The sequence below is a fragment of the uncultured Exiguobacterium sp. genome (assembly GCF_964277885.1).
GTDB lineage: Bacteria > Bacillota > Bacilli > Exiguobacteriales > Exiguobacteriaceae > Exiguobacterium_A.
In genome coordinates this window covers 1-41,671 of the sequence record NZ_CAXYJR010000001.1, presented here as the reverse complement: position 1 = coordinate 41,671, position 41,671 = coordinate 1, and the positions used below count along the sequence as shown (strand labels likewise).

Sequence of the window (41,671 nt, the reverse complement as noted above, 5' to 3'; positions counted from 1 at the left end):
GGTGACGATAGCCAAGTGGTCACACCCGTTCCCATGCCGAACACGGAAGTTAAGCACTTGAACGCCGAAAGTAGTTGGGGGCTTCCCCCTGTGAGGATAGGACGTTGCCAGGCACTTGACCGATCTGCAGATTGCAGGTCGGTCTTTTTGTGTAATCATTTTAGAGGAAAAGGAGTTTTTTCATGAAACACGAACTTCCTATTGTACATGCACTTCAACGTCACTTAGATCGAACGCCCATCTCATGGCATGTTCCCGGTCATAAGAATGGAACATTGACGCCTCTTCCTGACTTCTTTAAATGGGACGTCACAGAATTACCTGGTCTAGATGATTTTCATCATCCGGAAGAGGCTATTGCTGACGCGATAGCTTTGCTGCAAAAAGTCTATGGTGCAAAAGCGAGTCATTTCCTTGTGAATGGTTCGACCGTTGGGAACTGGGCGATGCTTGCAGCTACAGCAGCAAGAGGAGAGCGTGTTTATGTACAGCGTAATTCGCATAAATCGGTGTTCAATGCATTAGAATGGCTGGGGATCGAACCGATCTTTCTTGAACCAGACATCCATAAGGAAACGGGAATCAGTGGACATGTTTCACGTGAAACATTAAAGGAAGCGTTTACGAAATATCCAGGAGGAGTCGGCGTGTTTATCACTTCACCGACCTATTACGGGGAAGCAGCTGATATCGCGTCACTCGTTCAGATCACAACGTCGCACGGGCTCCCTTTGTTAGTGGATGAAGCACATGGTGCACATTTCGGTGAAGCATTTGGTGTACGTTCTGCATTTGAGTTGGGAGCAACTGCTGTTGTCCAGTCTGCTCATAAAACACTTCCAGCACTGACGATGGGAGCATGGATGCATGAGCGATTTTCAGAAAAGATGAGAAGGAAGTTACAGCGAGCGCTTCAAGCGTTTCAGACTTCGAGTCCTTCATATTTACTCCTGGCTTCATTAGATTATGCCCGTTCCTATCGTGAACAATGGACAGTTAAAGGGATGTCAGATGTTCAAGCTAGTCATGATGCATTCATCAAAGCACTTCAACGGTTCGATCATATGGCGGTTCTGCGATTCGACGATTGGTCACGGATGACATTAACATATGAGGGATATTCAGGAGATGCGCTGCTACATGCGTTACGAGCTGTTCAACTCGATGCGGAATTTGCTCTAGGAGATCACGTCGTCTGTATTTTGCCACTTCGTCCGCTAGCTAAGTCTGAGCAGGCTGACTGGGTCCACCGTGTCGAACGAGCCATTCAAATGATGAAATCAGAAGGAATTCCTTTGAAAAGGTATATCGAGCAACCAATTATGGGTAAAATACAAGTATCTGCTTTAGCTTGTTCTTATGAACAGTTAGAACAAGCAACAGGTACGTTCCGTCAGCTGGATGAGTGTATCGGTCATGTTTCACTCGAAACGATTATTCCGTACCCGCCAGGCATTCCGTTGATCGTCAGAGGCGAACGCATTACGGCGGAACACGTACTACGTTTACGACATTATCAAACCGTAGCCGTTCATTTGCAAGGGGGCGAACAATTGCAACGAGGAGCGTTACGCGTCATAGAGGAAGGGTTTGAAGGATGAAAGGTACGTTCATTACTGTCGAAGGACCAGATGGTGCCGGTAAAACGACACAATTACAATTGCTTAGTGATGTGTTAAAAGAAAAAGGCTATAACGTCATGACGACCCGTGAGCCAGGTGGGACACGCGTTGGGAACGAAATTCGTTCGTTGATTTTGAATCCTGATTTTGAAGAGATGAAAGAGATGACAGAAATTCTGTTGTATGCAGCGTCTCGTGCCCAGCATGTCGAGGAATTGATTCGACCGGCGTTAGAGGCAGGCACAATCGTCTTATGTGACCGATTCGTTGATGCGTCACTTGCGTATCAAGGGTATGGTCTTGGACATCCGATTGATCTCGTGCGTCAAATCAATGATTCTGCAACAGGTGGGTTAGCGCCAAACCGAACGTATTTATTTGATTTAACGGTAACGGATTCTAAAAAACGAATGATGGACCGGGGAGCACTTGATCGAATCGAGCAGCGAGATGATGCGTTTCGTGCCCGCGTCTATGAAGGTTTCCAACAGATTGCAGCATCGGATCCGGAACGGGTGCAGATCGTACAAGCTAATCGATCGATTGAAGCGATTCATCAGGACTTAGTGGAAGATGTCATTACGTATTTAGAAGAAAAGGAGAGATTCTCATGAAAATGGTCATTACGATCGTTCAAGATAAAGATAGCTTACGTTTGGCGGAAGCACTTGTCGAGCATGATTTCCGAGCAACGAAACTGGCAACGACAGGTGGTTTTCTTAAAGAAGGGAACACGACGTTCATGATTGGTGTACAGAGTGAGCGTCTCGATGATTTGTTGCGATTGATCAAAAAGAACTGCTCAAGCCGCGAACAGATGGTTTCTCCAATCTCACCAATGGGTGGTCATGCCGATTCTTATATCCCATACCCTGTTGAAGTCCAGGTAGGCGGGGCAACGGTCTTCGTCTTACCAATCGAAGGGTTTCATCAATTCTGATGCAGACGTTTCATGAACTGGAACAGACACAATCGGTCATTTCGACGATTCTTCAAAATTCGTTACGAAACGATCGAATCAATCACGCTTATATCTTCACCGGAGACTATGAGCCGCTTCTACTTGAAGCGGCTCACTTGTTCGCGAAAAGCCTTTTTTGTGAGGACCCGGTTGATGTAGAGCCGTGTGGTGTCTGTCGTAGCTGTCGGCGGATGGAAAGTGGCAACTTGGTCGATTATTATGAAATCGAACCAGATGGCGCGACCATCAAAAAAGAACAGATTCAACAATTGATGCATGATCTCTCACTCCGAGGACTTGAAGGCGATCGTCAGATTTATGTCATTACCCAGTCCCATAAGATGACTCCCCAGGCAGCAAACAGTTTGCTGAAGTTCTTTGAGGAACCAGGAGAAGGAAAAGTGGCTTTATTGTTGACGAATCAACCCCAGCTCCTTTTACCGACGATTCGATCGCGGGGACAGTTATTAAGTTTTCGTCCGGCGGATCGTCAAATGATTGGCGAGGTTTTATCTGAAAAAACGGGACGGGACCACGAGTTGACGCAATTGGCAGCGCGTGTCTATCCAAAAGTTGAGGATGCAGAAGAAGCATTACTCGAAGACTGGTTTGTAAATGCGCGAGCGTCAGTGTTACAATTGATGGAGGAATTAGCGAATCGTCCGGCTGATTTACCACTGTTCGTACAAGAGAAATGGATGGGACAATTCAAGAACCGTCAGGATGTCCGAATCGGTCTTGAACTCGTCACCTGTTTCTTCGAGGATGTCTTACGTCTGAAACTGAATCCGGCGTGGGAAGGTATGACCTATACGAATAGTAAACCCCAACTTGAACAGATGGGGTCCAAGAGCCAGACGACGATCACCCGCTGGTTGCAAGCTGTGCTTGCCGCAGTAAGACGGGTCGAAGCGAATGTTAATCCCCAATTAACAGTTGAGCGTCTCATGTTTGACTTACAGAAAGGGTAGAGCGACATGCTAGAAGTAGTAGGCGTTCGCTTTAAAGAAGCGGGCAAAATTTATTATTTTGCACCTGGACAAGAGTCATTATCACGAGGACAAGCAGTCATCGTTGAGACGGTACGGGGCATTGAATATGGCGAAGTGGTCATCGCCGATAAACAAATGGACGAAGAAGATGTGGTGTTGCCACTGAAATCCATTCTTCGTATTGCTGACGATAAGGATGCAATGATCGTCCGCGAAAATAAAGTCGCAGCGCTTGATGCACATGCGGTATGTGTCGAAAAAATCCGTGAACATAAACTCGATATGAAATTGGTCGATGTCGAGTACACGTTTGATCGCAATAAGGTCATCTTCTACTTCACGGCAGAAGGACGTGTTGACTTCCGTGAGCTCGTCAAAGATTTAGCGGCGGTCTTCCGGACGCGTATTGAACTCCGTCAAATCGGTGTTCGGGATGAAGCGAAGTTACTGGGAGGCATCGGTCCGTGTGGTCGTGTCTTATGTTGTTCATCTTTCCTCGGTGAGTTCGAACCGGTTTCGATCAAGATGGCAAAAGATCAAAACCTGTCGTTGAATCCGACGAAGATTTCAGGAGTATGTGGTCGTTTGATGTGCTGTCTGAAATATGAGAACGATACGTATGAAGAAATGCGCCGTGATTTGCCGGACTACGGAAAACGTTTGACAGTACCTGAAGGCGAAGGACGCGTCGTTGGTTTGAACATCCTCGATCAAGTCGTTCAAATCGAACTGAAGGATCGTTCCCGCGTCTTGACGTACTCAATGGAAGAACTATTATCCGTTGGTGCCGTAAAACCAAAACGACCAAAAGAATAACGGGGTGCATACGCGTGGAGAGAGTCGATAAAAAAGAAATCATTACGCGTGTCGATGCGATTGAGCAACAGATTCATTTGCTGACTGAGCATCTGAGCGTGTTAAAGGATCAGCTGGCTTACATGATGGAAGAGAACCAACATCTGTACCTGGAGAATCATCATCTTCGAGAAAAAGTCGAACGCGATGAACAACAGCCGGTCACGGAAGCGGAAGAAGCGGAAGCAGGCGTCGGTGCGGGCTACGATAATCTCGGACGATTGTACCAGGAAGGGTTCCATATCTGTAACTTGCATTATGGACAAGTACGAAAAGACGGCGATTGTCTCTTCTGCTTATCCATGTTAACGAAACATTGAGAGGCTGACTTCTACATGAGTCAGTCTTTTTTTCGGAAAGGAAGGCACGACATGTTTGAACTATTACCAGACGAACGACTTGATTATCTCTTAGGACAGGAAGGGAAGATCATTCAAAGTCCATCCGTCTTCTCGTATTCACTCGATGCGGCACTGCTCGCACGATTTGCGTGGGTCCCGATTCAACAGGGACGGATTGCCGATCTTTGCTCGGGAAACGGTGCGATTCCACTCTTTTTATCCTACCGGACGAAAGGGCAGATCACGGGTCTTGAAATCCAGCCACGACTAGCGGAGATGGCACGACGTAGCATCATCTTGAATGAACTGAACGACCAGATCGAGATGATTGAAGGAGACGTCAAAGAGGCAGGAGCACGTCTTGGATACGGCATCTATGATGCTGTCACCTGTAATCCGCCTTATTTTTTAGCAAACGAGACATCGAACCAAAACCAAAGTGAACATTATACGATTGCAAGGCACGAAGTCCTCTGTACCCTTGAAGACTGTATTCGTGGTGCATCAGATTTGTTGAAACAAGGCGGAAAAGCAGCGTTCGTCCATCGACCGGAACGACTGCTCGATATCGTCACCTTGATGCGGACATATCGCTTGGAACCGAAACGGATGCAGCTGATTTATCCGAAAGCAGGAAAGGAAGCAAACATGCTCTTGGTCGAGGGGATCAAGGATGCAAAACCTGGACTAAAGGTGCTTCCCCCATTCATTGTCTATGAAGCGGACAACTCGTATGCGGATCAGATGAAGGAACTGTTCGATGTCTGAGCATGCAGTCTATATCGTTCGGTGCCAAGATGATACGTATTATACGGGTTACGCGGTAGATGTCACGCAACGCATCGCGACACATAATGCAGGTAAGGGAGCGAAGTATACACGTGCTCGTCTGCCAGTCGTTCTCGTTCATCAGGAAGTTTTTACGACGAAGTCAGAAGCAATGAAGCGGGAATATGCGATTAAACAATTAACCCGTTCACAAAAAGAACGGTTGATTCAAGGAGGAACCTCATGAAAGCGACGAGTAGCTATCAACAGCAAGGGGCTGGGCTCTATATCGTCCCGACACCAATCGGCAATTTAGAAGACATGACGTATCGGGCCGTTCGAATCTTACAGGAATCCGATATCGTCGCAGCAGAAGATACCCGACAGACGATGAAACTGTTTCGACATTTTTCAATTGAGACGAAGCTTGTCAGTTACCATGAACACAATAAACAAACAAGCGGCGAACGACTCCTCACTGATTTAGAGGCAGGAAAGCAAATCGCCCTCGTCTCCGACGCCGGTATGCCTGGTATCTCGGACCCGGGAAGCGATCTGATTCGCCAAGCAATCGTTGCAGACATTCCTGTCATCGTTCTTCCGGGTGCGAACGCTGCGTTGACCGCTCTTGTCGCGTCCGGTCTGTCGACGGAACGCTTTTTGTATTATGGCTTTTTGCCACGGAAGAAAAAAGAGCGCCGCGAAGCGTTGGAGCAATTGAAATACGAAACCGGAACGCTCATCTTTTATGAAGCACCGCATCGTTTGAAAGAGATGTTGCAAGGGATTGAAGAAGTGCTTGGTGATCGCCAGGTAACGTTAGCCCGGGAACTAACGAAACGGTATGAAGAATACATTCGGGGGAGCGTGAGTGAATTACGCGCTTGGGCAGCAGAAGAAGTGCGAGGTGAATTCGTCGTTCTTGTCGAAGGATCAAACGAAGAACGACCGGAAGCGGTCATCCAAGACAGTGATCCGCTCGAGCAAATCCGTCGGTATATCGAAGAAGGCGAAAAGCCGAATGCAGCGCTGAAACGTGTCGCAAAGGAACGTGGACTGGATCGTCAAGAGCTGTATCTTGCATTTCACGAAGCAGATTAAAAAAGGAAGCCCTGTTAAGGAGCTTCCTTTCTTAATTATTCGTTGCTTGCGTAGTGACGATCGAGGAAATCTTTTAATTCAACGAGAACGCGCTGCGCGCCGTCTGGTGAAAGAATCAATTTACCATCAGCCAATTTGAAGTTATCTTCTGATACTTCGCCTGTGACTTGGCAAGTCATGTTTGGTTTATATTTTTTAAGGATGATCTGTTCGTTGTCGACATAGATCTCGAGGGCATCCTTTTCTGCGATTTGAAGTGTACGGCGCAATTCGATTGGAATTACGACACGACCGAGCTCGTCTACTTTACGTACAATACCTGTTGATTTCATTTTGTTGTTCCTCCTTTGATGTCATGGATCTCTTTTTCTTTTGAAAAATCGTCAAAATTCGACATCGTTTCTATAGAATGTAGAATACTAGACTTTCCAAAAGTAGTCAACCAATCTGAATAGCTTGAAATCAAAATGTCATTTATTTCTCAAAAACCCCATATTTGAAACGATTTATTAATACATTTTCCCTTTTTTAAGGAAATGAAACTATAGAGTGTGTTTTTTTGTAATTTGATGTCTGATGTCAAAAAATGTTTTGATTCGACAAAAAGCGAGTTTCGACATCAGCCCCGTAACAGCGTATAATAGCCTATAATGAAGATGGAAATCAGAGAACGGAGGAATAACATGGCAAAGACATTTTACATCACGACCCCGATTTACTATCCAAGTGCAAAACTACATATCGGTCACGCGTACACGACGGTGGCTGGAGATGCGATGGCACGGTACAAACGACTTCAAGGATTCGACGTCCGGTATTTGACAGGTAGCGATGAGCACGGTCAAAAAATTCAGGAAAAAGCAGCAGAAGCAGGGATCTCGGAACAGGCATTCGTCGACGGTGTCGTCGAACAGATTAAAGTCTTATGGGATCGTCTCGACATCTCGTACGATGACTATATCCGGACGACAGAACCACGTCACAAGAAAGTCGTCGAAAAAGTGTTCGAGACACTTCTTGAATCGGGCGATATCTATTTAGGTGAATACGAAGGTTGGTATTCAATTCCGGATGAGACGTACTATACGGAATCACAACTCGTCGATGGGAAGAGCCCTGACAGTGGACACCCGGTCGAACTCGTTCGTGAAGAATGTTACTTCTTCCGGATCAGCAAGTACGCGGACCGTCTGCTTGAGTACTTTGAAGCGAATCCGTCATTCATCTTGCCAGAATCACGTAAACACGAAATGATCAATAACTTCATTAAACCAGGTCTTCAAGACTTAGCGGTCTCACGGACGACATTCAACTGGGGTGTACAAGTCCCGTCGAATCCGAAGCACGTCGTCTATGTCTGGATCGATGCGTTGACGAACTATATCTCGTCACTCGGTTATGGTACGGACGATCATGGTAACTTCGATAAGTACTGGCCAGCAGATGTCCATCTCGTCGGAAAAGAAATCGTTCGTTTCCACACGATCATCTGGCCGGCACTCTTGATGGCGCTTGACCTCCCATTACCGAAGAAAGTCTTCGCACATGGTTGGTTGTTGATGAAAGACGGAAAAATGTCGAAATCAAAAGGAAATGTCGTCGATCCGATTCCATTGACGGATCGCTACGGTCTCGACGCTCTTCGTTACTACCTCTTACGGGAAGTGCCATTCGGTTCGGACGGTATGTTCACACCTGAAGCATTCGTTGAGCGGATGAACTATGATTTAGCGAACGATCTCGGGAACTTACTCAACCGGACGATCGCGATGGTCACGAAATACTTTGATGGTGAGATCCCAGCCTATACAGGTAACGTGACACCGTTTGATGCGACACTGTCGGATCTTGCAAAAGAAACGGTCACGAAAGTCGAAGTATCGATGGAACACATGGAATTCTCTGTCGTACTGTCGCATATTTGGCAATTGATCAGCCGTGCCAATAAATATATTGATGAGACACAACCGTGGGTGCTTGCAAAAGACGAATCCCAAACGGCGGAACTCGGTTCTGTCATGGTGCACCTCGTCGGTGTCTTGCGTCACGTGGCAATCATGTTGCAACCGTTCATGACACGTTCACCAAAAGAGATCTTCGCGCAACTGGGTCTCTCTGGGCAAGCGATGGACTGGGCAGCGCTCGAGAAATTCGCAGATATCACGCCAGGAACGAAAGTCGGTACAGCGACACCGATCTTCCCACGTCTCGACGTCAAAGAAGAAGTCGAAGCAATCGTCGACATGATGCGTCAAGCTTCTGCAGCACGTGTTGAGGAAGAGGAAGTCGAAGAAGAAGACGAAGATATTCGTCCAGAAACGACAATTGATGTCTTTGACCAAATCGAACTCCGTGTCGGTGAAGTCGTGACGGCTGAAAAAATCAAAAAGGCGAAAAAACTGTTGAAGTTACAAGTTGATATGGGCAAAGAAACACGCCAAATCGTCTCAGGTATCGCTCAGTGGTATGAGCCGGAAGATTTAGTCGGACGAAAAGTCATCGTCGTGGCGAACTTAAAACCAGTCACGTTACGTGGCGAACTCTCACAAGGAATGGTCCTTGCTGCTGAAAAAGCAGGAAAACTTGAACTGGCGACGGTCCCATCAACGATGGCGAACGGCGCAAGCGTAAAATAAAACCGATGCCTGTGGACTTCATGTCACAGGCATTTTTTTAAAGAAGGAGTCGAACAGCTATGTTAATCGATACACACACTCACTTGAATGCAGACCAATTTGCAGATGATGTCCACGAGACGATCGAGCGGGCACGTGCGAATGGCGTTTCGCCGATGATCGTCGTCGGATTTGATCATAAGACGATTGATCGCGCGATGGAGCTCGTTGAAGCGTATGACGATCTTTATGCGGTCATCGGCTGGCATCCCGTCGACTCGATCGACTTTGATGAGGAAGCCTACCAAAAGGTCGAACGGTTGATGGATCATGAAAAAGTCGTTGCGCTTGGAGAAATCGGACTCGACTATCACTGGGATACATCACCGAAGGGCGTGCAGCAAGAAGCCTTCCGCAAACAGATCCGGCTTGCGAAGCAGAAAAAGAAACCGATCGTCATTCATAACCGAGAAGCGACAGAAGATACGTTACGGATCCTTGAAGAAGAGGATGCAAAAGAAGTTGGAGGGATTCTGCACAGTTACAGCATGAGTGCTGAATTATTACCACGATGCCTCGCGATGAACTTCTATATTTCACTCGGAGGTCCCGTCACGTTCAAGAATGCGAAGATGCCGAAACGTGTCGCGCAGGAAGTGCCGCTCGATCGTTTACTCGTTGAAACGGATTGTCCTTATCTGACGCCGACGCCACACCGTGGGAAACGCAACGAACCCGCTTACGTCCGATTCGTGGCTGAAGAGATTGCGCAGCTTCGTGGCATGATGTATGCCGATGTGGAAGCAGCAACGACAGAAAATGCAAAACGGATCTTCCGTCTGCCATGATGCGTTCGTTGACGTTTACTACGATTGGATTCAGCCTCTTACTTGTCGCTGCACTCATCTATGGGATGATGGATCATCCACAAACCGTGACCGTCTTGATTGATGGACGAGAACAGCAAATTGAAACGACAGCCGATTCCGTTTATGGCGTACTCAAAGAAGCAGGCATTACGACGCGAACGAATGACATCATCGAACCGGCGCTCAGTGCTGATTTACCAGAAAAACGGTTGATCGTCATTCAGCGTGCGAAAGAGATCACACTGATCATGGGCTATGGTGAATCCCGTCGCGTTCGGACGCAAGCGCGCCAAGTAAAGGATTTGCTTGCAGAACGTGGGATCAAGAAAGCGGAGACGGATGATATCTATCCGTCCTCTGACGCTATTCTGACGAGTGGTATGACGGTGCGATACCGGGAAGCTTTTCCTGTTGATCTCGTCGTCGGTGGAAAAGCCCGACAACTCTACACGTATGAGACAACGGTCCGGGAATTGCTAGCACGAGAAGGAGTCCGTCTTCAAAAGGAAGATCGGGTCGCTCCAGATCCCGACACCCGTGTGACGGAAGGGACGTTGATTACGGTCAACACGACACGTCGTGCAACGTTGACACAGGAACAGCTCGTTCCGTTTGAAATCGAAGAAGTCAAGGATCCGACTTTACCGGAAGGCGAACAACTCGTGACGGCATCTGGTCGTCCAGGTGTCCGAACGAAAAAGTATCAATTGACGTTAGCTGACGGTCTGAGCAAAGAGAAAAAACTGATTGATGACCAAGTGACACGAACACCAATCAAACAAGTCGTCAAAGTCGGAACCAAACCGGTTGAGACACCCGTCGAAGCACCTGTCTTCAACGAAGAACAGGCGACGAATCCTCTAGCTGAAACACCGAAGGCTGATGCAGACCTTGATTTTGCGAGTGCGAAGAGCTTGATGGTTGAAGCGACAGCGTATACAAACGACCCAGCTTCAAACGGCAGTCGTTTGTATAACGGTCGCGCCTTGACCGCGACCGGGTATGACGTGACCGATACGATTACCTACCAAGGGTTGCCAATCATCGCAGTTGATCCGAAAGTTATTCCGCTTGGTACGAAGGTCTACGTCGAAGGGATTGGTCTCGCAATCGCCCTCGATACCGGCGGCGCCATCAAAGGCAATAAGATCGATGTCTTGGTCGATGGGGAACAAAAAGCGAAGACGTTCGGTCGAAAACAACTGCAAGTCTGGGTCATTCCTAGTGCAACGGAAGCGGACACGTGACGCTTCCTTGTTTTTTTCGTGGAAACAGGTACAATTACGAGAGTGTTTGAAGAAGGTGGAGAGATCATGCGGAAACGCTTAAAAGAAGTCATCGTCGTCGAAGGACGCGATGATACGACACGATTACAAGAAGTCTTTGATGTCGATACAATTGAAACGAACGGCTCAGCCGTTAATGAACAGACGATGCAACGCATCGAGAAGGCGCTGGAACGACGCGGTGTCATCATTTTCACGGATCCTGATTTTCCAGGAGATCGTATCCGTGCCCGGATCAACGAACGCGTACCAGGCTGTAAACATGCCTATCTTCCGCGTGCTCAAGCAAAAGATAAACGAGGTAAAATCGGTGTGGAACATGCCTCACCTGCCGCAATCGAAGAGGCGCTCGCTGCTGTCTATGAAACGGAAGAAGCACCGGTTGCCGAAGTGACACGTGAAATGATTCTAGCAGCCGATTTGATCGGTGGACCAGCAGCCTCGATCCGCCGTCGTCGTCTCGGTCAGATTCTTGCAATTGGTGAACCAAATGCCAAACAACTCGTCAAACGTGTCGCATCAATCCGGATCACGCGGGCAGAATGGGAAGCGGCTCTGAAACAATTAGAGGAGGAAGAAGTTTGAAAGACATTGCTACATTGCACCGGACGAAAGAAATTTTAGCGAAACATGGCTTTTCGTTTAAAAAATCGTTAGGACAAAACTTTTTAATCGATTTAAACGTATTAGGAAACATCGTCGGAGCAGCTGGGTTAACGCCTGAGAGCGGCGTACTCGAGATCGGACCAGGCATTGGCTCATTAACGGAGCAATCGGCGAAACAGGCGAAAAAAGTCGTAGCTCTTGAGATTGATCAGCGTCTACTACCGATTCTTGACGATACACTTTCACCGTATCCTCATACGAAGGTCATTCACGGGGATGCCCTTGAACTTGATCTTTCGACGATCGTCGCAGAAGAGTTCACGCAAGAAGGAATCACTGACATTGCTGTCGTCGCGAACCTGCCGTATTACGTCACGACACCAATCATCATGCGGATCCTCGAGGCGAAAGCGCCGTTTCGAACGCTCGTCATGATGATTCAAAAGGAAGTCGCTGAACGAATCGGGGCAAAACCGGGCACGAAAGCATACGGTTCTTTGTCGATTGCGATTCAGTATTATGCGGAAGCTGAAGTCTGCTTCACGGTTCCAAAACAAGTCTTCATTCCGGCACCAAACGTCGATTCAGCAGTCATTCGTTTGAACATTCGAAAAGAGCCAGCGGTACAGACACAGGATGAGGCCCTCTTCTTCGAAATCGTCCGAGCAAGTTTTGCACAACGTCGGAAAACGATTTTGAATAACTTGACGACACACTTTGGGAAGACAGAAAAGGCGGCGGTCGAAGCGGCATTGTTAGAAGCTGGAATCGAACCACGTCGTCGTGGAGAAACGCTCAGCCTGCAGGAATTCGCACAGTTAGCGGATGCACTTTTGCCAATTAAAAAACGTTGACGGATACGATTAGAACAGATATAATATTTCCCCTTTCTAATATTTATTTAATATGCTATAATAAATATTAGTGAGGTGAAGCGTATGCCAAAGACGTTGAACGAAATCAGACATGTTTTCGAAACACATGTTGGTGAAAGACTGACGCTAAAAGCAAGCGGCGGTCGTAAAAAGGTCGTAACCCGAATCGGAACGCTCGTTGAGACGTATCCTTCGGTGTTTGTAGTCAAGCTAGACGCAGAGCGCCACAATGTCGAGCGAGTTTCTTATAGCTACGCCGACGTGCTAACAGACTCCGTACAAATCGAATTTGCGAATTCGTAAACTTACCTTCCGAAGCGGACAAAATGTTCGCTTCTTTTTTTGTGGAAAGGTTGATACAATTCCTACAGGAAACGAACTAGAGGAGGAACGGCACGATGACGATTATTGTAAAGGCTCCGGCCAAGATCAACCTAGTCCTGGATGCGACGGCAAAGCGCCAGGACGGCTATCACGATGTACATATGGTGATGACGACAGTCGATTTGGCAGACCGTCTAGAATTGACGGAGCTGCCGTCAGGAGAAATTCGCATGAATGCCCAGCATGCTTACGTTCCGAACGACGAACGTAATCTTGCGTATAAAGCAGCAGCGATCTTAAAAGAAAAATACGAGGTTAAGACGGGGGTCGAAATCTTTTTAGAGAAACACATCCCGGTCGCAGCGGGACTTGCTGGTGGTTCCAGTGACGCGGCAGCGACGTTACGCGGTTTGAATGAGTTATGGCAACTCGGCTTGACACTTGAAGAGTTGGCAGAAGTCGGCGCAGCGGTTGGATCTGATGTTCCGTTTTGTGTCATGGGTGGAACAGCGATTGCAACAGGTCGCGGAGAGAAGCTAGAAAAACTTGTCTCACCACCCCCATGCTGGGTCGTTCTTGCTAAACCGACGATCGGTGTCTCGACGGCTGACGTCTATGGTGCCCTCGACTTGAACACGGCAAAACGTCCGAACGTCGAAGCGATGATCGATGCGGTGAAGGCGCAAGATTTCCAAGGTATCTGCCAATCACTCGGAAATGTTCTCGAATCGGTCACGTTGCCGATGCACCCGGAAGTCGAGCAGATCAAGGAATTCATGGCAAGCTGTGGCGCAGAAGGCGTCTTGATGAGCGGAAGTGGTCCGACAGTCTTTGCATTGACGGAACACGAGAATCGGGCACAACGTCTCTATAATGGATTACGTGGCTTTTGTAACGAAGTCTACGTCGTTCGTCTTTTAGGCGAAAACCATTGATAACATCCGTATGAAAATGATATATTCACTATTGAATATTCGGAATTACGGAGAGGTGGAACAAAACAAATGAAAATTCGGAGAAGTGGTCGATTGGTCGACATGACGCGGTACTTGCTTGACCATCCCCATCATCTCGTCTCATTGACGATTTTTGCAGAACGCTATAAATCGGCGAAATCGTCGATCAGTGAAGATTTAGATATCGTCAGTGAGATGTTAGAACATGAGGGAACAGGTCGTCTCGTCACCGTACCAGGTGCTGCGGGTGGCGTTATGTTCATCCCGACGTGGAGCAGTAAGAAGGCGTTACCGTTCATCGATGATCTATGTGAACGTGTCGCACGTCCAGATCGACTGTTACCGGGGGGATACCTCTATTTAACGGACTTACTCGGGGATCCGAAGATGGTCAAACAAATGGGGCAAGTGTTTGCGTCTGTCTTTAGCCAAAAGAAAGTTGATGTCGTCATGACGATCGCGACGAAAGGAATTCCGCTTGCTTATGCGGTCGCTGAGCAACTGGGTGTGCCGTTCGTCATCGTGCGATCGGATAGTCGCGTCACGGAAGGATCAACGGTCAGCATCAACTATGTCTCAGGGTCTTCAAAAGCGATCCGGACGATGGCACTTGCGCGCCGGAGCTTACCACGCGGAGCGAACGTCTTATTGATCGATGACTTCATGAAAGCCGGCGGAACGATTCGTGGAATGATGAGTCTCTTGAGCGAGTTCGAAGCAAAGGTCGCAGGTGTGGGTGTCTTGATCGAGGCAGAGGGTGCTGAGAAGAAGATGGTCAACGAATACGTCAGCTTAATGAAATTAGCAGACGTCGACGTCGATCTCGGTCAAATCCAAGTCAAGCGTGGAAACGTCGATCACTATTTCTCGGAAGCTGAGACTACCTGAAATTGACAGCCGTATAGATTGTAACTATACTGTAATTATCAAACTTTTGGAAATTATGCGTAAAAAGATTGGGAAAGACTAAACCTTTATTTGTTTTAAGCCGTAAGTAGAAGTAGACAACGAAGAGTTGTGACAACGGTTAAAGGGGTGCGGACAAAATGAACGTTACGGACGTTAAAATTCGTCGCGTCGTGGCAGAGGGTCGAATGAAAGCACTTGCCTCTATTACGCTCGACCACGAATTCGTGGTACATGATTTGCGTGTCATCGAAGGGAATAGTGGTCTCTTCGTCGCCATGCCAAGCAAACGAACGCAAGAAGGTATCTTCCGGGATGTCGCTCATCCAATCAATGCATTAATGCGAAAAAAGGTCGAAGATTCAGTACTCGAAGCCTATGCGGCACGTGAGGATCAAGAAGAAGGCATCGGTTACGAAGTCTCTTCTGTTCAAACGACAGATCAAGTATAAGAAAAAAGACAGCTTTTCTCTTCTTGGGAAAAGCTGTCTTTTTTCTCGTTTTTTCCTCGATTCCGCTTCGTCCCATCATTGAATAACGGTGCCGTTTTCGTTATAGTTGGAACGAGTGTACTATTTCTGAACGAAATCAACACTAATTTACGTGGAGGAGCGACAAGGATGAATCATTTCGCGGTAATTCTAGCAGCGGGTAAAGGGACTCGGATGAAATCGAAGCTTTACAAAGTACTTCACCCAGTCGCTGGGAAACCTATGGTACAGCACGTCGTCGATCAATTAGCGACGCTCGGCGTCAAGCGACAGGTCGTCATCGTCGGTCACGGTGCGGAATCCGTCAAAGAAGTGCTTGGCACATCGGTGGAATACGCACTTCAAAGTGAGCAGCTTGGCACAGGACATGCTGTTCAAATGGCAGAACCCGTACTCGGGAACGAACAGGGAGCAACGCTCGTCGTTTGTGGCGATACACCACTCTTGACAAGTGATACACTAGCTTCATTGTTACAACATCATACGGAGACGAACGCAAAAGTGACCGTCTTGACGGCACTCGCTGATGATCCGACCGGTTACGGACGAATCGTGCGTGGCGAGGACGGAAACGTCTCGAAAATCGTCGAGCATAAGGATGCGAATGCAGAAGAACTCGCGATTCGTGAAATTAATACTGGTACGTATGTATTTGATAACGAGATGTTGTTCGCGACGCTGAAGCAGGTCAAGAACGATAACGCACAAGGTGAGTATTACTTACCAGACGTTATTGAGATTGCAAAGGCAGCAGGCGAAACGATCGCAGCGTACGCGGCACCTACGTTCGAAGAGACGATTGGCGTCAATGACCGCGTCGCACTTGCACAAGCGGAAACGTCGATGCGTAAGCGGACGAACGAGTACTGGATGCGTCAAGGTGTCACGTTCGTTGATCCGTCTTCGACATACATCGGACCGGACGTCACGATTGGTTCAGATACTGTTCTTTATCCGGGAACGCAGTTACTCGGTCAGACGGTCATCGGTTCAGAATGTACGATTGGTCCGAACTCGGATATCCGTAACAGTGAAGTGGCAGATGGTGCTGTTGTTCGTCAATCCGTCGTCACGGACAGCAAGATTGGTCCAGCGGCACAAGTCGGTCCATTCGCGCATTTACGTCAACAAGCGGTTCTCGGAGCGAACACACGCGTCGGAAACTTCGTTGAAATCAAAAAATCAACATTTGGTGAAGGTAGTAAATCAGCCCACCTGAGCTATGTCGGAGATGCGACAATCGGAGAGAACGTCAATCTCGGTTGTGGATCGATCACGGTCAACTACGATGGAAAAAATAAATTCCAGACGATCATTGAGGACGATGCTTTCATCGGCTGTAACGTCAACTTGATCGCACCGGTCACGGTCGGCAAGAACGCCCTTGTTGCTGCCGGATCAACCGTCACGGATGATGTGCCGGAAAACGGTCTCGCGATCGCACGGGAACGTCAAACGACGAAACCCGATTATCGTTAATTCATTACTTGTCGCTCTACTCGTCTAAACCCAAACAAATGGAGGCCACCTACACATGTCTACTGTCTTAGAACATGAAATTCGTATTTTCGCACTCAACTCGAACAAACCACTGGCAGAGGAAATCGCTAAAGTCATCGGAATCCCGGTCAGCGAAAGTTCAGTCAAACACTTCAGTGATGGCGAAATTTCGATGAACATCGAAGAAAGTGTCCGAGGAGATGATATTTACATCATTCAATCGACAAGCCAACCAGTCAACGAAAACCTGATGGAACTTCTCATCATGATCGATGCACTGAAACGGGCGTCTGCACGGACGATCAACGTCGTCATTCCGTATTACGGTTACGCGCGTCAAGACCGCAAAGCACGTTCACGTGAGCCAATCACGGCGAAACTCGTTGCGAACTTGCTTGAAGTAGCAGGGGCGACACGCGTTGTGACGATGGATCTCCATGCAGCGCAAATCCAAGGGTTCTTCGATATTCCAGTAGATCAGTTGATGGGTGTACCGCTTCTCGCTTCATACTTCGAGAAAAAGAACATCGATCCAAACGAACTCGTCATCGTTTCTCCAGACCATGGCGGTGTCACACGGGCACGTAAATTAGCAGAACAATTAAAAGCACCTATCGCGATCATCGACAAACGCCGTCCGAAACCGAACGTCGCAGAAGTCATGAACATCGTCGGTCAAGTCGATGGCAAGATTGCCATCATCATCGATGACATCATCGATACAGCGGGTACGATCACACTTGCAGCGAACGCTTTGATCGAAAACGGAGCGAAGCAAGTCTATGCATGTTGTACACACCCTGTTCTTTCAGGTCCAGCAATGGAGCGAATCGAGAATTCAGCGATCGAAGAACTCGTCGTCTTGAACACGATCGACTTGACACAACGCGAATGTGCAAGCAAAATCAAACAAATCTCTGTGGCACGCTTGCTTGCAGAAGCAATCATCCGTGTACACGAACAGAAATCAATCAGCCCGCTCTTCAGCTGATTGCTTGATGCATACGAACGACGTGGTCCGGTTTATTGAAATCGGACCCTTGTTCGTTTACTTTTTTAAATAGAAATGAGGAATCGATATGAAATGTATCGTCGGATTAGGGAATCCTGGAGCGAAGTATGCGAATACGCGCCACAACATCGGTTTTCTTGCGATTGATGCCTTAGCGGAGAAGCACGGGATCACGCTTTCAGAATCGAAGTTTAAAGCCCTCTTCGGAACGGGAATGATAGACGGAGAACGTGTCGTGCTCGTCAAGCCATTGACGTATATGAACTTATCAGGGGAAGCGGTGCGACCGTTACTTGATTTCTATAAAATCGCGGTCGAAGATGTGCTCGTCATCTATGATGATCTAGACTTGCCGCTTGAGAAACTACGGTTGCGTTCAAAAGGTAGTGCAGGCGGTCATAACGGCGTCAAGTCGTTGATCCAGCACCTCGGTACGCAGGAGATCAAGCGCCTTAAGCTCGGCGTCGGTCGACCACCGGTACCCATCCAAGTCATCGACTGGGTGTTAATGAATTTTTCGAAGGCGGAACAAGGAAGTTTGCAACACGTACTCAATGCGTCTGTCGATGTAGCGACGGACTTCATAGACACACCGTTTCTCGCTTTGATGAATCGGTATAACTGAACGCAACGCTTTGGGGTTCCAAAGCGTTTTTGCTGTCGTGTTTTAGGAGGAAGAAGATGAAACAATTACAAGAACTCTTACTAGCGATTCCTGAAATCAAGACGGTTCGGGAACGTTTCCGGGACGGTGTTAACGCCCAGTTGATCACCGGTCTGATGAACAGCGGGAAAGCATTGTTCGTCGCCGGGATTTATCAAGAAACGAAACGTCGGTTCGTACTCGTGACACATAACATGTTCCAAGCACAAAAACTGTACGATGATTTGATTGAACTCGTACCGGAAGAAGACGTCATGCTCTATCCAGTCGATGAGACATTAGCAGCGGAACTTTCTTATGGCGCTAGTCCAGAGCTGCGGGCGACGCGGATCGAGACCCGGCATCGTTTACTGACGACAGACGACGGGATTCTGATCATTCCGCTCGTTGGCTTGCGTCGATATGTTCCAGATGCACAGACGTTCCTGTCACACGTCAAACAGGTGAAGCCGGGCGACATCATATCGATTCCGGACTTCGTCCAGGATTTAGTCGATGCGGGGTACGAACGGACAGCGACCGTGACGACACCAGGTGAGTTTGCTGTTCGCGGAAGTATCATCGATATTTATCCGCTGACGGTCGAACGCCCATACCGGCTCGATCTATTCGACGAGGAAGTCGACTCGATCTATACATTTGATGCGGAGACTCAACGTTCGCTCGGCGTCGTCGCAGAAGCATGTTTAATGCCAGCGGCGGAACACTTCGCGACGAAGGATCAGTTGAAGGACGCAGGTGAAAAAGTCCGTCGTCTTTATGAGGCGACGAAAGAGCGCGTCCAAAGTACGGAGGTCCTCGCGGCACTTGAAGAGGGAATTGCTTATGACGTCGAGTTGTTAGAAAACGGCGATCGTCCGAAACAGTTCGCGAAGTATGCACCGATCCTCTACACGTCGACGTTACGCCAAGACGTGACGGGAAGCGTCTTGATCGTCGATGAAGTCGCACGGGTCGAAGAAGCGGCGGAAGTCCAGGATGCAGAGGAAGCAGAATGGATGGCGTCTCTCATTGAACGCGGACAAAGCGTCAGTGATTACGTCCTGTCCGTTCCGATGGCACATGTCTTTGAAGGACAACCATTGTTGTATCTCTCGCTCCTACCGACCCGTCGGAGTGGGGTACCGGAAAGTGCGGCAATCCATTTCAGCATCAAACCGATTGCACCGTTCCATGGTCAGATGGAACGCCTGAAGCAAGAAGTCGAGCGATATCGTCGCGCTGACATGTGGATGGTCTTCTTAGCGAGTAACCGAGAACGTGCCGAGCGGATGCGTCAGACGTTATCCGACTATGGGGTCGAAGCCTCGATCGTAACAAAAGAAGGCATCACTCGTGGTCAACCCGCGATTCTGATCGGTGGAATCCATGGTGGATTCGAGATGACGAATGCGCGTCTCGTCGTCATCACGGAAGAAGAAGTCTTCAAGCAACCAGCGCGTCGCCGGAAGCAGACGACGAAGCTGACGAACGCTGAACGGATCAAGAGTTACCAAGAATTGAAGACAGGCGATTACGTCGTCCATATTCATCACGGGATTGGGCGGTACCATGGCATCAAGACGATTGATGTAGCCGGTAATCATCAGGATTATCTCCATCTCGTCTACGCGGGAGAGGACTCGTTGTATGTTCCTGTTGATCAGATCGACTTGATTCAAAAGTATGTCGGGGCTGAAGGAAAAGAGCCGAAGATCTATAAACTCGGTGGAACGGAATGGAAAAAGGTCAAAGCGAAGGTCCAGAAATCGGTCGAGGATATCGCTGACGAGTTAATCAAGCTCTATGCGGCTCGCGAGGCTGCCGTCGGTTTTGCGTTCCCAGAGGACGACGACAACATGCAAGCATTCGAGGCTTCGTTCCCATATGAGGAAACGGTCGATCAATTACGATCGATTGCCGAGATCAAGAAGGATATGGAACGTCCGCGTCCGATGGATCGTCTATTATGTGGCGACGTTGGATATGGAAAAACGGAAGTTGCGATTCGAGCAGCGTTCAAAGCGGTCATGTCTGGAAAACAAGTCGCGTTACTCGTACCAACGACCGTCCTTGCACAACAACACTACGAAACGATGCTTGAGCGATTCAGTGAATGGCCGATTCGTGTGTCGGTCATGAGCCGGTTCCGTTCGCCAGCAGAATTAAAGGCGACGAAACAAGGACTAAAAGAGGGAACAATCGATGTCGTCGTTGGGACACACCGTGTGCTGTCGAAAGATGTCCAGTTCGCTGATATCGGATTGTTGATCATTGATGAAGAGCAACGATTCGGCGTGAAACACAAAGAGCGTTTGAAACAGTTGAAGACGAACGTTGATGTCTTGACGTTGACAGCGACACCGATTCCGCGGACATTGCACATGTCGATGATCGGGATCCGCGATCTCTCAGTCCTTGAGACCCCACCTGAAAACCGTTATCCGGTCCAGACGTATGTCATGGAATACGACGGAATCGTTATGCGAGAAGCACTCGAGCGGGAACTCGGTCGAGGTGGACAAGCGTTCTTCCTTTATAACCGGGTCGAAGGCATCGAGCGAAAGGCAGAAGAGATTCGCGCGCTCGTACCGGAAGCGCGGATTGTCACGGCGCACGGTCGGATGACGGAAACCGAACTCGAAAGTCAGTTGATCGCATTCTTTGAAGGGGATGCAGATGTTCTTGTCAGTACGACGATCATCGAGACAGGAATCGACATTCCGAATGTCAACACGTTGATCGTTCACGACGCGGATCAAATGGGACTATCCCAACTGTACCAATTACGCGGTCGTGTCGGTCGTTCAAGTCGTGTCGCCTATTCGTACTTTACGTACCGTCCGCAAAAACGATTGACGGAAGTCGCAGAAAGTCGACTACAAGCGATAAAGGAATTCACGGAGCTCGGTAGTGGCTTTAAGATCGCGATGCGTGACTTATCGATTCGTGGTGCCGGGAACTTACTCGGTTCCCAACAATCGGGCTTCATTGATTCGGTCGGTTTCGATCTCTACTCACAGATGCTCGCAGAAGCGGTTGAAGAACGGAAAGAACGGATGAAGGGAAAAAAACGCGTCCAGAAATTCGTACCTGAGTTCACGTTCAGTCTCGATGCGTATATTCCATCGCACTACATGACGGACTCCGAGCTGAAAATCGAATTTTATAAACGCTTGAAATATGTCGATACCGTCGATAGTCTCGAACAACTTGAAACAGAGATGCTCGAACGATTCGGTGAGTTCCCAGATGAGGTTGCTCGTTTGATCCAATTGACACGGATGCGCATTTTTGCTGAACGAGCGCGTGTCGAGCGCGTCAAACAAACCGATTCGAAAATCGAGATCGTCTTGTCGCTCCAATCCACACAGCAGCTTGATGTGGCGGATTTCGTTAAATGGACTGTTCCACTGGGTCGTGGTCTAGGGATGGGACAACAAGAACAAAAGCTTGTCTTGACGCTCAACCGGAACAAGCAGTCGACGCAACAGATGACGATGCAAGCAGAACAGTTGCTAGCAGAGCTTGATCGTCGGCTCGTCGCACGATGAATAGACGAACGATTGCGCAAGGCGCAGCACTGCTTGCGATCTCTAGCTATATCTCGAAATTGCTCAGCTTCTTTTACCGGATTCCGTATCAGAATCTTGCAGGCGACTTCGGACTGTACGTCTATCAGACGGTCTATCCCTTATTCGCGATAGCGGCAGCGCTAGGTATTTATGCGCTGCCTGTCATTGTGGCGAAGTTGACGCTCCATCATCCAGATGAAAAACGAGAAGTCTTGTGGTCGATTTTGTACGTCTTACTTGCGATGACGGTCTTCTTTGGTTTGCTCGGATGGTGGATTGCCCCGACACTTGCGGGGTGGTTTGGAGACGACAAACTCGTTGTTCCGTTGCGAGCCGTCACGTGTACGTTTTATTTACTACCGGTGATTGCCGTTCTTAGAGGTATGTTCCAAGCGGATCTTGAAATGCGACCAACAGCTGTATCCCAAGTCTCTGAAAATGCCGTCCGCGTCGGATTATTGTTGCTCGTGACCTATATCGGTGTCTCGATGCAAGCGGACCCTTACTGGATTGGTGCCAGTGCCCATCTGACAGCAATCGGTGGCAGCATCGTCTCGTTATTCGTCCTGTTGCGTTTTGCGAAAGGAAAAATCGGTCGCCCTGTGTTTTCAAGTATTCACGTACGGCGGGTTGGGAAGGTACTTGTGACAAGCGGGGTGGCGGTCAGTATTGCCTCACTTGCTTTATTGCTGATGCAATTGATCGATGGATTGACGTTCGTCAATCTACTTGGCAATACGACAGAGACGAAAATTGAAAAAGGGGTGCTCGACCGTGGCTATCCGTTACTGCAATTCGCGATTCTCTTTGCGACATCGATGAGTCTTGCGAGTGTTCCGTCCTTATCAACCGCATATCGAAAGCATGATCCGCAGATGATGCGTCAACAACTCGAGACATTACTCCGTTCCGGTCTATTGATTGCCGCTGCAGCGACGATTGGACTAATGGGTGTGATGCGTCCGCTCAATATTGCGTTGTATCAAGATGACCAGGGAACAGCAGGGCTGATTTGGCTCGCGGCGACGGCATTTGCTGCTTCGATTGCAATGATGATCATCTCTTGTCTCCAGTCGGTCGATGCTGAAAAATATGCGCTCGTTGGTGTTCTTGTCGGATTAGGGGCGAAGCTCGCTCTGAATCTCTATTTCATTCCCCGATATGGTATGATCGGGGCGGGTATGGCGACATTTGGCGGTTTTGCCGTCATGGCGGCAGCACAATGGATTTTATTGAATCGGAAGTTCGGTCGCGTATCGGCAGGAAACACGTTCTACCGCCGACTGGTCTTACCTGTGCTCGCCATGGGTGTGTTTCTGTACCTGATCGAAACGTTCTTCCAGCTGTTTGAGCTTGAGACACGAATCGGTGCGGCACTCGAAGTCGGCGTCCTTGTCGTCGGTGGTGCCATCATTTATGGCAGTATGGCATTACGCGTCCGTGCATTAACAGCACAAGAGTGGGCGCTATTGCCTTTAGGAGATAAGTTATATCAGATGTACCAACGTAGGAGGAGTATATGACACACCGAATCACGATCGTCGGCCTTGGCGTCGGCGAACTGGAACAATTGCCGTTTGGCATCTATCGATTATTAAAAAACACAACACAACCTGTCTATTTACGGACAATGGATCATCCTGTCGTTTCAGAACTCGCAGCAGAGGGAATGAACTTTACATCATTTGACTCGGTTTACGAACGACATAGTCGCTTTGAAGACGTATACACAGAAATTGTTGAGGAATTGCTTCGCCTTTCCGAAACGACGGACATCATCTACGCCGTTCCAGGTCATCCACTGGTCGCTGAAAGTACCGTCCAGCAGTTGTTAGAACGGACGGACGCGGTCGATGTTGTAGGCGGACAAAGTTTTCTTGATCCGATGTTCGCGGCGCTTGGTGTGGATCCGATTGAAGGATTCCAGTTGCTTGATGCAACGGCGTTTGCCGTCGATGAAGCACAGATCCGTCAACATCTGCTGATTGGACAAGTCTATGATGCGCTCGTCGCCGGTGACTTAAAGGTTCAGCTGATGGAACGTTATCCGGACGAACATCTTGTCACTCTTGTCACGGCAGCAGGTACAAGCAAACAAACCGTCCAAAGTGTGCCGTTGTATGAACTCGATCATGTGACGACGCTCAGTAACTTGACGACAGTCTACGTGCCACCCGTCACGGATGAGCAGACGTTGAATCGTGACTTCGCGACATTAAAAGAGATCATCGCGCGATTACGTGGTGAAGGTGGTTGTCCATGGGATCAAGAGCAGACACATGAGTCCTTAAAACGTCATTTAATCGAAGAATCTTACGAATTACTGGAAGCAATCGATCTTCAGGACGATAACTTAATGATAGAAGAATTAGGAGACGTCCTGTTACAGGTCATGCTCCACGCACAAATTGGTCTGGATGAAGGATATTTCGATATTCGAGATGTCATTGGAAGCGTCAGTGACAAGATGATTCGTCGCCATCCGCATGTCTTCGGGGAAGCGACTGTTGATTCTTCAGCCGACGTCGTTTCGAACTGGCAAGACATCAAAGCACAAGAGAAACCAGAGCGAACATCCTTGCTCGATGGTGTGACGAAAGGAGCACCCGCCTTGATGCGCGCAGAAGACATTCAAAAGAAAGTGGCGAAAATCGGTTTTGAATGGGCAGACGTCGAGGGTGCACTTGAAAAAGTGATCGAAGAGTTACGAGAATTGAAGGAAGCGACACCAGAAGAACAACTTGGTGAATTTGGGGACGTCCTGTTTTCGATGACGCTCGTCGGGAAGTATCTCGGTCTCTCGGCAGAAGAGGGACTGCAACGGACGAATGATAAATTCATCCGGCGATTTACACGAATGGAACAACTAGCGGATCGACCGCTCGTTGAGATGACGCTTGAAGAGCAAGATTCACTTTGGCATCAAGCGAAGCAGGAGGAACAGTCATGAGACTTGATAAATTTTTAAAAGTATCGCGTTTGATTAAACGACGGACGCTTGCGAAAGAAGTCGCCGATCAAGGTCGGATTACGATCAATGGTAATGTGGCGAAAGCAAGTAGCACGGTAGCAGCAGGTGATGAGATGACGATTCGGTTCGGAAACAAGATTGTCACGGTTGCGATTTCGAGTATTAAAGAACATGCGAAAAAAGAAGAAGCATCTGACATGTATGAGATCATTCGTGAAGAAAAAGTGAATTCCGAAGAATCAATGTAATTTACCTGAAAAAGGAAGTATACTAGAGGGAATCAGGGATGACCATTCAGAAAGAGGAGGGATGATATGCCAACACCGCTCGAATCGGGGCGCCCTACGCCAAAGATCAAGCCGCTCAATGACCGTAAGAAGCAGTTGAGTCAGAATGCCATCGAAAACCGTCGACGTCTCAAGAATCGCTTTTTCCTGTGTCTGACCGTCTTTTTGCTCATCTTTTCCCTCATGGGGTGGTCATACATGGAAAAGCGGCAATTGATCGCCGAACAAAAGCAGTCGTTTCAAGTCGCTGAACAAGAACAGACGAAAGCGAAAAAAGAAACCGCCCGTCTGAAAGAAGAAATTAATCGTCTTAATGATAAAGAGTATGTAGCGAACTTAGCCCGGAGCGAGTTGCTCTATTCGAAAAAAGGGGAAACGATCTTCTACTTTTCACCAGAAGACTAACTGAAGGTTGCCGATTGATTGAAAAAAGAATAAATCACTCGTATAATAAGAAACGAATCAACTAAAAAGGAGCAATACAATTTATGTCGATTGAAGTAGGCAGCAAAGTACAAGGGAAAGTAACAGGCATCACGAATTTCGGAGCGTTTGTTGAGTTACCAACAGGGAAAACTGGTCTTGTTCACATCAGTGAAGTGGCAGATTCTTACGTTAAAGACATCAATGATGTGTTGACGGTTGGTCAAGAAATCACTGTCAAAGTCTTAAGTGTTGAAAACGATGGTAAGATTGGTCTTTCCATCAAAAAAGCCGTTGATCGTCCAGAAGGCGAGCGTCCTCGTCCTGCACGTCAGTTCGACCGTGGACCACGTCCAGCAGGACAAGATCGCGGACCACGTTCGTTCGATAACAAGGGACCACGTGGAGGCGGTAACCGTGGAGGCTTCAACAAAGGTGGTCGCAATACACCACCACCGCGCAAAGAACAATCGTTCGATACGTTGATGTCTAGTTTCCTGAAAGATAGTGAAGATCGTCTTGCTACATTGAAACGTCAAACGGATTCAAAACGTGGCGGACGCGGCGCAAAACGTCAATAACTTGCTGACCTGTTCTTTATAAGAATAGAGATGGAATGACGCCGTTCATTCCATCTTTTATTTTTTTGAAATTATTTTTATAAAAAGCGTTGACTTTCATTTGACCTGCCCGTATTATAGAAAATGTGCTTAAGACGCACGAGTTAAAAATATGGCGGTGTAGCTCAGCTGGCTAGAGCGTACGGTTCATACCCGTGAGGTCGTGGGTTCGACTCCCTCCGCCGCTACCATATTTTTTTTGGCCCGTTGGTCAAGCGGTTAAGACACCGCCCTTTCACGGCGGTAACACGGGTTCGAATCCCGTACGGGTCATTCTTAAAAGCTATCTCTATTATATAGAGATAGCTTTTTTAGGTTTTGATGGAAAGGGGTGAATTCGTTATGAAAGGTGTGCCGTTCGAACCACTTTTAGTAGGTGTGTCGGGAGGATGTGACTCGATGGTACTCATTGATCGATTGTACAAAGAAGGGTATGATGTCGCAATTGCACATGTGCATCATGGATTACGAGAAGCATCAGACGAGGAAGCGTGCTTTATTAAGGAGTGGGCGACGTCCCGAAAGATCTCCTTTTTCATGACACGTTTAGAATGGACCGGACGTACGAGCTCTCAAGCAGCTTGTCGTGAGGAACGGTATGCGTTTTTTGAACGAATCATGGAAGAAACCGGGCGTTCGCATCTCGTTCTCGCTCATCATCAAGACGATCAAATTGAGACGCTACTCATTCAGCTCGTTCGTGGAGAAGCGCAAATTGATGGGATTCCGACGGTTCGTCCGTTTGGTAACGGTTGGTTACATCGTCCGTTGCTACACGAATCGAAGCAAACATTACTCGAGTATGCGTTGCAACATGAAGTTCCATGGCGAGAAGATGCATCAAATGCAGAAACCACATATTTGCGCAATCAAATTCGACATACGATTGTTCCGTCACTTCGCGACATTCGTCCCGGGTTTGAACAGGCAACAGCAGCGGCAGCACATGCGCGACAGCAAATCATGCGTGAGCAGACGACATTCGTCGCGACCTATCTCGACCAGTGTAAGGAAGAGAACGGAATTCCGCTCGTACGTATTTTAGAATTACCGACGGATTTACAGCGACTCGTCTTGCCGACATTAACGGGCGAAACGTTTTCTTCCGATGTGATTCGTCACTTTGTTATGTGGCTTCGGGTGGATAAGGGCTCGGACGAAGTGTATTATGGAAACTGGAGGATGCGACGTGCATATGGCTTTTTGATGCAGGATCGTGTGATACGGTCAATGAATGACGATTTACCGTTTCAAGTAGGGGAGAATTTGGGAACGTATCATTATGGTGAACAAATGGTTCGCTTCTCAATCGGACACCAAGGTATCCCGCTGGACGCGATTACGTTCCCGTTGACGGTACGTCCACCACATCCGGGAGATCGGATTCAGCTTGCGATGGGATCGAAAAAAGTCAGTCGAATTCTGATTGACGCTAAGGTTCCGCGTTATCTCCGAGAACAGGTTCCGGTCGTCGTCGATGCAAATGGAGTGATTTTAGCCGTCATTGGACATCGAATTGCAATATTCGGGTCATTTGAACTCCTCGCAAAATCTTATTTAATGATAGAATGGTAATGTAGTGTTTATTATGGAGGAGGAATACCTAGCATGACCTTGATGAACGATATGGAAAAAGTACTGATTTCAGAAGAAGAGATCCAAAATAAAGTGGGCGAACTCGCCGGCGAATTGACAGCGGATTATCACGATCGTTTTCCGTTGCTTGTGTGTGTCTTAAAAGGCGCAATGCCGTTCATGTCTGATCTTGTCAAAAAGATGGATATGCACCTTGAAATGGACTTCATGGACGTTTCAACGTATCACGGTGGGACAACATCAACAGGTGAAGTCAAGATTGAAAAAGATTTGAACACATCGGTAGAAGGACGCGACATCTTGATTGTCGAAGATATCATCGACAGCGGATTGACGCTTGGTTACCTCGTCGACCTCTTCAAGTACCGGAAAGCGAAGTCCGTTAAAATCGTGACATTGCTCGACAAACCGACAGGACGGAAAAACGATTTGCATGCGGATTACAGCGGCTTCGTCATTCCGCACGAATTCGTCGTCGGTTATGGTTTGGATTACGAAGAGAAGTACCGTAACCTTCCGTACGTAGGTGTCTTGAAACCTGCAGTCTACGGTGGCTAATTATTTTTAATCTCGTCTGTCCCATGATAAGATGAAACCAATTACAAAGCGCGCCCCGTCGCGCCAGGATTCGTATTCATCCACTAGAAAAACGAGATGGATGCGGAGAGGAGGCATAAGATGAACCGAGCAGTGAAGAATACCCTCGTGTTTGGGGTCATTTTTCTAGCTTTGATCTTGTTTCTGCAATACTTGCAGAGTCCAGTGAACAAAAGCAAAGAAATCAATTACACACAGTTTGTCGAGTCTGTTGAAAAAGGTGAAATCAAGACGGCTACCTTCCAATATGAAGGCCAGACGTATAATGTGACAGGAGATTTGCGTGAAAAAGATTCGACGTATGAAACAGTCGTACCGGCTGTTGATACGGAACTAACGGATCTCTACACGCAATTGAAAAGCCAAGGAGTCAAGATGGACTTCAAGGCAGCAGAAACGAATGGTGGTTGGATCGCGTTACTAACGACGATTGTTCCATTCATCATCATCTTCATCCTCTTCTTCTTCTTGATTAATCAAGCACAAGGTGGCGGTGGTGGCGGTCGCGTCATGAACTTCGGGAAATCGAAGGCACGCCTCTATGATACAGAGAAGAAAAAGATCACGTTTGATGATGTAGCCGGCGCAGACGAAGAAAAACAAGAACTCGTCGAAGTCGTCGAATTCTTGAAAGATCCGCGTAAATTCGCGAAGCTCGGTGCCCGTATTCCGAAAGGGGTCCTCCTCGTAGGTCCTCCAGGTACAGGTAAGACGTTGCTCGCACGTGCCGCAGCTGGTGAAGCTGGCGTACCATTCTTCTCGATTTCAGGTTCTGACTTCGTTGAGATGTTCGTCGGTGTCGGGGCATCACGTGTCCGTGACTTGTTCGAAAACGCGAAGAAAAACGCTCCATGTATCATCTTCATCGATGAAATCGATGCTGTCGGTCGTCAACGGGGCGCAGGTCTCGGTGGTGGACACGATGAGCGTGAGCAGACATTGAACCAACTTCTCGTTGAGATGGATGGATTCAGTGAAAATGAAGGCATCATCATGATCGCAGCAACGAACCGTGCTGACATTCTTGACCCAGCGTTACTCCGTCCAGGTCGTTTTGACCGTCAAATCACGGTTGACCGTCCAGATGTCATCGGTCGTGAAGCAGTCTTGAAAGTTCACGCGCGGAATAAACCGCTCGATTCAACGGTTGATTTGAAAGCCATCGCACAACGGACACCTGGATTCTCAGGTGCGGATCTTGAGAACCTTCTCAACGAAGCAGCACTTGTTGCGGCTCGGGCAGATCGTGATAAAGTCTCGATCGTTGACCTCGAAGAAGCGATTGACCGCGTCATCGCTGGACCAGCGAAGAAGAGCCGGATCATCTCGCCGAAAGAGAAAAAGATCGTCGCATGGCACGAAGCTGGACATACGATCATTGGTGTCACGCTTGACGATGCGGATGAAGTACACAAGGTAACGATCGTTCCTCGTGGTAACGCGGGCGGATATGTCGTCATGTTGCCAAAAGAAGATCGTTACTTCATGACGAAGCCGGAACTCGAAGATAAGATTACTGGATTGCTCGGTGGTCGCGTCGCAGAGGACATCGTCTTCGGAGAAGTTTCGACTGGGGCAAGCAATGACTTCCAGCGTGCGACAGGTCTTGCACGGAAAATGGTCATGGAATTCGGGATGAGTGAAAAACTCGGACCGCTTCAATTCGGATCGGGTCAAAGCGGTAATGTCTTCCTCGGCCGTGATTTCCAAAACGAACAGAATTACTCGGATGCAATCGCACACGAGATCGATACGGAAATCCAAGCGATCATCAACCGCTGTTACCAAAAGGCGAAAGATATCCTGACTGAGAAGCGCGATCAGCTCGACTTGATTGCAACGACGTTGCTTGAAGTTGAAACACTTGACCAAAAACAAATTCACCATCTCCTAGAGACGGGCGAATACAAAAAACATGAACCAGAAGCAACAACTCCAAAAGCAGAAGAGAAAGCACCGGAATCGACAGATGCAATCGTCGATCAACCGACAGAGTCTCCAACGCAAATGGGTTCAGTCGTTGACGAAGGGAAAAATGTAGATACGGATACACCAGATACGCCGCGACGCGACGATCAAGTGTAAACGGATGGAACGGATTCGATTGATATCGAATCCGTTCTTTTTTGTGGCAGACCGAGCGAATACACATCGGTAGGTGTGACTATACGAGCATGGTATAATCACAACGTATATAGTTCCGATCGTGTAATAACGGAATATAAAAAGAAGTATGAAAATCGAGAAGAAGCGGGGAAATAAGCAAATGATCTTAGTCATCGATGTCGGAAATACGAATATCGTCTTAGGTGTCTATCAAGGACAAGAGTTGATCGAGCATTGGCGGATTGCGACAGACCGGACACGGACGACGGACGAATACGGTATGCTCGTCAAAGCGTTATTCCGTGACGCAGAGCTAAACGTGGAAGAAATCGAGGGAATCGTGTTATCATCTGTCGTACCCCCCGTCGTGTTTCCACTAGAAAATATGTGTGTACGTTACTTTAAGCGCCGTCCGTTCTTGATTGGACCAGGAATCAAGACAGGACTCGATTTAAAAGTCGATAATCCACGTGAAGTGGGAGCCGATCGAATCGTCAACGCAGTAGCGGCGACGGCGAAATACGAGGGACCGATGATCATCGTCGATTTCGGAACAGCGACGACATATTGTTACATTGATGCACAAAAACGGTATTACGGTGGTATCATCTCACCCGGTGTGATGGTTGCGACCGAGGCACTCTATAATAAGGCGGCAAAATTGCCGCGAATCGAAATTGCGAAACCACAGTCAGCGATTGGACGGAATACGATCCATGCGATGCAGTCGGGAACGTATTTTGGATATGTGGCACAGGTGGACGGACTCGTTCACCGGATGAAAGAAGAAATGGGTGAAGCGAAGGTCATCGCGACCGGCGGCTTAGCCCGATTAATCAGCGAGGAATCCACGATGATCGAGGTCGTCGATCCATTCTTGACGTTAGATGGATTACGGATTATCTACGAACGAAATAAGTGAGGGAATCAAGATGAAACGTGAAGAATTATTAGCACAATTAAAAGATGACTATTTAGTACGGGCGTTAGGCTTCAATGGAGAAGTCCGTGCGTTTGCAATCCGTTCGACGAAAACGGTCTATGAAGCACAACTGCGCCACCAGACGACACCGGTCGTCACAGCAGCGCTCGGTCGAACACTGACAATCGGTGCAATGATGGGTACGATGCAAAAAGGCGATACGCGTGTCACATTAAAAGTCGAAGGCGATGGACCGATTGGGAAAATCATCGTCGATGCCGACGCAAAAGGTGTCGTTCGTGGATATGTCAGCCGTCCTCGCGTCGAGATGGATACGTATGTTAATGCAGACGGTCTGACGAAACTAAAAGTCGGTGAAGCCGTCGGTCGCGGAAACATTTCTGTCATCAAAGATCTTGGGTTACGTGACTTCGTCGGTGGTCAGTCACCGATTCAAACAGGTGAGATCAGTGAAGACTTCACGTATTACTTCGCTGTATCGGAACAAAGCCCATCGGTCGTTGGAGCAGGTGTGCTTGTTTATCCAGAAGACGAATCGGTCATCGCAGCAGGAGGCTTGATCGTCCAATTGATGCCAGGTGCATCGGAAGAAACGATTGCAGCACTTGAAAAACGTGTTGCTGCCCTTAAACCGATCTCGATTCTTGTCGGTGAGGAAAAAACACCAGAAGAAATGTTAGAACTCGTTCTTGGTGACTATGAACATCTGGATACGATTCCAGTGTCATTTGAATGTACGTGTGACCGTGACAAATTAGCGACAGCTATCATCGCCCTTGGACCAGATGAGATTCAAGCGATGATTGATGAAGATGGTGGTGCGGAAGCTGTTTGTCACTTCTGTTCAGAACATTATCACTATGACGTTCCGGAATTAGAGGAACTTCGCGAAAAATCACTCGAAAGAGCATAAGAGGGATCCGATATGGGGAATGTACAACCTAAGTACTTGTGGATGTTGATCTTCATCTTATTGTTGACGAATTTCATGACCGGTGCTTATGCCTTCATGGGTGAGCTCCCAAAGGTCGATTCTCCTAAAATCGTTCAGGACAGCATTGGTGGTCCACTCGAGGATGTCATTGCCGAAGTCGGTAATGAAAAAATCACACGAGCGATGGTCTATCAGACGATGCGAACGGAGCAAGAGAAGCAGACAATCGATCGTTTGATTCAAGAAGCGGTCGAACGCCAGACGAAGGATGGAAAAAAGCCGGAAGTCAAACGCTTTGATTGACAGATTTCATCCAATCCGCTGATAATTAATCTATCGGATTACTTGGAATTCAAGCGGTTCACTAATGAGGAGGAATGGTCATGCGTATTGCGAATTCAGTATTAGATTTAGTCGGTCGTACCCCGATCGTCAAGTTACATCATCTAACGGGTCCTGAGGATGCAGATGTATATCTGAAACTGGAGTACATGAACCCTGGATCAAGCGTAAAAGACCGGATCGCGTTATCCATGATTGAAGCGGCGGAAGAAGCGGGTCAACTTAAAGAAGGAGACACGATTATCGAGCCGACGAGTGGAAACACAGGGATCGGGCTGGCGATGGTCGCTTCGGCGAAAGGATATCGCGCCATCCTCGTCATGCCAGAAACGATGAGCATGGAACGTCGGACGTTGCTCCGCGCATATGGTGCGGAATTAATTCTGACACCGGGTCCTGAAGGAATGAAGGGTGCGATTGCTCGCGCGACAGCGGAAGCGGAAGAGAACGGTTACTTCATGCCACAACAATTCAATAACGGTGCCAATCCGGTCGTCCATGAAAAAACGACAGGTCCTGAAATCGTCGAAGCGTTCGAAGGCATGCAACTCGATGCGTTCATCGCGGGAATCGGAACGGGTGGAACGATCACAGGTGCTGGTAAAGTGTTACGCAAGGCCTTCCAAGGCATTGAAATTATCGCTGTCGAACCAACGGATTCCCCAGTCTTATCAGGTGGTAAACCGGGACCGCATAAACTGCAAGGGATCGGTGCAGGATTCGTGCCGTCGATTCTCGATACAGACATCTATGATGGGGTCGAGCAAATCACGACGGAAGAGGCATTCGATCACGCGCGTCGAGCAGCGAAGACGAATGGTGTCTTAGGCGGTATCTCATCAGGTGCTGCGATTGCAGCGGCGCTCAAGACGGCGAAACGTCTCGGTAAAGGGAAAAATGTTCTTGCGATCATTCCTTCGAACGGAGAGCGGTACTTAAGTACACCGCTGTATCAAGTCGAGGAAGAAGCAGACTAATCGAAGTAATCCATCATACGTACACGGAAGTCATTCGGCTTCCGTGTACTTTTTTGCGTATAATGAGAGCAGAATAGTGTGAAGTGGGGGACGCGTATGCGACAGACGAAATATAAAGCAGTACCATGGACGAAAGAACAATTCTACAACCGATATGTCGAACAGACGATTGGAACGACAGGACACGTCTGGCTCGAAAGCGGTCGAATCGGACGGTATACGATGGCAGCGACTCGTCCTGTCGGATACCTCCGGACGAAGGACGGAACGACGACGATTGAGACAGATGGAAAAGTCGAGAGATCGCTGGCGAATCCGTTTAATATACTCGAACGACTTCGCATCGAACGTGAATCGATCCGACCGGACGGAATGCCACCATTCTTTGGTGGATTTGCCGGATATGTCAGTTATGATGCCGTCCGTTATTTAGAAAAACTACCGGAACAAGCGATGGATGATCTGCAAACACCCGATCTGTCATTTTACTGGTACGATGAAGTCGCCGTGTTTGATGAGGAAACGAAGCAGTTGTTCATTGCCGTGACACGAGACACGGCAGAGGAAGCAGAGCGAGTCCTTGAAACGGAAATCGCGCGTTGGTGTATCGAGACGGTCGCACCTCGATTTACAGCGACCGGTTCGTCCGGCGAGCGAGAACGAGCTTTCGGGCAAGAAGCGTTCATGACAGCGGCACACCGGATTAAATCCTATATTGAGGACGGTGACGTTTTCCAAGTTAATTTGTCCGTCCGTCAACAAGAACCGCTTGGGACGACAGCGGAACATTTGTATGATGTATTACGACAAGTCAATCCTTCTCCATACATGGGTTACTTTGCGGATGAGGATTTAACACTCGTGTCCGCCTCACCCGAGTTGCTCGTCGAAAAAATCGGCGATGCGTTAGCGACACGCCCGATTGCAGGAACACGACCACGCGGGAAGGATGAAGCAGAGGATTTACGACTTGCGAAAACTTTACTCGATAATGAAAAAGAACGGGCGGAGCATGTGATGCTCGTTGATTTAGAGCGGAATGATTTAGGACGCGTCAGTCGTTATGGCACGGTTCATGTCGATGAATTGATGGTGATCGAGAAATACTCGCACGTACAACACATCGTCTCGAATGTTAGAGGGGAAGTAGCTCCGGAACACTCTGGAAGTCAGGTGCTTGCTGCGATGTTCCCAGGTGGTACGATCACTGGAGCACCAAAGATTCGGACGATGGAAATCATTGAAGAACTCGAACCGGTCCGGCGTGGTATCTATACCGGATCGCTTGGCTTCATCAGTTGGGCGGATGATGTCATCTTCAACATCTTGATTCGGACACTTGTCGCAAAAGACGGTATGGCATATGTCCAAGCAGGTGCTGGAGTCGTCACGGACTCGGACGCAGCACGTGAATACGAAGAGTCGCTCAGTAAAGCAAAAGCGTTATGGGTGACAAAAGAAACAGCGGAGGGAACGCAATGATTGTATTGATTGATAACTATGATTCCTTTACGTATAACTTAGTCCAGTATTTCGGTGAACTCGGGCAAGACATTCGGGTATTTCGTAACGACGCGATCACGCTTGCGGAAATCGAAGCGTTGCAACCGGATCATCTGGTCATCTCACCTGGTCCCTGTACACCGAATGAAGCGGGGATCAGTCTAGAGGCAATTGCTTACTTCGCTGGGAAGGTGCCGATACTAGGGGTCTGCTTAGGTCATCAAGCGATTGGACAAGTATTCGGTGGTAAAGTTGTCCGCGCGAAGGAATTGATGCATGGAAAAGTCTCGCCACTGATGCATGACGAACAGGGCATCTTTGAACGGATCCCACAAGCGACGCCGGTGACACGTTACCACTCGCTCGTTGTTGAACGCGAGACATTCCCGGAAGTGCTTGAAGTGACTGCGGAAGCTGGCGGAGAAATCATGGCACTCCGTCACCGGACGTTGCCGATTCTCGGTGTCCAGTTCCATCCGGAAGCGATTTTGACGCGAGACGGGAAGCAGATGTTAAAAAATTTCTTGGAGTTGACGCATTATGTATCTCTGGCATGACGGAACCATTAAACGAGAAGAAGAGGTACGCATCTCCCCACTCGATCACGGATTCGTCTACGGGATGGGTGTATTCGAGACGTTTCGGACCTATAACGGACATCCGTTTTTGTTCGATGATCATATCGAACGCTTACGGATGAGTTGTGTCGCACTCGGAATCCAGCTAGCATATGACCGGGAAGCCTTACGGCAAGCAATCCAAGATTTATATGCAGCATATGAGGCGAACGATTTATACATTCGGTTGAACGTCTCGGCTGGTCCGCGCGAGATTGGGTTATCGATCGATCCTTACGACACGCCGACCGTGCTGATCTATGCGAAACCAATCGCTCCGCGGAAACGGGCGGAACGTGCACTCGAGACGATTCGTTTACCGCGCAGTACACCGGAGACGACTTACCGCTTGAAGTCACATCATTACATGAACAATCTAGTGGCGAAACGCCAATTGTTCAATCCGGAAGCAGAAGGGTTGTTTTTGACGAAGGAAGGTCATGTCTGTGAGGGCATTACGTCAAACATCTTTTGGCGTTACGGAAGTACATGGTATACATCACCACTTGAGACCGGAGCACTGAACGGAATTACCCGTCAGTTCCTCATGCAACATGTACCGGTCGAGGAACGCCTAGCGTATTTATCACAGCTCGAAGAAGCAGATGAGATCATCTATACGAATTCTGTTCAGGAAGCAGTCGCGATCTCGTCACTTGACGGACGCCCTTTCCCTGGAATTAACGGAACAGGATATACACAACTCATGAAGCTGTTCGATCAATCCGTCGAACAGGTGACGACAAGGAGGGAACAACGATGACTTACATCATGGGTATCTTGAACGTGACACCGGACTCCTTTTCGGACGGTGGACAATATGTCGATGTCGAACAAGCGATGCGGCAAGCGCGTCAGCTCGTTGCGGCCGGAGCAGATGCGATCGATGTCGGTGGAGAATCGACACGACCAGGTGCAGCATTCGTATCAGTCGAAGAAGAACTCGCCCGTGTCTTACCGATCATTAAGCGCATCAAACGAGAGCTAAACGTCCTCGTGTCAATCGATACGTACAAACCGGTCGTCGCAGAAGCTGCTATTGAAGCAGGGGCGGACATCATCAACGATGTTTGGGGCTCGAAGTGGGGCGATCGTTCGATGGTCAACGTTGCTGCGCAGCATAAAGTACCCATCATTTTGATGCACAACCGGGAGACGGCGCATGGGACAGATATGCTGGCAGAAGTTCGAGCTGACCTTGAGGAATCGATTCGGTTAGCAAAACAGGCAGGCGTGGCGGAAGAGCACATTTGGCTCGATCCGGGAATTGGATTCATGAAGACGCATGAAGAGAACTTGTACCTGATGCGTCATCTATCGATCGTAACGGACTTCGGATATCCAGTTTTACTCGGAACGTCCCGTAAATCGATGATTGGACTTGCGCTCGGACTACCGACGGAAGAACGACTCGAAGGGACGATTGCGACGGTTTGCTATGGAATTCAGCAAGGATGTGATTGGATGCGTGTGCATGATGTCAAAGAAGTCAAACGGGCAGCGCAGATGATGGACATCATGTTGGCTGCGACGAAGGGGGAATAACGGTGGATCGAATTCATGTAACAGGGATGCGTTTTTATGGGTATCATGGTGTATTCGCAGAAGAAACGAAACTCGGTCAACGCTTTAATGTCGACTTATCGATCGGACTTGCATTGGCAGAAGCCGGTCGGACGGATGATTTGACGAAAAGTGTCAATTACGCCGAATTGTATGAAGCGACGAAACGTGTCGTCGAAGGAGAACCGCTCCAACTCGTCGAAGCCTTGGCGGATCGTATTGCAAAAGCAGTCTTTGCGTTAGACGGACGAATTCAAGAAGCGTCAATCAAGGTCATCAAACCGGATCCACCGATTGCCGGTCATTATGAACATGTGGCGGTCGAGATCAATCGTCTTCGGGAGGACTATGCATGAAGGAAGCTTACATTGCACTTGGCTCGAACATCGGCGATAAAGCGGCTCACTTAAGAGCAGCGATTGCTCGCCTGAGAACGTTACCGTCTGTGCATGACGTAAAGGTCTCTTCTATTTATGAGACGGTACCTGTCGGATATCTCGATCAGGATTTATTTTATAATATGGTCGTCGCGATTCAAACGACGGATGAGGCAGAGGTCTTACTTAGACGACTGCAGGAAATCGAACAGCTAGAAGGGCGCGAGCGTCTATTCAAAAATGGACCACGGACGCTTGATTTAGATATTTTGCTGTATGCGGAAGAACGCATTGATCTCGAAGGATTAACTGTTCCGCATCCACGGATGCAAGAGCGGGCATTCGTCCTCGCGCCATTACGTGAACTCGCAGCAACATGCGTCATACCAGGTCTCGGGCAAAGCGTCGAGCAGTTGTATCAGCAGTTACCAGAGACAGAACGAAACGGTGTACGACGGTTAGGTGGGCTTTTAGAAGCGGAGGAACAATAATGGAATTTAACATTGGTGATGTCAAACTGAAGAATCAAGTCATCTTGGCACCGATGGCAGGCGTCTGTAATCCGGCGTTTCGGTTAATCGCAAAGGAATTCGGTGCAGGACTCGTCTGTGCAGAGATGGTCAGCGATAAAGGGATTTTGTACGAGAACGAACGGACGCTACAGATGCTGTACGTGGATGAACGGGAAAAACCGCTCAGTCTTCAAATCTATGGCGGTTCAAAAGAGACACTCGTTCAAGCGGCGCGATATGTCGAAGCGAACACGAATGCCGATATCATTGACATCAACATGGGCTGTCCCGTCCCGAAAGTCACGAAAAGCGATGCTGGAGCGAAATGGTTGCTTGACCCGGATAAGGTGTACGAGATGGTTCATGCGGTGACGCAAGCGATCGATAAACCGGTGACGGTCAAGATGCGAACCGGCTGGGACAGTCATCACATCTATTGTGTTGATAATGTCAAAGCGGCAGAAGCGGGTGGGGCGAAAGCTGTAGCCATCCACGGGCGGACACGTTCGCAAAAGTATGAAGGGGTCGCAGACTGGGACATCATTGGCGAAGCGAAAAAAGCGGTCAACATTCCAATCATCGGAAATGGAGATGTTCAGACTCCGCAAGATGCAAAACGGATGATTGATGAGATCGGCGTCGATGGTGTCATGATCGGGCGGGCCGCTCTCGGGAACCCGTGGATGTTGTATCAGACGATCCAGTACCTCGAGTCAGGAACGCTTCCAGCAGAACCGACGGCGCGTGAGAAGATTGATATCTGCCTCTTGCACGCCACACGACTAGTCGCGCTAAAGGGAGAAGAACTCGCCGTACGCGAAATGCGAACACACGTCGCCTGGTATTTGAAAGGAATGAAGGGGAACGGTCGCGTTCGCAATGCGTTATTCAATATCGACACACACGCAGGACTCGTTGAATTGTTACAGCAGTACTTACAGACACTCGAAGAAGACGTAGCATATGCCTAACAGGTAAAGTATAGTCGGACAGCGTCGTTTTGTGGTACGCTAGTTGCATTGAAGATGAGCGTATCGGTTTTCTAAAAGGGCTGTCGGTCATTCCGGCAGCTTTTTATTCGAGAGAATCGTCGTGAACCATTATTAAAAGGAGTGAAGACAGTGAGTCAGGATATGGAAATGAACGATCAAATGCAGGTGCGTCTCGGTAAGATGAACGCCATGCGTGAACAAGGTCTCGATCCATTCGGCGCACGTTTTGAACGTTCGACGGATACTGCGAGCATTCGTGCATCATTTGGTGAACATACAAAAGACGAATTAGCTGAACTAAAACCGGAAGTTGCTATCGCGGGTCGTGTCATGACGACGCGTCGTAAAGGGAAGGTTGGCTTTACGAATGTTCAGGATGTACAAGGTCAAATTCAGTTGTATGTCCGTAAAGATGACATCGGTGAAGAGGCGTACGAGATCTATAAGACATGTGACTTAGGTGATATCGTCGGAATTCAAGGATATGTGTTCAAAACGAATGTTGGTGAACTCTCTGTTCACGTCACAGCATTTACGTTATTAACAAAATCGTTACGTCCGCTTCCAGATAAATATCACGGATTAAAAGATATCGAACAACGCTACCGTCAGCGTTACCTCGACCTCATTACGAACCAAGAGTCACGTGAGACATTCATCACGCGGAGTAAAGTCATTCGCGGAATCCGTCAATATCTCGATAACCTCGGATACTTGGAAGTCGAAACACCAATGTTGCATACGATTGCGGGTGGAGCATCGGCTCGTCCGTTCATCACGCATCATAATGCACTCGACATGACGCTTTACATGCGGATTGCGATTGAGCTCCATTTGAAACGTTTGATCGTCGGTGGACTTGAGAAAGTCTACGAAATCGGTCGCGTGTTCCGTAATGAAGGAATCTCAACACGCCATAACCCAGAATTTACGATGATCGAACTCTATGAAGCATACGCGGATTATAAAGACATCATGAACTTAACAGAGAATCTGATCGCTCACGTCGCACAGGAAGTACTCGGTACGACACAAGTCACTTACGGAGAAGACGTCATCGATCTATCTGTCGGTTGGAAACGAGCACACATGGTAGATCTCGTTAAAGAAGCGACAGGTGTCGACTTCTTTGAACAGATTTCAAACGAACGTGCCCTCGAACTAGCACATGAACACGGTGTTGAAGTCCAGTCACACATGACGACAGGACATATCTTGAATGAGTTCTTTGAACAAAAAGTAGAAGAAACACTCGTTCAACCAACATTCGTCTATGGTCATCCTGTTGAAGTATCACCACTTGCGAAGAAAAATCCAGAGGATCCACGCTTTACGGATCGTTTTGAATTATTCATTGTCCGTCGTGAACATGCGAATGCCTTCACGGAATTGAACGATCCAATCGATCAACGTGAACGCTTTGAAGCACAACTCGTCGAAAAAGAAGCAGGAAACGACGAAGCGCATGAAATGGATACAGACTTCATTGAAGCACTCGAGTACGGTATGCCGCCAACGGGTGGTCTTGGAATCGGGATCGATCGTCTCGTCATGTTGTTGACGAATGCGCCATCGATTCGTGATGTATTACTTTTCCCAACGATGCGTCACCAACAAAATTAATGAGTGGAGCTCCGTTCTTTCTATACTGTATAGAAGGAACGGAGCGTTCTTTTTGAAGTTAATTTAAGGATAAACGAGTCGAAAAACGGGTAAATAAAAGTTTTTAAATGTTTTTCTAATAAAATGCTTGTACGATTCGAAAAGCCATGGTATATTACTTCTTGTGCCGCGAATGGTTGTGACACACAAAAATAAATATCAAAAAAGTTGTTGACAATCGAGTTGATAACTTGTTAAGATATTAAAGTCGCTGAAAACGACACGACGAACTTTGAAAACTGAACGATGAGGCAAAAATCGTATTCTACGGAATACAAAAACGAATGAAGCGCAAGCTTCGTCAATCGTGACTTCGGTCACAACAACGAGCAAGTCAAACACTTTATGGAG

44 protein-coding genes, 2 tRNA genes and 1 rRNA gene are annotated in these 41,671 nt (G+C 48.2%); 45 read left to right on the top strand and 2 right to left on the bottom strand.

All coding sequences use genetic code 11. The features are described 5' to 3' along the window. The 10 genes from rrf to rsmI form a co-directional block, all read left to right on the top strand. A 5S ribosomal RNA gene (rrf, locus tag ACHWTJ_RS00235) occupies window positions 1–113 on the top strand; the annotation flags it as partial. A gap of 69 nt (window positions 114–182) precedes the next feature. Beyond that, window positions 183–1,601: an aminotransferase class I/II-fold pyridoxal phosphate-dependent enzyme gene (locus ACHWTJ_RS00230; RefSeq protein ID WP_294740327.1), complete on the top strand. Its 1,419-nt coding sequence runs from the start codon at window positions 183–185 to the stop codon at window positions 1,599–1,601. Continuing rightward, entirely contained in the window at window positions 1,598–2,236 is a 639-nt protein-coding gene (tmk, locus tag ACHWTJ_RS00225; protein WP_294740326.1) for a dTMP kinase, read from the top strand. The genes ACHWTJ_RS00230 and tmk overlap by 4 nt, the downstream gene beginning before the upstream one ends. Further along, window positions 2,233–2,562, top strand: coding sequence for a cyclic-di-AMP receptor (locus tag ACHWTJ_RS00220; RefSeq protein WP_023466519.1), 330 nt, complete (start codon window positions 2,233–2,235; stop codon window positions 2,560–2,562). Before tmk ends, ACHWTJ_RS00220 begins: the two co-directional genes overlap by 4 nt. Further along, the gene (locus ACHWTJ_RS00215; protein WP_023466521.1) at window positions 2,562–3,554 is read left to right on the top strand and encodes a DNA-directed DNA polymerase; all 993 of its coding nucleotides are present in this window, start codon (window positions 2,562–2,564) and stop codon (window positions 3,552–3,554) included. Before ACHWTJ_RS00220 ends, ACHWTJ_RS00215 begins: the two co-directional genes overlap by 1 nt. Window positions 3,555–3,560: 6 nt before the next feature. Then, window positions 3,561–4,391 carry a stage 0 sporulation family protein gene (locus ACHWTJ_RS00210; protein ID WP_029343044.1) on the top strand — a complete coding sequence of 277 codons (831 nt, stop codon included), beginning with the start codon at window positions 3,561–3,563 and terminating at the stop codon, window positions 4,389–4,391. 8 nt (window positions 4,392–4,399) lie between these two features. Next, entirely contained in the window at window positions 4,400–4,750 is a 351-nt protein-coding gene (yabA, locus tag ACHWTJ_RS00205; RefSeq protein WP_119182633.1) for a DNA replication initiation control protein YabA, read from the top strand. 51 nt (window positions 4,751–4,801) lie between these two features. Beyond that, entirely contained in the window at window positions 4,802–5,539 is a 738-nt protein-coding gene (locus tag ACHWTJ_RS00200) for a tRNA1(Val) (adenine(37)-N6)-methyltransferase (protein ID WP_394678915.1), read from the top strand. After that, window positions 5,532–5,786, top strand: coding sequence for a GIY-YIG nuclease family protein (locus ACHWTJ_RS00195; RefSeq protein WP_294740324.1), 255 nt, complete (start codon window positions 5,532–5,534; stop codon window positions 5,784–5,786). The genes ACHWTJ_RS00200 and ACHWTJ_RS00195 overlap by 8 nt, the downstream gene beginning before the upstream one ends. Next, complete coding sequence (rsmI, locus tag ACHWTJ_RS00190) at window positions 5,783–6,640, top strand: 16S rRNA (cytidine(1402)-2'-O)-methyltransferase (protein WP_294740323.1); 858 nt, start codon at window positions 5,783–5,785, stop codon at window positions 6,638–6,640. Before ACHWTJ_RS00195 ends, rsmI begins: the two co-directional genes overlap by 4 nt. A gap of 35 nt (window positions 6,641–6,675) precedes the next feature. On the opposite strand, the gene ACHWTJ_RS00185 is transcribed toward rsmI, so the two are convergent. After that, a complete protein-coding gene (locus ACHWTJ_RS00185; RefSeq protein WP_023466531.1) occupies window positions 6,676–6,972 on the bottom strand; it encodes an AbrB/MazE/SpoVT family DNA-binding domain-containing protein in 297 nt (98 codons plus the stop codon). Window positions 6,973–7,296: 324 nt separating this feature from the next. Here ACHWTJ_RS00185 and metG point away from each other — a divergent pair, with 324 nt between their 5' ends. The 35 genes from metG to lysS all read left to right on the top strand — a co-directional run bounded on the left by metG (window position 7,297) and on the right by lysS (window position 41,281). Beyond that, window positions 7,297–9,276: a methionine--tRNA ligase gene (gene metG, locus ACHWTJ_RS00180; RefSeq protein ID WP_294750956.1), complete on the top strand. Its 1,980-nt coding sequence runs from the start codon at window positions 7,297–7,299 to the stop codon at window positions 9,274–9,276. Window positions 9,277–9,335: 59 nt separating this feature from the next. Continuing rightward, entirely contained in the window at window positions 9,336–10,103 is a 768-nt protein-coding gene (locus tag ACHWTJ_RS00175) for a TatD family hydrolase (RefSeq protein WP_294748294.1), read from the top strand. Then, a complete protein-coding gene (locus ACHWTJ_RS00170; protein WP_394678916.1) occupies window positions 10,103–11,371 on the top strand; it encodes a ubiquitin-like domain-containing protein in 1,269 nt (422 codons plus the stop codon). Before ACHWTJ_RS00175 ends, ACHWTJ_RS00170 begins: the two co-directional genes overlap by 1 nt. A gap of 66 nt (window positions 11,372–11,437) precedes the next feature. Beyond that, a complete protein-coding gene (gene rnmV / locus ACHWTJ_RS00165) occupies window positions 11,438–11,995 on the top strand; it encodes a ribonuclease M5 (protein WP_023466539.1) in 558 nt (185 codons plus the stop codon). After that, a complete protein-coding gene (rsmA, locus tag ACHWTJ_RS00160; protein WP_023466540.1) occupies window positions 11,992–12,870 on the top strand; it encodes a 16S rRNA (adenine(1518)-N(6)/adenine(1519)-N(6))-dimethyltransferase RsmA in 879 nt (292 codons plus the stop codon). Before rnmV ends, rsmA begins: the two co-directional genes overlap by 4 nt. Window positions 12,871–12,954: 84 nt before the next feature. Then, complete coding sequence (locus ACHWTJ_RS00155; RefSeq protein WP_012368950.1) at window positions 12,955–13,194, top strand: Veg family protein; 240 nt, start codon at window positions 12,955–12,957, stop codon at window positions 13,192–13,194. Window positions 13,195–13,289: 95 nt separating this feature from the next. Next, entirely contained in the window at window positions 13,290–14,150 is an 861-nt protein-coding gene (gene ispE / locus ACHWTJ_RS00150; RefSeq protein WP_394678914.1) for a 4-(cytidine 5'-diphospho)-2-C-methyl-D-erythritol kinase, read from the top strand. A 69-nt stretch (window positions 14,151–14,219) separates the two neighbouring features. Further along, window positions 14,220–15,059 (top strand): pur operon repressor, encoded by an 840-nt coding sequence (gene purR / locus ACHWTJ_RS00145; RefSeq protein ID WP_023466544.1) that lies wholly within the window; start codon window positions 14,220–14,222, stop codon window positions 15,057–15,059. Window positions 15,060–15,217: 158 nt separating this feature from the next. Next, on the top strand, window positions 15,218–15,529 hold the full coding sequence (gene spoVG, locus ACHWTJ_RS00140) for a septation regulator SpoVG (protein ID WP_294740318.1): 312 nt from the start codon (window positions 15,218–15,220) through the stop codon (window positions 15,527–15,529). A gap of 168 nt (window positions 15,530–15,697) precedes the next feature. Continuing rightward, window positions 15,698–17,047, top strand: coding sequence for a bifunctional UDP-N-acetylglucosamine diphosphorylase/glucosamine-1-phosphate N-acetyltransferase GlmU (gene glmU, locus ACHWTJ_RS00135; RefSeq protein ID WP_294740317.1), 1,350 nt, complete (start codon window positions 15,698–15,700; stop codon window positions 17,045–17,047). A gap of 55 nt (window positions 17,048–17,102) precedes the next feature. After that, a complete protein-coding gene (locus tag ACHWTJ_RS00130) occupies window positions 17,103–18,059 on the top strand; it encodes a ribose-phosphate diphosphokinase (protein ID WP_012368955.1) in 957 nt (318 codons plus the stop codon). A gap of 88 nt (window positions 18,060–18,147) precedes the next feature. Further along, complete coding sequence (pth, locus tag ACHWTJ_RS00125) at window positions 18,148–18,705, top strand: aminoacyl-tRNA hydrolase (protein ID WP_394678913.1); 558 nt, start codon at window positions 18,148–18,150, stop codon at window positions 18,703–18,705. A gap of 56 nt (window positions 18,706–18,761) precedes the next feature. Continuing rightward, complete coding sequence (gene mfd / locus ACHWTJ_RS00120; RefSeq protein WP_294740316.1) at window positions 18,762–22,277, top strand: transcription-repair coupling factor; 3,516 nt, start codon at window positions 18,762–18,764, stop codon at window positions 22,275–22,277. Further along, window positions 22,274–23,821: an oligosaccharide flippase family protein gene (locus ACHWTJ_RS00115; RefSeq protein ID WP_394678912.1), complete on the top strand. Its 1,548-nt coding sequence runs from the start codon at window positions 22,274–22,276 to the stop codon at window positions 23,819–23,821. Before mfd ends, ACHWTJ_RS00115 begins: the two co-directional genes overlap by 4 nt. Next, on the top strand, window positions 23,818–25,248 hold the full coding sequence (gene mazG / locus ACHWTJ_RS00110) for a nucleoside triphosphate pyrophosphohydrolase (protein ID WP_394678911.1): 1,431 nt from the start codon (window positions 23,818–23,820) through the stop codon (window positions 25,246–25,248). The genes ACHWTJ_RS00115 and mazG overlap by 4 nt, the downstream gene beginning before the upstream one ends. Next, window positions 25,245–25,517 carry an RNA-binding S4 domain-containing protein gene (locus ACHWTJ_RS00105; protein WP_023466556.1) on the top strand — a complete coding sequence of 91 codons (273 nt, stop codon included), beginning with the start codon at window positions 25,245–25,247 and terminating at the stop codon, window positions 25,515–25,517. The genes mazG and ACHWTJ_RS00105 overlap by 4 nt, the downstream gene beginning before the upstream one ends. Before the next feature lie 66 nt (window positions 25,518–25,583). Next, window positions 25,584–25,961 (top strand): septum formation initiator family protein, encoded by a 378-nt coding sequence (locus ACHWTJ_RS00100; RefSeq protein WP_058713014.1) that lies wholly within the window; start codon window positions 25,584–25,586, stop codon window positions 25,959–25,961. An 83-nt stretch (window positions 25,962–26,044) separates the two neighbouring features. After that, window positions 26,045–26,560, top strand: a complete 516-nt coding sequence (locus ACHWTJ_RS00095) for a S1 domain-containing RNA-binding protein (protein ID WP_035413250.1) — start codon at window positions 26,045–26,047, stop codon at window positions 26,558–26,560. Between the two features lie 153 nt (window positions 26,561–26,713). After that, window positions 26,714–26,790 (top strand) — tRNA-Met (locus ACHWTJ_RS00090). Window positions 26,791–26,800: 10 nt separating this feature from the next. Beyond that, window positions 26,801–26,872: transfer RNA gene (locus ACHWTJ_RS00085), tRNA-Glu, on the top strand. Window positions 26,873–26,920: 48 nt separating this feature from the next. Then, complete coding sequence (gene tilS / locus ACHWTJ_RS00080; RefSeq protein WP_394678910.1) at window positions 26,921–28,174, top strand: tRNA lysidine(34) synthetase TilS; 1,254 nt, start codon at window positions 26,921–26,923, stop codon at window positions 28,172–28,174. 33 nt (window positions 28,175–28,207) lie between these two features. Further along, a complete protein-coding gene (gene hpt, locus ACHWTJ_RS00075) occupies window positions 28,208–28,753 on the top strand; it encodes a hypoxanthine phosphoribosyltransferase (RefSeq protein WP_023466560.1) in 546 nt (181 codons plus the stop codon). A gap of 120 nt (window positions 28,754–28,873) precedes the next feature. Next, complete coding sequence (ftsH, locus tag ACHWTJ_RS00070) at window positions 28,874–30,877, top strand: ATP-dependent zinc metalloprotease FtsH (protein WP_294740312.1); 2,004 nt, start codon at window positions 28,874–28,876, stop codon at window positions 30,875–30,877. 181 nt (window positions 30,878–31,058) lie between these two features. Continuing rightward, the gene (locus ACHWTJ_RS00065; RefSeq protein ID WP_029343061.1) at window positions 31,059–31,820 is read left to right on the top strand and encodes a type III pantothenate kinase; all 762 of its coding nucleotides are present in this window, start codon (window positions 31,059–31,061) and stop codon (window positions 31,818–31,820) included. Between the two features lie 10 nt (window positions 31,821–31,830). Next, the gene (hslO, locus tag ACHWTJ_RS00060) at window positions 31,831–32,754 is read left to right on the top strand and encodes an Hsp33 family molecular chaperone HslO (RefSeq protein ID WP_294740311.1); all 924 of its coding nucleotides are present in this window, start codon (window positions 31,831–31,833) and stop codon (window positions 32,752–32,754) included. Between the two features lie 12 nt (window positions 32,755–32,766). Beyond that, window positions 32,767–33,078: a hypothetical protein gene (locus ACHWTJ_RS00055; RefSeq protein WP_294740310.1), complete on the top strand. Its 312-nt coding sequence runs from the start codon at window positions 32,767–32,769 to the stop codon at window positions 33,076–33,078. Between the two features lie 80 nt (window positions 33,079–33,158). Then, on the top strand, window positions 33,159–34,094 hold the full coding sequence (cysK, locus tag ACHWTJ_RS00050) for a cysteine synthase A (RefSeq protein WP_294740309.1): 936 nt from the start codon (window positions 33,159–33,161) through the stop codon (window positions 34,092–34,094). Window positions 34,095–34,190: 96 nt separating this feature from the next. After that, window positions 34,191–35,576 carry an anthranilate synthase component I family protein gene (locus ACHWTJ_RS00045; RefSeq protein WP_294748268.1) on the top strand — a complete coding sequence of 462 codons (1,386 nt, stop codon included), beginning with the start codon at window positions 34,191–34,193 and terminating at the stop codon, window positions 35,574–35,576. Further along, window positions 35,573–36,154 (top strand): aminodeoxychorismate/anthranilate synthase component II, encoded by a 582-nt coding sequence (locus tag ACHWTJ_RS00040; RefSeq protein ID WP_294740307.1) that lies wholly within the window; start codon window positions 35,573–35,575, stop codon window positions 36,152–36,154. The genes ACHWTJ_RS00045 and ACHWTJ_RS00040 overlap by 4 nt, the downstream gene beginning before the upstream one ends. Continuing rightward, window positions 36,138–36,977 carry an aminotransferase class IV gene (locus ACHWTJ_RS00035; protein ID WP_294748264.1) on the top strand — a complete coding sequence of 280 codons (840 nt, stop codon included), beginning with the start codon at window positions 36,138–36,140 and terminating at the stop codon, window positions 36,975–36,977. The genes ACHWTJ_RS00040 and ACHWTJ_RS00035 overlap by 17 nt, the downstream gene beginning before the upstream one ends. Further along, complete coding sequence (folP, locus tag ACHWTJ_RS00030) at window positions 36,974–37,759, top strand: dihydropteroate synthase (RefSeq protein ID WP_294740305.1); 786 nt, start codon at window positions 36,974–36,976, stop codon at window positions 37,757–37,759. The genes ACHWTJ_RS00035 and folP overlap by 4 nt, the downstream gene beginning before the upstream one ends. 2 nt (window positions 37,760–37,761) lie before the next feature. Next, entirely contained in the window at window positions 37,762–38,133 is a 372-nt protein-coding gene (gene folB / locus ACHWTJ_RS00025) for a dihydroneopterin aldolase (RefSeq protein WP_294740304.1), read from the top strand. Further along, window positions 38,130–38,645, top strand: coding sequence for a 2-amino-4-hydroxy-6-hydroxymethyldihydropteridine diphosphokinase (folK, locus tag ACHWTJ_RS00020; protein ID WP_294740303.1), 516 nt, complete (start codon window positions 38,130–38,132; stop codon window positions 38,643–38,645). The genes folB and folK overlap by 4 nt, the downstream gene beginning before the upstream one ends. Further along, window positions 38,645–39,637, top strand: a complete 993-nt coding sequence (gene dusB, locus ACHWTJ_RS00015; protein WP_294748258.1) for a tRNA dihydrouridine synthase DusB — start codon at window positions 38,645–38,647, stop codon at window positions 39,635–39,637. Before folK ends, dusB begins: the two co-directional genes overlap by 1 nt. A 162-nt stretch (window positions 39,638–39,799) precedes the next feature. Further along, window positions 39,800–41,281 (top strand): lysine--tRNA ligase, encoded by a 1,482-nt coding sequence (lysS, locus tag ACHWTJ_RS00010; RefSeq protein ID WP_294740328.1) that lies wholly within the window; start codon window positions 39,800–39,802, stop codon window positions 41,279–41,281. Between the two features lie 198 nt (window positions 41,282–41,479). Here the strand turns inward: lysS and ACHWTJ_RS00005 are convergent. After that, a partial coding sequence (locus ACHWTJ_RS00005; protein WP_394678909.1) for a hypothetical protein occupies window positions 41,480–41,671 on the bottom strand: 192 nt, incomplete at its 5' end.

Excerpts from the sequence above, each read along its gene's own strand:
- ACHWTJ_RS00195 (WP_294740324.1), top strand. The coding sequence starts at position 5,532 with ATGTCTGAGCATGCAGTCTATATCGTTCGGTGCCAAGATGATACGTAT.
- ACHWTJ_RS00115 (WP_394678912.1), top strand. The coding sequence starts at position 22,274 with ATGAATAGACGAACGATTGCGCAAGGCGCAGCACTGCTTGCGATCTCT.
- folP (WP_294740305.1), top strand. The coding sequence starts at position 36,974 with ATGACTTACATCATGGGTATCTTGAACGTGACACCGGACTCCTTTTCG.
- ACHWTJ_RS00185 (WP_023466531.1), bottom strand. The coding sequence starts at position 6,972 with ATGAAATCAACAGGTATTGTACGTAAAGTAGACGAGCTCGGTCGTGTC.
- ACHWTJ_RS00230 (WP_294740327.1), top strand. The coding sequence starts at position 183 with ATGAAACACGAACTTCCTATTGTACATGCACTTCAACGTCACTTAGAT.
- rsmI (WP_294740323.1), top strand. The coding sequence starts at position 5,783 with ATGAAAGCGACGAGTAGCTATCAACAGCAAGGGGCTGGGCTCTATATC.
- mfd (WP_294740316.1), top strand. The coding sequence starts at position 18,762 with ATGAAACAATTACAAGAACTCTTACTAGCGATTCCTGAAATCAAGACG.
- ACHWTJ_RS00040 (WP_294740307.1), top strand. The coding sequence starts at position 35,573 with ATGATTGTATTGATTGATAACTATGATTCCTTTACGTATAACTTAGTC.
- tilS (WP_394678910.1), top strand. The coding sequence starts at position 26,921 with ATGGAAAGGGGTGAATTCGTTATGAAAGGTGTGCCGTTCGAACCACTT.
- ftsH (WP_294740312.1), top strand. The coding sequence starts at position 28,874 with ATGAACCGAGCAGTGAAGAATACCCTCGTGTTTGGGGTCATTTTTCTA.
- tmk (WP_294740326.1), top strand. The coding sequence starts at position 1,598 with ATGAAAGGTACGTTCATTACTGTCGAAGGACCAGATGGTGCCGGTAAA.
- mazG (WP_394678911.1), top strand. The coding sequence starts at position 23,818 with ATGACACACCGAATCACGATCGTCGGCCTTGGCGTCGGCGAACTGGAA.
- dusB (WP_294748258.1), top strand. The coding sequence starts at position 38,645 with ATGGAATTTAACATTGGTGATGTCAAACTGAAGAATCAAGTCATCTTG.
- lysS (WP_294740328.1), top strand. The coding sequence starts at position 39,800 with ATGGAAATGAACGATCAAATGCAGGTGCGTCTCGGTAAGATGAACGCC.
- ACHWTJ_RS00095 (WP_035413250.1), top strand. The coding sequence starts at position 26,045 with ATGTCGATTGAAGTAGGCAGCAAAGTACAAGGGAAAGTAACAGGCATC.
- ACHWTJ_RS00065 (WP_029343061.1), top strand. The coding sequence starts at position 31,059 with ATGATCTTAGTCATCGATGTCGGAAATACGAATATCGTCTTAGGTGTC.
- rnmV (WP_023466539.1), top strand. The coding sequence starts at position 11,438 with ATGCGGAAACGCTTAAAAGAAGTCATCGTCGTCGAAGGACGCGATGAT.
- ACHWTJ_RS00035 (WP_294748264.1), top strand. The coding sequence starts at position 36,138 with ATGTATCTCTGGCATGACGGAACCATTAAACGAGAAGAAGAGGTACGC.
- ispE (WP_394678914.1), top strand. The coding sequence starts at position 13,290 with ATGACGATTATTGTAAAGGCTCCGGCCAAGATCAACCTAGTCCTGGAT.
- ACHWTJ_RS00215 (WP_023466521.1), top strand. The coding sequence starts at position 2,562 with ATGCAGACGTTTCATGAACTGGAACAGACACAATCGGTCATTTCGACG.
- ACHWTJ_RS00155 (WP_012368950.1), top strand. The coding sequence starts at position 12,955 with ATGCCAAAGACGTTGAACGAAATCAGACATGTTTTCGAAACACATGTT.
- ACHWTJ_RS00175 (WP_294748294.1), top strand. The coding sequence starts at position 9,336 with ATGTTAATCGATACACACACTCACTTGAATGCAGACCAATTTGCAGAT.
- folK (WP_294740303.1), top strand. The coding sequence starts at position 38,130 with ATGAAGGAAGCTTACATTGCACTTGGCTCGAACATCGGCGATAAAGCG.
- ACHWTJ_RS00105 (WP_023466556.1), top strand. The coding sequence starts at position 25,245 with ATGAGACTTGATAAATTTTTAAAAGTATCGCGTTTGATTAAACGACGG.
- ACHWTJ_RS00100 (WP_058713014.1), top strand. The coding sequence starts at position 25,584 with ATGCCAACACCGCTCGAATCGGGGCGCCCTACGCCAAAGATCAAGCCG.
- metG (WP_294750956.1), top strand. The coding sequence starts at position 7,297 with ATGGAAATCAGAGAACGGAGGAATAACATGGCAAAGACATTTTACATC.
- glmU (WP_294740317.1), top strand. The coding sequence starts at position 15,698 with ATGAATCATTTCGCGGTAATTCTAGCAGCGGGTAAAGGGACTCGGATG.
- ACHWTJ_RS00220 (WP_023466519.1), top strand. The coding sequence starts at position 2,233 with ATGAAAATGGTCATTACGATCGTTCAAGATAAAGATAGCTTACGTTTG.
- ACHWTJ_RS00055 (WP_294740310.1), top strand. The coding sequence starts at position 32,767 with ATGGGGAATGTACAACCTAAGTACTTGTGGATGTTGATCTTCATCTTA.
- ACHWTJ_RS00200 (WP_394678915.1), top strand. The coding sequence starts at position 4,802 with ATGTTTGAACTATTACCAGACGAACGACTTGATTATCTCTTAGGACAG.
- spoVG (WP_294740318.1), top strand. The coding sequence starts at position 15,218 with ATGAACGTTACGGACGTTAAAATTCGTCGCGTCGTGGCAGAGGGTCGA.
- hslO (WP_294740311.1), top strand. The coding sequence starts at position 31,831 with ATGAAACGTGAAGAATTATTAGCACAATTAAAAGATGACTATTTAGTA.
- hpt (WP_023466560.1), top strand. The coding sequence starts at position 28,208 with ATGACCTTGATGAACGATATGGAAAAAGTACTGATTTCAGAAGAAGAG.
- ACHWTJ_RS00170 (WP_394678916.1), top strand. The coding sequence starts at position 10,103 with ATGCGTTCGTTGACGTTTACTACGATTGGATTCAGCCTCTTACTTGTC.
- purR (WP_023466544.1), top strand. The coding sequence starts at position 14,220 with ATGAAAATTCGGAGAAGTGGTCGATTGGTCGACATGACGCGGTACTTG.
- cysK (WP_294740309.1), top strand. The coding sequence starts at position 33,159 with ATGCGTATTGCGAATTCAGTATTAGATTTAGTCGGTCGTACCCCGATC.
- ACHWTJ_RS00210 (WP_029343044.1), top strand. The coding sequence starts at position 3,561 with ATGCTAGAAGTAGTAGGCGTTCGCTTTAAAGAAGCGGGCAAAATTTAT.
- ACHWTJ_RS00130 (WP_012368955.1), top strand. The coding sequence starts at position 17,103 with ATGTCTACTGTCTTAGAACATGAAATTCGTATTTTCGCACTCAACTCG.
- ACHWTJ_RS00045 (WP_294748268.1), top strand. The coding sequence starts at position 34,191 with ATGCGACAGACGAAATATAAAGCAGTACCATGGACGAAAGAACAATTC.
- pth (WP_394678913.1), top strand. The coding sequence starts at position 18,148 with ATGAAATGTATCGTCGGATTAGGGAATCCTGGAGCGAAGTATGCGAAT.